This is a genomic window from Stenotrophomonas sp. FR012 (genome assembly GCF_047520565.2).
Lineage (GTDB): Bacteria > Pseudomonadota > Gammaproteobacteria > Xanthomonadales > Xanthomonadaceae > Stenotrophomonas > Stenotrophomonas sepilia.
In genome coordinates this window covers 1-55,066 of record NZ_JAXBQL020000013.1, presented here as the reverse complement: position 1 = coordinate 55,066, position 55,066 = coordinate 1, and the positions used below count along the sequence as shown (strand labels likewise).

The window sequence follows — 55,066 nt, the reverse complement described above, 5'->3', positions numbered from 1 at the left end:
GCTGGCACGGTTGGCCATCGCGCGGGTGAGCGCGGCTGCCTGATGGATGTGTGCTGGGCCTGCGGCAACGTAGGCCTTTTCTTTGATCTAGAAGTCTACCTACTAGTAGGTTCAATCAACCCTTGGAGATGTTCCATGTCGCACTCTCTGTCCACGCTGGGCGTGATCCATACGGCCGTCAGCCTTGTACCGGTGTTCGCCGGCCTGTATGCCTTCATTCGCCATCGCGCGATCGACCCCGCGACACGCTCCGGCAAGCTGTACCTGCTTGGGCTGGTGCTGTCGGTGGCAACGTCGTTCACCGTCTCCAGTACGGGCGGGATCAACCCGGGCCACGCATTCGGAGTGATCGTGCTGCTGGTGGCGTTCGGCGGCGTGCTGGCGGCCCGGCTGCGCTGGCTGGGTGGCGCAGCACCTTACCTGTCGACATTTGCGCTGTCCTTCAGCTTCCTGCTGTCGCTGGTGCCAGGCGTGAATGAAACGCTGACACGGTTGCCGGCAGCGCATCCGATTGCTGCGGCGCCGATGGCACCGGTGGTGCTGCACACGTTGCTGGGATTGGCGGTGGTGTTTGTGATCGGCTTTGCCGCGCAGTGCTGGCGCATGCGGTTTCAACCGGTTCGCAGGCGCCCTTGAGCAGAGGCGCCTTAGTCCCGCACCGCGAGCGCGGCCAGCAGCGACTGCGGTTCGATCAGCGCAGCCGAACGTGTGGCATCCACCCGAACGTGTCGGCTGCAGAAGTTGAACGGTCGACCCTGCGCCGGCGAGGCTGCGTCTGGAGATGCGTCCGGTGTTTCGATTTCCAGCACTTCATCTACTGCCAGCGCCAGGGTTGCGGTGCCGGCGGTGATCAACAGCATGGCTGGGCTGCCGCCATCGAATGCCGGTTGCCCGCTGAGCCTGCGCAGGTCGGCCACCGGCAACGGCTGCCCCCGTACCTCCAGGTTCCGCCTGCCATGCTGATCTGCAGGGCCGAAGGTCTCGGGGCCGCGTATTTCCACGGCCACCTGTACGTCGATCGCGAACAGGGCCGTGCCTGCACGCAGGACGACGACCTCGAACAACTCGGCGGGCGAGGCACGTGTTTCCGTTGAAGGTTGAGCAGGTACAGGCATGCTGTGGATCTGGCAGGAACGATGGGTAACGCGGCTTGAATGATGACGTGCGCAGGGAGCACGCGGCCGCGTGGGACTACGCGCGCAGGGCGGCGGTTCAGCTGGATCCGACGGACGCATGGTGCGCACTGAGCGGGCCGATGCGCGGAAAGTGCGGACGCAGCAGGCCGACGAGCTGATCCATGCCCGGAACGGCATGGCCAAATTCGTCCCATCGCGCATTGACCAGGCCGGACACCACGACCTGCCCGGTGTCGATGCGGGTCATGGCCCAATAGGGAACAGCACGCGCGCTGATGGCCATGTCCAGTACCGGCACGACGGCAGCATGCGAGCGACTGTCATGGATGCGGTGCTTGACCGCCTCCAGGCCGTCGGGCGGACCTTCGACGTACTGGAAAAACCGCTGCCCGTCGACGAGCAGCGCTCCGGTAACGTCCACGCGACGGTTGAACGTGGCAGAGCGGGACACGATCTGCCGGAGCATTTCATCGGAAAGCCCAGCCGACATGTGGCTGGAGTAGGCAAATGCGTGGAGCATGGAAGGGGCTTCTTGTGACGCCCGTCACTATACGTGGGTCGCCATAGCCTGCCGTGAGCCTTTCCTCACGCATCACCGGGGAGTGATGCGTTGGATCAGCAGCCCACCAACCGATCCGCGCCAATTCCGCCGCGATGCTGGCTGCGGTATTGGGTAGGACTGGCGTCCACCTGGCCGCGGAAGTGCCGGCGGAACGACTCCTGCGAACCAAAGCCGGCCTGCTCGGCAATCCACTGCAGCGGCCGGTCGGTGGTTTCCAGCAGCTCGCGGGCGAATGCCACGCGCTCGCGGATCAGCCAGTCGATGGGTGACAGGCCGGTGGCTTCCAGGAACTGCCGCTGCAGCGTGCGCTGGCTGAGCGCGGCCTGCTCGGCAAGACTGCCCAGCGAGTGCGGCTCGCGCAGGTTGCGGCGCATCCATTCCATCAGTTTTGCCAGACGCGAGGGCTCGCCATTCGGAATGGCGCGGCTGACACGCTGGCTGCGTTCGGCATCACGCCATGGCGCCAGTACCAGCCGCTCGGCCACCAGGTTGGCCACGCGCGCGCCGTAGTCCTTGCGCACCATGTGCAGCATCATGTCCATGCCGGTGGCCGAGCCGGCCGAGGTGATGACGTTGCCGGTGTCGACGTACAGCACGTCTTCGCGCACATCGATGCGCGGAAAGTCGCGTGCCAGCGCTTCGGTGAGACGCCAGTGGGTGGTGGCCGGGAGGCCATCGAGCAGCCCGGCCCAGGCCAGCACGAAGGCGCCAGAGCAGATCGAGGCGATGCGTGCGCCACGGGCGTGGGCGCGGACGAGTGCATCGAGCAGTGCCTGCGGCGGGCGTTCGCTGGGTTCGCGCCATCCGGGAATGACGATGATGTCGGCGTCATCAACAGTGCTGAGATCGTAGGGCAGCTGCACCTGTGCATTGCCGAGCATGCGCAGTGCACCGGGTTCACCCGCGCACAGCTGGGTGCGGTACCAGGCCACGCCGAGTTCCGGCCGCACAGGCGCGAACAGGCCTACCGCGCAGCCGAATTCGAACAGCCCCTGGCCGTGGCAGGCAACGATGGCGACGAGCGGTGCGGTGGGATCGGCGGGTGGGCTGGGCATGGCTTGATGCTACGGATGCAGACGCGTGGCGCTGCGTGGTGCGAGGGCATGAGGTGATGCCGGGCAGGCATATGGAGCGGTCGCTCCCTTCCTGTAGGCCCGCGCCCACACTCGGTTCAGTGCCGGCGGGGTGGATGCATCTGACGCCGTCGCGAAGAGCAGCCGAACGTGGGCTCGGCTCTACAGGCAGCAGCGCACCGTTGCGGCCACCTAACGTCATTACCAGCGGTCATGTGGGTGGCCGGATGTTACGGCTGGGTGACGCGATCGCGCCTGTCGCGGTGGGTGAACAGGCCCTTGAATGGAAGCGTGTTTCCGGCCCACCCCCACGAGCCCCCATGCCTGCTGCCCACGCCCCTGTGCTGAACACTCTCGCCGTCCTGATCGCCAGCGTTCTGGCCGCATCGCCTGGCCATGCGGCTGACGCCGATGCGGATCCTGCTGCCACCGCTGCAACGGCCAACGTGGCAGCGTCCACGCTGGATGCGGTGGTCGTTACCGGGTCGCGCACCAGCACGCGCACGGTGAAGAACAGTTCCACCCCGATCGATGTGATTTCCGCAGAGGACCTTGCTGCGACCGGCCAGGCCAACCTGCTGGAAGCGTTGCAGCGCAGCCTGCCGTCGCTGAGCCAGATCGGTGGCTACCAGAGCGACCAGGAGAGCCTGATCCGTGGCTACCAGCTGCGCAATCTCTCGCCGGGTTACACGCTGGTGCTGGTGAACGGCAAGCGCCGCAATGCCAGTGCCTATGTGAGCGGTGCCAACGGCGGCGGTTTCCCCGGCCATGCCTGGGCTGACCTGGCGTTGATTCCAGTCTCGGCGATCGACCATGTGGAAGTGCTGCGCGATGGCGCGTCGGCCATCTATGGTTCGGACGCGATCACCGGCGTGGTCAACGTGATCCTGAAATCGCAGGCACACGGTGGCGAGCTTTCCGTGGAAAGCGGGCAGAGCATTGATGGCGATGGCTCGCGCACCAGCGTGCGTGCCAACGTGGGCCTGCCGTGGGGCGCCGATGGCTTCGTCAACCTGTCCGGTGAGACCACGCGGCAGCACCACGCGATCCGTACCCGCCGTTACATCGATGGCTACCTGAGCTATCCGGCGGTAGATGCCAACGGCAATCTGGTCGCGCTGCGACCGAACAACCGGTTGCCGGCCGGCGCATCGCCGAACCCGGCCGAGGCCAACCGCGATGCCGAGGCCAACACCATCCTCAGTTCGCCATCGTATGTGCTGAAGGCGTTTGCGGTGAACGTGGGCCATGGCCTGGGCGAGAGCGCGCAGTTCTACGCCAATGCCACCGCCAGTGATCGCACCGCGCAGGCGATCCAGAATTTCCGCCTGCCGGCGACCATCTTCACCACCTACAAGGCGCCGGGTGTGCTGAGCGTGTTTCCCGATGGCTTCCTGCCAGTGCTGGAAACCAAGGAGAAGCAGTACACCGGCACCGCAGGTGTGAAAGGCCAGATCGCGGGTTGGGACTACGACGCCAGCCTGACCGGCAACCGCAGCACGGTACGCACCTATACCCGCAATTCGGTGAACTACTCGCTGCCGTACCCCGGTTCGCCCACTGACTTCTATGATGGCAAGCTGGACTACCAGCAGGGCATCGCCAACCTGGACCTGCGCCGTGGCTTCGAGGTGGCGGCATTCGCTTCGCCGCTGGAAGTGAGCGCCGGCGCCGAGTACCAGCACGAACAGTACGAACGCGGCGCCGGGCAGTGGGAGTCCTACATCGGCTTCGGTGCCGCCGCGTTCGTGGGCTACTCCACCGCCGATGCAGTGAAGGCCACCCGCAACAGCAAGGCGGTCTATGTGGGTGCGGCCGCCAACATCACCTCACGTTGGTATCTGGATGCGGCCGCGCGCTGGGAGGACCATTCCGACTTCGGCAGTGTCTCGACCGGCCGCCTGACCACCCGCTTCGATTTCACCGATGCGCTGGGTGTGCGCGCTACGGTCAGCAACGGCTTCCATGCGCCCAGCCTGGGCGCGCAGTTCTACCAGGCCACCGGCAGCTGCCCGTGCGGCACCACGCTGGTGGCACAGGTGTCTTCGCCGGCGGCGAATGCGTTGGGTGCCACACCGCTGAAGCCGGAAAAGGCCACCAACTACAGCCTGGGCGTGACCTGGGACCCGAGCCCGGCGTTCCACCTGGCCGTGGATGCCTACCAGATCGACATCCGTGGCCAGCTCGGTCAGTCCAGCCAGATCGGCTACAACGCACAGGATCCGGCGCGCATCACCGACAACAGCGGCACGGTGCTGAGCGCAGCGCAGAAGAACACCATCGATGCACTGCTGGGGTCGGCCGGCATCAGCATCCTGCCGGGTGATGCGTTCTATGCCAGCTACTTCACCAATGTGGGCAATACCCGCACACGCGGTGTCGAGCTGACCCTGGAAGCGAACCAGGAAACGGCGTGGGGCAAGCTGCGCTGGAGCTATGCGGCCAACGTCGGCCGCACCACGATCCGGAAGGTCAGTGATATTCCGGCGGCGCTGCAGGGGCTGCCCAATATCAACCTGCTGACCAAATCCAGCGAGTACGCACTGCGCTTCCGCACGCCCAGCTACACCCAGGTGGCGGGCTTGGGCTGGCAGAACGGGCGCTGGCGTTCGAATGTCGACTTCACCTACTACGGCCCGATCAAGCGCCTGAACAACGGCGTGGAATACAGGCAGCCGCCGGTGCTGGTGACCAACCTTTCAGGTGCGGTGGAGCTGGGTGCGGGCTGGAGCGCGGCGCTGGGCGTCAACAACGTGTTTGACAAGCGCACGCGCAGGGTGCCGGAGTACGCGCGCAGTGCTACCGATGTGGCCAGCATCGAGACGACGTGGGATTCGGGCGATGTGCTGAGCCGGATCGGGACGTTCTGGTACGGGCGGATCAATTACCGGTTCTGATCTGGAGCAGTCGAGCATGGCTCGACTCCACAAAGGCGAAAGCAGCCGAGCATGGCTCGGCTCTACACAAGGCGAAAGGCGGCCGGCGGTAGTTCGGCATCATCGAGGAGCAGTTCATGTCTTCTGCATTTAGGGTGGTTGCAGTGGTGGGGTCGCCGACCAGTTCGGCGACGTCGCGTACGTTGCTACTGGTGCGGCACCTGTTGGCGTCGCTGCAGCAGCGGGTGCACGCCAGCGTGGAGGTGGTGGAGCTGGCGCCGATCGCGCGCTCGCTGGGGCAGTCGTTGTCGCGCGATGAGGCGGAGCCTGCGGTGGAGCAGGCGCTGCAGACGATCGAGGCGGCCGAGCTGCTGGTGGTGGCCGCGCCGGTGTATCGGGGGTCGTATCCGGGGCTGTTCAAGCACCTGGTCGACTTCATCGGGCTGGAGGCGCTGGTGGATACACCGGTGCTGCTGGCGGCGACCGGTGGCAGCGAGCGCCATGCACTGGTGATCGACCACCAGTTGCGGCCGTTGTTCAGCTTCCTGCAGGCGCACACGCTGCCGATCGGGGTGTATGCCACGCCGGCCGACTTTGATGGCGAGCACCTCAACAGTGCAGCGTTGCAGGCCCGCATCGCGCTGGCGACCGAGCGTGCGGCCGGGCATCTGGCTACGCAGGCGCTGGCGGTAGCGGCGCCACTGCGACGCATCGCCTGATGCCATAACCGGCGGCGCTTTGCATATGGCCAAGGCGCATCTGCGTGGCCGGATCTGACCGCCGATTGTCGCCTGGCACCGCCACCGCAAGCACCGGCATCCCTAGCATCGAAATCGAAGCGGCATCGCATTGCCGGCCCTGATGAGGACACTCCCGTGGCGTTGGACGCAGCAAGCAAACCCATCCTGTTCCTGCTCGACCGCGAGTTCGAGGATGGCCAGATTCCTGGCCAGCGCTTCTTCTGCCGGCACAGCCTGCTGCTGGAAGGGGCGCTGTCGAGCATCGACGGCCTCGACGCGCAGCTGGACGTACGTCGCATTGGTTTCGCGCGGCCACGCCGCGAGGTGATCGCCGAGATCGGCGAGCAGGACCAGTCGTTGCCCAAGCTGGTGCTGCCGCAGGGCGTGCGCAGCGAGCTGGCCAGTGGCGCGCATCAGGACCGCCAGTACATCTCCGGTGCCGAGCCGATCCTGGCTGCGCTGAACGGATTGCTTGGCATTCCCGTGGCCCACCCCTGAGCGAGGACACGACCTTGAGCTATCTGATCAGCGTCTTGGACAAGAGCCCGGTGGCCGAAGGCGCCTCGCCAGAGCAGGCGCTGCGCAACAGCCTGCAGTTGGCGCAGCGTGCCGAGCAGCTGGGCTATCACCGGTACTGGTTTGCCGAGCATCATGCCGCGCCGGCGCTTGCCAGCCCGGCGCCGGAAGTGCTGGCCGCCTGGGTGCTGGCGCAGACCCGTCGCATCCGCATCGGCAGTGGCGGAGTGATGCTGCGCCACTATGCGCCGTACAAGGTGGCCGAGAGCTTCAACCTGCTGGCGGCGTTGGCACCGGGGCGCGTGGATCTGGGCGTGGGCAAGGCGCCCGGTGGCCTGCCAGCATCGACCGCCGCGCTGGCGGCGGGACGCCCGGCATTCGCCGATTTCGACCAGCAGCTGCGCGACCTGGAGGGCTATCTGTCCGGTGCCGCAACCGAGGCGCTGGCGCGCCCGATTCCACAGCAGGCGCCGGAGCGCTTCCTGCTCGGTGCCAGCCCGCAGAGTGCGCAGCAGGCGGCCGAGCTCGGCTGGCGCTTCGTGTATGCCGCGCACTTTGATGGCGACCCGAAACACATCGAGGCCGCGTTCGACGCCTACCGCGGTGTCTCCACGCAACCGCCGTTGCTGGCCACGGTGGCCTTCGCCGCGCCGACTGCCGAAGCAGCCGCACGCCATATCGGTGCGCTGCGCGTCTACAAGCTGCATCTTGGCCCGGGGCAGACAGTGAACCTGCCCAGCCCCGAGGCAGCTGCCGAGTATGCACGCCAGGTAGGTGTGGCGGACTTCCGCATCGAGGAAACACGGCCAAGCGTGCTGTCCGGCGATGCGCAACAGGTACGCGGCGAACTGGATGCGCTGCACCGACGCTTCGGCGTGGGTGAGTTCATCCTCGACGCGCCGGTGGCCGACCTCGACGCACGCCTGACATCCCTCGAACTGCTGTCGCCCGCGCCGCGCGCGGCGGTGGCCTGACCTGCAGGAGCGATCCCCAATGAGCACGACCGCGCGCCACATTCCGTTCGGCATCATGCTGCAGGGCCCCGGCAGCCACATGCATGCCTGGAAGCATCCGTCCAATCCGGCTGATGCCAGCGTCAACCTGCAGTTCTACATCGACATCGCGCGCACCGCCGAGGACAACGGCATCGCCTTCGGCTTCGTGGCCGACGGCCTGTACATCAACGAGAAGTCGATCCCGCACTTCCTCAACCGCTTCGAGCCGATCTCGCTGCTGTCGGCACTGGCCACGGCAACGAAGAAGATCGGCCTGGCCGGCACGCTGTCGACCTCCTACAGCGACCCGTTCACCGTGGCCCGCCAGTTCGCCTCGCTGGATCTGCTCAGCGGCGGCCGCGCCGGCTGGAACGTGGTGACCTCGCCGTTGGAGGGTTCGGGCCGCAACTATGGCCGGCCACACCCGGAACATGCGCTGCGCTACCAGATCGCCGATGAGTACCTGGACGTCGTGCAGGGGCTGTGGGATTCGTGGGACGACGACGCCTTCGTGCGCGAGCGCGACAGCGGTACATTCTTCGCGCCGGAAAAGTTCCGCCGCCTCGACCACAAGGGCCGCTTCTTCCAGGTGGAAGGGCCGCTCAACATCCAGCGTTCGCCACAGGGCCAGCCGGTGATCTTCCAGGCCGGTTCGTCCGACGACGGCATCGCGCTGGCCGGCAAGTATGCCGACGCGGTGTTCACTCATTCGCCGTCGCTGGAAGAAACCCGCGCGTTCACCCAGAAGGTGAAGAACTCGGCGATCGCGCATGGCCGCAGCGCCAACGATGTGAAAATCTTCCCGGGCATCGGCCCCATCGTCGGCCGCACGGCCGAAGAGGCCGAAGCCAAGTACCAGGCGATTGCCGCACTGGCCACGCTTGAGGATGCGCTGGCGTACCTGGGGCGCTTCTTCGATCACCATGATTTCAGCCAGTACGATCCGGACGCGCCCTTCCCGGAGTTGGGTGACATTGGCAGCAACTCGTTCCGTTCCACCACCGATCGCATCAAGCAGGATGCGCGAGAAAAGGGGCTGAGCCTGCGCCAGGTGGCACTGGAAGCAGTGAGCCCACGGCCGAACTTCATCGGCACACCGGAGCACGTGGCCGATGAGCTGATCCGCTGGTTCGATGCCGGTGCCAGCGATGGCTTCATTCTCGGCTTCGCCGCGCAGCGCGAGGGCCTGGACGATTTCGTGACCCAGGTGCTGCCGATCCTGCAGGCGCGCGGCTACCACCAGCGCGGGCTGGAAGGACAGACCCTGCGCGAGCATCTGGGTCTGCCGTACAAGGCCAGCCGCTATTCGACCGACGCCGAACCGGCGCGGAAGGTGGGGTAGGGCGATGAGCGGAGAAACTGCGGCAGCACCGGGCCACGCCCGGCGGAATCCCGCGTCCATCGGCGTGCTGCCGGAAATTGCAGCACGCGCCGAGGCCGCCATCGCGATCCGCCATGACCTGCACCAGCACCCGGAGCTGGCCTTCGACGAGCACCGCACCAGTGCCCGCGTGGCCGAGCTGCTGCAGCAATGGGGCTATGAGGTGACCACCGGCCTCGGTGGCACCGGCGTAGTCGGCACGCTGCAGCGCGGGCAGGGAAGCCGTCGCCTGGGCCTGCGTGCCGACATCGATGCGCTGCCGATCCGCGAGGACTCCGGCCTGGCCTACGCCAGCCAGACCGAGGGCCTGATGCATGCCTGCGGCCACGATGGGCATACCGCGATCCTGCTGTCCGCTGCGCACTATCTGGCCCATCACGGCAATATCGACGGCACCCTGCAGCTGGTGTTCCAGCCTGCGGAAGAAACCGGTTCGGGTGCATCGAAGATGCTTGCCGACGGCCTGTTCGAGCGCTTCCCGGTGGATGCGATCTATGGGCTGCACAATTGGCCCGGCGTACCAGTCGGCCACTTCGGCTTCGTCGATGGCCCGGCGATGGCGTCGGTGGACTGGGCGCGGCTGAAGGTGATCGGCAAGGGCGGCCACGGTGCCGAGCCGCAGGGCAGCGTGGATCCGATCCTGGCGGCAGCGCACATCGTCACCGCGCTGCAGAGCGTGGTGTCGCGCAATGTCGATCCGCGGCAGATGGGCGTGGTCACCGTCGGCTCAATCCACGGTGGGCAGGCTGCCAATGTGATTCCGGATGTGGTCGAGCTGAAGCTGACCGTGCGCGCCTACCTGCCCGAGGTGCGCGACACGCTGCGACGCCGGGTCACGGAACTTGCCGAGCAGACCGCCGCCGCGTTCGGCGCGCGCGCCGAGATCGAGTTCCCGCGCGGCTTCCCCAGCGTGATCAACCACCCGCAACAGACGGCCTATGTCCGCAAGGTGGCGGTGCAGTGCTTCGGCGCCGAACAGGTGGTGCCCGGCTTCGCACCGCGCACCGCCAGCGAGGACTTTGCCTTCCTGCTGCAGGCGCGGCCCGGCAGCTTCGTGTTCGTCGGCAACGGCGACAGTCCACCGTTGCACAGCCCGCGCTATGTGTTCAACGACGCCGCCATTGCACCCGCTGCCAGCCTGTGGGCGCGGCTGGCCGAAGACTACCTGGTGAAGGACGTGGCATGAGCAACAACGAACGCTTCCTCTATACCTCGGTCGATGACCCGCTGGCGCGGCCGCTGTTCGCTGGCCTGGAACAGGAGTACGACCGCCGTTACGCCGACGTGCGCCGACGCATCGGTGGCAGCGCCCGCGAGGAGCTGCAGCGCTATCCGGCGCAGGCCTTCGCGGCGCCGGTAGGGGCCTTCGTACTGTTGCTGCGCGACGGTGTGGCGATCTCTGGCGGCGCCTTCATGCCGCACCGCGATCCAGACACCGCCGAATTCAAGCGCATCTGGACGCTGCCGGGGTTGCGACGCCAGGGCATCGCGCGGCGCGTGCTGCAGGAACTGGAAGAACAGGCGGCACGCCAAGGCTATCGGCGTGTGTTCCTGACCACCGGCTTCCGCCAGCCCGAAGCTGTCGGCCTGTACCTCAGCCATGGCTACACCGCGCTGTTCGATCTGGATGCAGATCCGGAAACCGTCGCGCACCTGCCCTTCGAGAAGCACCTGCGGGCGACGACGCCTGTCGTTACCCCTGCACAGGCACTGCTGCACGGAGCCCACGCATGAGCACACCGTCGACCGCGCTGGAGGGCATCGCCGCTCGTCCGGCGCCCGGACAGGCACTGAAGATCGTGCCGGCCCGGCATCCGCTGCAGGTCTTCGGCACGGTGCTGGCACTGGCGCTGATCCTGATCGGGCTGCAGTCCGTGCTGGGCAATCCGCGCTGGGGTTGGGGCACCTTCGCCGAGTGGTTCTTCGCACGCCCGGTGCTGGAAGGCCTGGGTCGCACGCTGCTGCTGACCGCGCTTGGCACCGGCCTCGGTTTCGCGCTGGGTACGCTGCTCGCGCTGGCACGCGTCTCCGGTTCGCCGCTGCTGTCGGCGGTGTCGTGGGGCTATGTGTGGCTGTTCCGCTCGATCCCGCTGCTGGTGCTGTTGCTGCTGCTGAACAACCTGGGCTATCTATACAGCACCATCGAGCTGGGCGTGCCGTTCACCGGCATCAGCCTGTTCTCGTACCCGACCACGCAGCTGATCGGCGTGTTCACCGCCGCGGTGCTGGGCCTGACCCTGAACCAGGCAGCGTTCTCGGCCGAGGTGATCCGCGGTGGCATCCTCTCGGTCGACCACGGCCAGTACGAGGCCGCGGCCGCGCTCGGCCTGCCGCGTGGCCGCCAGGTGCGCCGCATCATCCTGCCGCAGGCGATGCGTTCGATCCTGCCGGCGGCGTTCAACGATGTGATCGGCCTGGCCAAGAGCACCTCGGTGGTCTACGTGCTGGCGCTGCCGGAGCTGTTCTACACCGTGCAGGTGATCTATCGGCGCAACCTGGAAGTGGTGCCGCTGCTGATGGTGGCCACGGTCTGGTACCTGGTGATCCTGACCGTGTTGTCGCTGCTGCAGCGGCGCGTGGAACAACGCTTCGCGCGCGGCCAGCTGCAGCGCGAGCGCTCGGTGTCGCAGGTGTCGTCACCGGTGCGGACACCCAGTGATGCTGCGCCGCGCGTGGCCAACCGCCCGCGCATCGCCGCGCAGGTGGATGCCGGCGAGGGCGCGGCGGTGTCGCTGCACGGCGTAGGCAAGGTGTTTGGCGACCAGCCGGTGCTGGAGGATGTGAACCTGGACCTGCGCGCCGGCAGCGTGACGGTGCTGATCGGCCCATCGGGCGCCGGCAAGTCCACGCTGCTGCGGCTGATCAACCACCTGGAGCGTGCCGACAGCGGCTACGTGACCGTCGGCGGCCAGTTGATCGGCTACCGCCGTGACGGTGACACCCTGTACGAACTGCCCGAGCGTGAGATCCGCCGTCGGCGTGCCGAGGTGGCCATGGTGTTCCAGGGCTTCAATCTGTTCCCGCACCTGACCGCGCTGGAGAACATCATCGAGGCACCGATCGCGGTACGTGGCGTGCCACGTGCGAAGGCCGAACAACAGGCGCGCACGCTGCTGGAGCGGGTCGGCCTGGCCGACAGGGCCGATGCCTTCCCGCGCCAGCTGTCCGGTGGCCAGCAGCAGCGCATCGCGATTGCCCGCGCGCTGGCGCTGCAGCCGAAGGTGCTGCTGTTCGACGAACCCACGTCGGCGCTGGATCCGGAACTGGTGGCCGAGGTGCTGAGCGTGATCGAAGAACTGGCCCGTTCCGGTACCACGCTGGTGATCGTCACCCATGAGCTGAGCTTCGCCCGCCGCGTGGCCGACCACGTGGTGATGATGGACCAGGGCCGGGTGATCGAGCAGGGCACGCCCGACGCAGTGTTCGAGCAGCCGCGCCAGCAACGCACGGCCGATTTCCTGGCCAAGACCCTGTAACCCCGGAAGGAGCACCATGAGTCGTGCAGCATCGCGTCGTCCCTCGCGCAGCACCCTGTTGATCGTGGCGGTGCTGGTCATCGGCATTGCCGGTATCGTCTACTCGCGCGTGCGCCAGGCACCGGATGCAGGCACCGTGGTAGCGACCAGCCTGGCCGGCGCGAACACGGCCGTCCTGAAGGGCACCTTCGACTCGAAGGCGAAGGCGTTGATCCCCGCCGGTTATCAGTTCGTCACCCCTGGGGCGTTTACCGTGGCCACCCATCCGGGGCAGCTGCCGCTGGCCGACTACGGCGCCGACAGCAAGGACGTGGTCGGCATCGAGCCGGACATCGCGCGGCTGATCGCCGATGCGTTGGGCCTGAAGCTGGTGATCGTGCCGGTCGCGTGGGCGGACTGGCCGCTGGGGCTGGAATCGGGCAAGTACGATGCGGTGCTGTCGAACGTGACGGTGACCGAAGAGCGCAAGAAGAAGTTCGACTTCTCCAGCTACCGCTACGATCTTCTGGGCATCTATACGCGCAGCGACGGGCCCATCCAGAAGATCGAAAAGCCCGCTGATGTGGCCGGGCTGAAAGTGGTGGTGGGTGCCAGCACCAACCAGGACCAGATCCTGCGGCAGTGGGACCGGCAGAACATTGCGGCCGGGCTGAAGCCGGTGGAGTACCAGTACTTCGACGACGCCGTGGTCGGCCGCTTGGCGGTGATCACTGGCCGCGCCGATGTCTCGTTCGAGCCCAATGCCACCGGCGCCTACTCGGCACGCGATGGCAAGGTGCGGCGCGTGGGCCTGTTCCCCGGTGGCTGGCCGAACGCTGCGGCGATCTCGGTGACCACGCGCAAGGGCAGCGGCCTGGCCGATGCGGTGACGCAGGCGTTGAACACCCAGATCGGCAGCGGCACCTATGCGCAGGCATTGGCGCGCTGGAACCTGGCCGAGGAGGCGGTGCCGCAATCGCAGACCAATCCGCCGGGGTTGCCGACGCTGCAATGACACCGGGCGTGGCCCGGCGCTACCGCTGCTTCTGTAAAGCCGAGCCATGCTCGGCTGCAGTTCGCGCGGTGCGCGATGAGTCGAGCATGGCTCGACTCTGCAGGAGCATCCACCCATCGCGTGGATCTACTGGTGGAGTCTGCTTTCCGTAGAGCCGAGCCATGCTCGGCTGCTCTACCAACGCGCCTCCAGCGTTCTGAATGGTCTTGCCAGGCGCACGCCCTCCGCATCGAACGCGGTAACGTCGCGCCCATCCACACGCACGGTCTTCGGCATCGTCCGCGCCGGCCACCAGACCTTCACCGCCGTCCCACTGCGCAGGCCCTTGCCCAGCGTGATCGATAGCGTGCCGTCGCGTTGCCGTGCCTGCATCTGCAACGTGCCATACGCGGTGGGCAGGCGTTCCACCGCCAATCCATCGCCCGCCACCCACGAGGGGGGCGTGCCCGGCAGCAGTGAGAGCGCATCATCGTCTTCGCGCATCAGCATGCCGAACAGCGTGCGGCCGTATTCGGCACCGATCCAGGTGTGCGGCATGTCGCCCAGGTAGCGAGGAAAGCGCAGGCGTGAGTGCACGACCTCGGCCAGCACCTGCCACTGAAGCGGGCGCCGGTCATGCAGCAGCCCCTGCAGCAGCTCATCGGCGACCTGCGGCTGGCCCAGGTGTACGTAACTCAGCACGTTGCGGATCTCGTACGGTGTGTACGCGTACAGCGCACCGGGCTGGCTGCGCTTGCGCACGTCCTCCAGATAGCGCGCAAAGGTTGTCCGCAGCGCGTCGGCGGGCAACACGCTCTGTGCGCCGGTCGGGTCCAGTGCGATCGAAACGCCGGTGGGATCGCCATCGCCCAGGTCGGCCGAGGAGGGAATGAAGTCGATGCCCTTCCACGCCATCGTCGCCCGGATCGAGGCATGCAGTGCGTCGTAGAGCAGCTTGTATTGTTCGCGCGCCCAGGCTGCGGTCTCGTGGTCGCCCAGCGATTCGGCCAGCCAGGCACCGTCGTGCCAGCCCTTCAGGCCCCAATAGTCGTCCCAATAGCTGTGGGTGGGCGACGGGTAGCCCTCATGGCTGATCGACGGCGCAAGAATGCCTGCGAACCGTTCCGGCGAAGGCTGGTCAGCCTTGTAACCGGGCACCAGCGTGCGCTCGCGCAGCTCCTGCAGGAAGCGCAGCGCCGCTTTCACCTTCGGCAGATAGCCACGCACAGACTCGGGGCCGCCGTCCAAGCGCGCGACATCTGCCACCAGCGCGACGTACTGGCCCTGACTGTCGTACTCGATGTCTGATCCAAAGCCGGTGTTGACGCTACCATCGTCGTTGAGGATCGGTGAGACCAGGCCGTTGGGATGCACGCCGTGCTCGCTGTACCAGGCCAGGTAGTCGCGCGCCACGCGGGCTTCCCCCATGCGCAGCAGCACCGCCGAGGTGGCCATGCCGTCGCGGATGAAGGAACGGTTGTAGTTGCGCGGGCCGGGCTGCATGGCTGGACCGGTCTGGTTGATCAGCATGTAGGTGGCCTGCGCGCGCAGCATGTCCACCAGCGACGGATCGGGCAGGCGCAGGCCGACCTGGCCCAGCCGTGCCTGCCAGTCCGCAGACGCCTGCGTGGCCAGTGAATCAAACGCCGCACTGGCATCGTGGGGCAGCGTGGCCAGATCCAGCGCAGGCGCTTCGGGCAGCACGCCATTGGCATCGGCGGCGGTGCCCAACGGGAACGCGACCACGACGGCATCACTGGTTCCCGGCGCCAACGAGACGCGGTAGTTCAATGCAGCCGAGGCAAGCCCCTGATCATCACGCACCTGTTGCGTGGAAGGCAGCTGGCCGGCAGCGATGGTCGCGGTGATCTCCGTTGCGCCATCCTTGCCGAATGGCGCCGCACCCGACGCAGCCACCGGCGTGAGCGACTGCAGCAGCGTGCGGCCATTGACGCGCACGGATTGCCTATCGATGGCCACCTCGCGGATCGGGGACAGCCCGCCGTTCTGCCACGGCGGATTCATCTGCATCGGGCGCACCACCAGGCTGAGCGTGCCATCGATCCGGGTGCTGCCGGTGTTGTGCAGGCGATGCCGCAGGAAGGTCACCGGCTGGCCATCGCGCTCGATGGCGAATACTTCACTGCGCAGCTGCAGGCCGGGTTGCGGTGACCAGGTGGCGGAGGGCATCGGCTTCCAGCCGTCGCGCAAGGCATGCTGCATGGCCTGCCCGGCGGCGCCGGCGGTTTGGCCATCGGCATTGCGCCAGATGGGCTGCACCAGCGGTGCGCCCTTGAAGGCTTCCAGGTTGCCGTACTCGTCGAAGATCGACTTCTGTCGTCCTGCATGCACACCCACGGCCGTCCAGTAGGTCTGCTGCATCTGCAGCGAGGCCGGGAACAATGCGCGCTGGGCGCCGCTGGCGACGATCTGATACTGCTTCATCGGCGTCATCACGGCTTTCGGACCGAGCAGGCGCAGGCGTGCGATCCGTGGCGCAGCGCCGTCCACGCTCAGGCGGAAAGCACGCAATGGTTGTGCTGCAGTGGCGGCCAGCCAGCTTTGCCGGTGACTGGCCGCCTGTGCATCGTGTGCGAGGTCCTGCCAACGGCCCTGTGCATCCTGCGCCTGTAGTCGGGCGGCGCCTCGTGCGCCATCGGCCCAGTCGACCACCAGGCCAGCCGTTGATTGGGCCTGCGGCAGCGTGATCTCGAACGTATGGGGTCCATTTGCCCCGGCCGGCATCGCGACGGTGCCGCCGCCTTGCCAGAGCGCCGCTGCCTGCGTTGCATCGATACCGCTGATGCGTGCGCTGAGCGTGCTGTCCAGCGGCTCCATCTCGAAGATCGACACGCCCCAATCGGAAGTGCGCTGCGGGCTGGCCAGTCGCAGGTAGCGCGCCTGGCGCGGCGCGAAGTACAGCGTTTCCACATCGCCCAGCGAATCGGCCATCGTGTACGCGGTCTGCCACTGCCTGCCGTCCAGTGAGGTCTGCAGCGAATAGCCTTCCGGATTGGAGACATCCCAGGTGAGGCGTGCGCCGGCCAGCAGGGTGGGCGCGCCCAGGTCGATCTGGAACCAGTGGCCCGGACTGAACGCGCCGCCGGTAACGGTCTTCGGGTTGCCGTCGATCAGGTGGCTGATCGCCATCGCCGGCACCTGCTGCGAGGAACTGCTGGCCTGCCATTGGCTGCGCGGGGGGAGGGTCTGTGCCTGTGCGCTGGAGGCCAGGGCGGCCAACAGTAAGGCCGCAGCAGGGCGCAATTGAAAAAGCGGTGTGGAGACCTTGGAGCGTTCGGCGCGCAACGTCATTACGGACAGCCTCGCAGGTTCGGCCGGAATCGGGCGAGCGCTACGCTAGCAAGGGATGTAATCGGTTACATGACGCACTGCAGCGCCGCTGGACGCTGGCGCTGCCATCACGGGAGGGCTGACGGATGTGGCTCTGGACGTGTAGCGCGGATTGGCTAGGGCACGTCGAAAGTCCGTCCACGTGGTTGTCATTTGACAACCAATGTGAGCCGTGTGCAGACTATGGAGAACAAGGAATGTCTCGAGCGCGTCATCCAGACAAGGACATCGAAGCGGCGTTGCAGTTCGCGGAGGATCGTGGGTGGAGGCTCCGTATGGCGGGCGGCCATGCGTGGGGCCGGATGTATTGCCCTTACAACGACACCGATTGCCGATGCGGGGAGTTCTGCATCGTCAGCATCTGGAGCACACCGCGTAGCGGCAGCCATCATGCAAGGGCCTTGCGGCGTGTGGTCGAGAACTGCAGTCGTGAGCAATGAGATCTCGCTTCGTCAGAAGCGAAGGGGTCAATCATGGAATTCAACTTCACCCTGAAGTACCGCTTGCCGGACACAGGTATTGAAATCGGTGTCCTCGAGCAGCGCCTGGCCGAAGGCGGCTGTGACGACGCGCTTGTGGGCCTTGGGCTGCCGGGACGGCTGGCCTTGGCGTTCTGCCGCGAAGCAGATAGCGCAGGGGCTGCCCTGCGTTCGGCGCTGGACGATGTGCAGCGGGCCGTGCCCGGTGCCGAACTGGTTGAAGTGAGCCCCGATCTGGTTGGGCTCACTGACGTCGCAGACCTGCTCGGAATGTCGCGCCAGAACATGCGGAAGCTCATGCTGGCCAACCCGCAGTCGTTTCCATCCCCCGTGCATGACGGCTCGACCTCGATCTGGCATCTCGTCGACATTCTCGGTTGGCTGCGAGCGCGCGGCAGCGGGAAAGTCACGACGGAAATGACCGAGCTCGCCGCCGCTGCGCTACAGATCAATCTGGCCCGGGAAGGGCGCAGGCTTCACCCGAAGACGTAGCGGCGGCCAGAATTGTAGCCCACCGCATTACAGCTCCACCGTCTCCCACCAGCGCGTACCTGCCTGCGGCGCCTGCATGTCCAGTGCTTCGCCCATCATCGGCGTAGCCACTGCAACATTGTTTGCAGCGGCCAGCGCGGTGATGCGTTCGAATGGCTGCTGCCATGCGTGCAGGGCCAGGTCGAAGGTGCCGTTGTGGATCGGCAGCAGCCACTTGCCGCGCAGGTCCAGGTGCGCCTGCAGGGTCTGTTCCGGCTGCATGTGCACGAATGCCCAGCGTCGATCATAGGCGCCGGTCTCGATCATGGTCAGGTCGAACGGACCGTATTTCTCGCCGATGGCCTTGAAGCCGTCGAAGTAGCCGGTGTCGCCGCTGAAGAAAATGCGGAAGTCACCGTCCTGGATCACCCATGAAGCCCACAGGCTGCGGTCGCTGTCACCCAGCCCGCGGCCGGAGAAGTGCTGGCCCGGGGTCGCGGTCAGGCGCAGGCCGTTGGCTTCGGTGGATTGCCACCAGTCCAGCTGCTCGACTTTGCGCGCATCCACCCCCCACGCGATCAGCTGGTCGCCGACGCCGAGCGGTGCAATGAAGCGCGCGGTCTTGCCGGCCAGCTGCATGACCGCGGCATGGTCCAGGTGGTCATAGTGGTTGTGCGAGAGGATCACACCGGCGATCGGCGGCAGCGCGTCGATGCTGATCGGCGGTGCATGGAAGCGTGCGGGCCCCATCCACTGCACCGGCGAGGCGCGCTCGGAGAACACCGGATCGGTCAGCCAGTACTGGCCACGCAGCTTCAGCAGGATCGTGGAGTGCCCCAGCCGGAACAGGCTGCGATCCGGTGCGGCGTCCAGCGTGGCGCGGTCCAGCGGCTTCACCGGAATCGGGTGCGCGGGCACGGTGCCCTTGGGCTTGTTGAACAGGAACGTCCACCAGATCTCCGCGCCGTCGCGCAGGCCCATCGCCGGACGGGGCAGGGCATTGCGGAACTTGCCATCACGGTACCGCGGCGAATCGGGGAAGTCGGGAAGGGACCAGGATTTGCAGAAGGTGTAGGCGGTCACGGCGAGGATTCCGAGCAGGAGGACAAGGAGCAGGCGCTTCATGGGTGACGTCCGCTGGGTACACTGAACAGTGTAGTTTCGTATTGTTCAAAAGTACACTGTCGAGTGTAAAATGGAGGCATCCGTTCAGTTATCCGGTTCCCGCCATGTCCCGTCCCCCGCAACGCCTGACCGACCGCAAACGTGACGCCATCGTGCGCGCGGCGGTGGAGGAGTTCCGTGCATCGGGCTACGAGGCGACCAGCATGGACCGCATCGCCGAGGCGGCGGGGGTCTCCAAGCGCACCGTCTACAACCATTTCCCGAGCAAGGAAGCGCTGTTCTCGATGATCCTGGAGGAGCTGTGGGAGCGCAGCGTGGCCAGCGACGCACTGCCATACCGCGCCGACCAGCCGCTGCAGACGCAGTTGCTGCAGTTGCTGGGCCAGAAGCTGGACCTGCTCAGCGATGGGAATTTCATCGATCTGGCGCGGGTCGCGATGGCCGAGATCATCCATTCACCGGAGCGCGCGCAGGCCATCGTCTGCCGCATGGGCGAGAAGGAAAGTGGCGAGAGTGCCTGGATCCGCGCAGCAATTGCCGATGGCCGTCTGCGCGAGGTGGATCCGGACTTTGCCGGCCACCAGTTGCATGGGCTGGTGAAGAGCTTCGCGTTCTGGCCGCAGGTCACGATGGGGCAGCCACCGTTGACCGCGCAGGAACGTGCGCGCGTGGCCGAATCGGCGGTGGCGATGTTCCTGGGGTTCTACGCGGTCTAGCTGGCTGCGAAGCGACGGAACTCGTCGGCCGGCAGTGCCGCCGAGTACAGGTAGCCCTGGCCGACATCCACCCCGAGTGCGCGCAGCTTCTGTTCCTGGGCGAGGGTCTCGGTACCCTCGGCCACCACGATCGCGCCGCAGCGGTGCGCGACCTCGACGATGAAGCGAACGATCGACTGTGACTTGGCGTCGGACAGCGTGGCGATCAGTGCCTGCTCGATCTTGACCTCGGCGATGGCCAGCTGCGAAAGCAGGATCAGGGTTGAATAGCCGGCGCCGAAATCATCCAGCGACAGGGTGACCCCGGCTGCCAGAAGCTGTGCGATGTTGGCATCGACCACGTCGCGCTCGACGATTTCGGTCCATTCGACGATCTCCAGGCGCAGCATCGCACCGGGGATGTCATGCAGCTGCAGCAGCTCCTGCAGGCGCAGGCCGAAGTCGTGCAGGCGCAGCGATTCGGCTGAAACATTGACTGCAATTGTCAGCGCCGCGCCGTCCCGCCGGCAGTGCTGCAGGAAGTGCACCGCCGACCGCAGCGTGGCCCATTCCAGGTCTGCCAGCCGCCCCTGCCGGCGCAGCAGCGAGATCACCCGCATCGGGGCAATCGGCCGGCCTTCGCCGTCGCGCATGCGCAGCAGTGCTTCGGCGCCGACCAGTTGGCGGTCCTGCAGACGATGCTTGGGCTGGTAGCACAGCGGCGCATTGCCCTGCTGCAGCCAGTGCTCGAGCGCAGCCTCGATCAGGGCGTCGATCTCGCTGTCGCGCTGGATCGGGTCATCGAAGAACACCACGCCCGACTCGATCGCGCTCAGTGCCAGGGTTATGGCGCGGAATGGAAGATGTCCTTCGTCGGCATCAGCGGGGGGCTTCAATTCAACCACTGCACAGCGGAACAGTGGCCGGAAGCCCGGCCAATCGCGGCCGACCCGATCGGCCAGGTTGCTGGCCAGCTCGGTGATCTGCGGTTGCGTGCGCAGTGTGGACAAGGTCAGGCCGCGCACCAGGATCGCCAGCGCGGCATCACCGAACTGATAGATCTCCAGCTGCGCAGCCGACAGCGAGGGCAGCAACCGATGCACTTCTTCGGTGCTGTCGCGCTGCCACAGGCCGTTGTCCTGCAACGGCCCGTAGCGCAGGCGCAGATCGCGCAGGTTGCCCATCTCGGCCACGATCAGGCAGGCCTTGCCGGTGCCGTCGTTATCCCGCCAGTACTGTTGCAGGCGTTCACCGAGCGCACGCATGTTGGGCAGCCCGCTGATCGGATCGATGCGGAGCCAGGCCTGTTCGCGCTGGCGTTGCGCATCGATCTGGGCATCGTTGTAGACCAGCGCGAACACAGCGCCGAGCACGAGCAGCGAGACCGGCAGTGCCAGCACGCGCTGGATCGCCAGCTCGGCCACCGGCAGTTGATCGGCGCCAATGATCGCCACACCCAGCGCCAAACCCAGAGCGGTTACCCCGATACGCACGCCCCAGGCCTGCAGGATCATGCGCGGCGAGAGCTCGTTGAGCATGCGCGGGTACAGGTGCCTGCGCAGCCAGACGCCGGCCACCATCTGCAACACGGCCTCAAGGCTGGCAGGCAGGAAGAACGGGATACCGGCGAACTGGTAGCGGGCCAGCAGGGCGGCGGTCAGGCAGGCCAGGCCCCCGCGCCATCCGCCCAGCAGGCCACTGACCAGCAGGATGTCGAAGCCGAGGTGCAGCTTGACCACACCCTGGGAATAACGGGCCACGAACCAGGAATTGAACAGGTAGATCAGGCCCAGCGCTACGCCGACATACAGGCGACGGCCTTCAATGGCGTGCCCGGCGCGACGGGTGGCGATCAGCAGCACGCCGATCATGCCGATCACTGCCGTGGCCTGCAGCAGATACAGCGGCAGGCTGGGCAGGGCGCTGTCCAGGACCTGGGTCGAGACCCGTGAAAGCGCATCCATAGCAGGTTCCCGCCTGTGACCGACGGCCAGTGACGAGCAGGGTAAACCACGACCGCGCGCGCGGCCACTGAGCGTGCTCTGCGGCGGCCGGCAAGGTCAGTAGCGCGGGTCGGCGATGGCGGGCAGCACCAGTTCGCGCACGAAGCCGGAGGATGACAGCTGCAACAGGGCGCTTACCATGGCCACGACATCGTGGACCGGCACCTGCTCACCGTCGCCGCGCGCTGCGGCCTCGGCCACCGGCACCGACAAGGCGTCGTCGGTGTTGAGGTAGCCCAACTGCAGGCTGGTCACCGCCAGCCGGCGATCGCGGAAGCCTTCGCGCAGCGCATCGGCGATGCCGTTGAGGGCGAACTTCGAGGCGCCGAACGCCACTTCCGGGCGGCCACTGCGAGGCAGGGCCGAGGTCGAACCGGTCAGCACCAGCTGCGGGCGCGCTGCGCCCAGTACGCGGGGCAGCAGGCGTTGCAGCAGTAAAAGGGTCGCGGTGATGTTGACGTCGACCAGCTTCGTGAGTGCAGCATCGCTTTCATCGAGGAAGGCGTACTCGTCGCTGAAGGCCTTGTCTTCCCAGATGCCCAGGTTGTGGATCAGCACATCGATATCGGTCGGTGCCTGCGCTGCGATGTGGTCGGCAGCCACGGTCGGCCGGGACAGGTCTGCTTCGATCCATTGCAGGGTGACGCCGTCAGCGCAGGCGATGCCGCACGGGCGGTTGCGCGAGACACCAATCACAGTGTCACCCATGGCACAGAGGCCTTCCACGAACGCGCGCCCCAGGCCCTTGCTGGCGCCGATGACCATCAATCTCATGTTGCTTCCTCGTTGTACTGCGGCAGCCACGATCGGCTGCCAGAACGGTGCTCCACTTGGCGAACGCGCGCAGGCCGCCGCGTTCGGCGGTAAGGGTCGAGGCCGTGTCGTCGAACTGGCACCGGTACCGTGGCAGCAGCCGTCGCTGCTGCAGGCGCTGGGACGCAGTGGCCGCCGACCGCCCGGTCAGCTCGCACATCGCCTCCCGCACCGGGGGCGATGTGCGCCAGGATGAGCGAGAATGCGTAGGGTCACCGGCAACAGGAATCTCCTGGCATGGACGAGCACAACGCCACCACTGATGGCATGCCGCTGCCGTTGGCGTGGCAGAAAGCGTTGGCCGACGCGCGCATCGAGCGGCAGTCGATGGGTGTTTCGCGGGCCGACGTTGCCCGCGTGCTGCGGCCAGGTAGACCCGACGCCTTCCTCAAGTCGGAACTGATCGATGCCTTCAGTGAGCTGGGCGATGAGATCGCGCGCCTGCGCTGGCTCCAGGCACAGGGACAACCGGCGCCAACGGTGATTGCCACGGCCGAAGAAGCGGGCCGGCACTGGTTGCTGATGAGCGCGCTGCCTGGCCGCGATCTGGCTTCGTCGCCGGAACTCGCGCCGCAGCAACGGGTGGAGATACTGGCCGACGCGCTGCGCGGGCTGCATGCGTTGCCGGTAGCAGCCTGTCCGTTCGATCAGCGGCTGGCCTCGCGCCTGCCGGCCGCGCAGGCACGGGTCGAGGCGGGGCGCGTGGACGCCGATGACTTCGATGACGAACGCCTGGGACAGAGTCCACAGCAGGTCTTCGCCCAACTGTGCAGCAATCGTCCCGATCATGAAGATCTGGTGGTCAGTCATGGCGATGCCTGCCTTCCGAATCTGATGGTGGCCGAGGGGCGTTTCAGCGGTTTCATCGACTGTGGGCGGCTGGGCGTGGCCGACCGTTACCAGGACCTGGCGCTGGCCGCGCGCAGCCTGGTCCACAACTTCGGTGATACGCGTTGGGTCACGCCGTTGTTCCAACGCTACGGCGCTGTAGCGGACGAGCGCCGGTTGGCGTTCTACCGGCTGCTCGACGAGTTCTTCTGAGCCCGCGCGCGGCTGGCGATGGCCGCGCAGATCAGCCCACCGATCACGCTCAGGTGTTCCAGTGCGAAGAACAGGGCCAGCTGCTGTTCCGCGCCGTGCTTGGTCCAGAAGGCATGCACGATGGCGATGGTCAGCAGCATGAACACCGCCAGCGCGCCGCTGCCCAGCCAGAGCAGGCGATCAAGTAGCAGGCACAGTGAGCCACCCAGCAGCACCAAGGCGCTGGCGAGGTTGAACAGCACAGGCGGTTGCAGCCCGGCCGCCTGCATTTCGGCCACGCTGTTGTCCCACGCCAGCAGCTTGGCCAGACCCGATGACAGGAACACCACGGCCAGCAGCAGTCGGGCCAGGAACCACAGCACGCGGCTGTCGAGCAGGGCGGTGATCATCCGCGGCATGAAGTCTCTCCGGGTTGGGCTTGGAACGGGCCGCGCAGCATCGGGCCTCAACCGCAGTTGAGGTCAAGGGCCGGCTGAACGGAACTCGCTGGTTGGCCGGGTTGCCATCTTCCATGTGGACGAACGTTCGTTCATTATTGGCGCCATGAACCGAGCCGACCGCAACGCGCAACGCAACGCGCAGATCCTGCAGGCCGCCCTGCAGTGCTTCCTCGCCAAGGGATTCCACCAGACCAGCATGCGTGACATCGCGCAGGCGGCCGACGTCAGCCTGGGCAATCTCTACAACCACTTCCCTGGCAAGGAAGCGATCATCCTTGCAGTGGCCGTGGCCGAGAGCGAGGAATTGGCGCCGTTGCTGCAGCGGCTGGCCGTGGCCGACGGTGATCGCACGCAGGTGCTGGCGTTCCTGCAGGACTTCCACACGCTGTGCAGCCATCCGGAATGGGCGACGCTCGCCGTCGAAGTGCTGGCCGAGAGCGCACGCAATCGGGCCGTGGCCGAGGCATTTGCGGCCAATCGCAGGCAGTTGCAGGCTGTGCTGGCCGAAGCGCTGCAGCAGGTGGCACAGCGTGAACGTCGGCGTCCCGTGCTGGCCCCGGCACTGCAGGCGCAGGTGCTGCTGGATGCCATCGAAAGCGATGCGCTGCGTCGCGGGCTGGGCGAAGCCGGTGGCACCGATGAGGCTCCGCTGGACCCTGGCCTGCTCGCGCTGCTGCTCGGTGCACGCGCATGAGCGCGGTTGAGCGGCGATTGCACGGCCTCGATCTGGCACGGTATCTGGCGCTGGCAGGCATGGTGCTGGTCAATTTCCGCCTGGCGATGGCCGTGCCGGCAGAGGGTCAGGGTTGGCTGGCCGGCTTCTTCCATCTGCTGGAAGGCAAGGCCTCTGCGACCTTCGTCACCCTGGCCGGACTTGGCCTGGTACTGGCCACACAGCGCCTTGGCTGGATGCCGGCCAGCGCGCAGACCTGGCGGCGCGCGCTGTTCCTGCTGGTACTGGGCCTGCTCAACCTGACCCTGTTCCCGGCCGACATCCTGCACTACTACGCGGTGTATTTCGCGCTGGCGGTGCTGTGGCTGCGTGCGTCGTCACGGGTGCTGCTGGCCAGCATCGCCGGCCTGGCGGCCGGGTCGTTCTGGGCACTGCTGCACTGGAATTACAGCCAGGGCTGGAACTGGCAGACGCTGGAGTATGCCGGTCTCTGGCAGTGGCCGGGTGCCGCGCGCAACCTGCTGTTCAACGGCTTCCATCCCTTGCTGCCCTGGATGTGCTTCTTCCTGCTGGGCATGCTGCTGGCGCGCCTGCCGTTGTCACAACCGCGGGTGCAGCGTGCGTTGCTGCTGGTGGGCCTGCTGCTGATCGGCGCAGGCCAGGCCGTGCAGCACCTTGCGCAGGGAACGCCCTGGCAGCCGTGGCTGGGAACGCAGCCGATGCCGCCGGGACCGGCCTACGTGTTGACCGGTGCGGGCGCAGCCTGCAGCGCGATTGCCGCGTGCCTCTGGATCAGCCGCCGGTATCCGGGGGATTGGCTGGAACCGCTGACTGCAGCAGGGCGAATGACCCTGACCCTCTACGTCGGCCACATCCTGCTGGGCATGGGTACGCTGGAATGGTTGGGGCTGCTCGATGGCAGCGCGTCGCTACCGACCGTGCTGCTGTGGGCGCTGTTGTTCCTGATGCTGGCCACGGGCGCAGCGTGGCTGTGGTCGTGGCGGTTCACGCGGGGGCCATTGGAAGCGGTGATGCGTCGCGTCGCCGGCTAGCACGTTGGTCGCGCAGGCACGATGTTGTGACGGACATGTCTGTGTCATGGCGGGCACATCTGCGATAGTTGTCGCAGATAACACTTTCCGCTTGCATCCATGTCATCCGCTTCGGCGCAGCATCTCGGCGAAGTCCTCCAGCAATCCTATGGCATCACCGCGACCGCCGTGGTGCCACGCCCGGTTGGCGCCGATGCCAACGCCAGCGTGTATCGCATCGATGCACGGCGCGGGCAGTGGTGGTTGAAATGCCGCAGTTATCAGGTGGCCCCTGCCGTCTGGGACACCCTGCATTGGCTGCGCGGCACGCTGGGTATCGAGGAGATCGTTGCGCCCTGGCCGGCGTTGACCGGCGGGGCATCGGTGCAGCGCTGGGGCCTGCAGTTCACCCTGTTCCCGTATGTGGAAGGCCAGTCCGGTTTCGAGGCGGCATTGAGCCGCACGCAATGGCAACGGTTGGGCGAGGTGCTGCGGCGCCTGCACGAGGCGTGCCCGCCACCGGCGCTGCAGGAAGCGCTGCCAAGCATCCGGATGGAAACCGCGGCGCTTGATACCGTCGGGCAGTGGCTGGCCGGCGAAGGCCTGGCGGCTGCCAAGGATGGGCTGGGCCGTGCCTTCGTTTCCGTCTGGGACCAGCAGCACGCGCGCATCGCGGCGCTGCACGCGCAGGCACTGCAGCTGCACGCGGCGTTGCAGGATGTGCCGGTGCGGCTGCACCTGTGCCACACCGACCTTCATGCCGGCAATCTGCTGATGGGCAATGACGGCGGCCTGCACCTGATCGACTGGGATGGCCTGTCGCTGGCACCGCGCGAGCGCGACCTGATGTTCATCGGTGGCGCTGTCGGCGGGCGCTGGGGCCGCGAGAACCCGTTGGGATTCGAGGAAGGCTATGGCAGTGACCGCGGCGACCCTCGCTGGATCGCCTGGTACCGTCACTGGCGCATCCTGCAGGACCTGATCGAGTTCCAGCAGGTCCTGCTGGGCAGCGATGGAGAGGACCGGTCGCCGCAGCTGCGCCGGCAGTCGCTGCATTTCCTCAGCGAACAGTTCGCACCGGGCAATGTGTTCGACGCGGCCGAGCGGGTGTATCGCGCGCTGTAGATCCACGCCATGCGTGGATGAACCCTGCGCGCTCAGTCAACGGTGGAGGCGCGAAGAGCAGCCGAGCGTAGGCTCGGCTCTACAGAGGAGTGCAGCGTCATCCACGCGTGGCGCGGATTTACTCGGCGGGCTTCGCCGCTGATGAGGCGGCTGCGCTGGCGGCGCGGCGCGACAGCACGGCCTCGCGGTGGGCAATGTAGGCGTTGGCGGCGAGGATGATGCCGGCGCCGATGATCGTCCAGCGGTCCACGCTTTCGTTGAACAGCAGCCAGCCGAACAGCGTCACCAGCGGCAGCTGCAGGAAGCTGATCGGGGTCAGCGCCGAGACTTCACCCAGGCGCAGCGCCCGCGTCCACAACAGCTGGCCGATGGTGCCGAGCACGCCGGTGGCCAGCAGCCACAGCCAGGCCATGCCGCTCGGCCAGACCCAGACGAACAGCGCCGGAACCAGCGACAGCGGCACCCAGAACACGTAGGTGTAGAGCACCACGGTATCGGCGCTGTCGACGCGGGTGAGCTGCTTGATCTGGATCGCCACCAGCGAACTGAGCACTGCGGCGGCCACGGCGACCAGGCTGCCCGCGGTGAAGCCGGCGGTACCGGGTCGCACGATCACCAGCACACCGATGAAGCCGACCACGACCGCGGCCCAGCGGCGCACGCGCACGGTTTCACCCAGCCACAGCACGGCGGCGATGGTGACGAACAGCGGCGTGGAGTATGAGAGCGACACCGCCTGCGCCAACGGCAGGTGGCCCAGTGCCCAGAACGCGCACAGCATCGAGCCCAGGCCAATCGCACTGCGCACGAAATAGCGCGGCAGCTGTTGCGTCTTCAGCGGAGCACGGCCCGGCCGCAGCAGCATCGGCAGCAACGCCAGCAAGCCGAAGGCATTGCGGAAGAACGCGACTTCCTGGGTTGGCACGTACCGGGTGGCGTAGCGGATCGCGACCGCCATCAGGCCGAACGCCATCGTACTGCCGAGCATCAACAGCGCCGCCCGCATCGGGGCGGCGCTGGGGGAGAGGGCGGGAGTGTTCACCACTGTGCGCCGAGCAGGCGGGGCTCCGGTTCGATCGGCACGCCGAACTTCTCCAGCACCGAGGCCGAAATGCGGCGCGCCAGCGCCAGCAGCTCAGCACCGCTGGCATTGCCGTGGTTGACCAGTACCAGCGCGTGGCTGGGGGCCACGCCGGCATCGCCTTCGCGGAAGCCCTTCCAGCCGCAGGACTCGATCATCCATGCCGCCGAGACCTTGCGCTTGCCGTCCTGCTCGGCCGGGAACACCGGCAGGTCGGGGAAGTGCTGCAGCAGCACGTCGACCTGTTCCAGCGGCAGCACCGGGTTCTTGAAGAAGCTGCCGGCGTTGCCCAGTACATCCGGGTCGGGCAGCTTGCGGCGGCGGATCGCGATCACGGCATTGGCAACGTCCACTGCGCTCGGCAGCTCCACGCCCTGTGCCTGCAGTTCCTCGCGGATGCCGGCGTAGTCCATGCGCAGATCGTGCAGCAGTGGCAGCTTCAGTTCGATGGCGGTGATCAGGTAGCGATCCGGTTGCTGCTTGAACACGCTGTCGCGGTAGGCGAAGCCACACTGTTCGTTGTCCAGCCGTACCCAGGCCTGTTGCTGGCAGTCCCAGGCCTCGACGGCCTGGATGAACTCGCCGACCTGCGCGCCATAGGCGCCGATGTTCTGGATCGGCGCGGCACCGGCGGTGCCGGGAATCAGCGCCAGGTTCTCCAGCCCGGACAGGCCTTCCTGCAGCGACCACATCACCAGGCCATGCCACGGCACGCCGGCGCCGGCACGGATCACGGCATGGTCGGCGCGGTGTTCAAGGAAACTGATGTCACGGTTGCCGAACACCAGTACGGTGCCCGGCAGGTCCTCGGCGATCAGAACGTTGCTGCCGCTGCCCAGCACCAGCAGTGGGTCGCTGGCCACCTCGGGCAATGCCAGCACCTCCGGCAGCAGCGCGGCATCGTGCAGTTCCAGCAGCTGCGCGGCGCTGGCCTGCACGTGGAAGGTATTCAGCGCCTGCAGCGGCGCATTGCGGGTGAGCGTCCAGCGCAGCGGGGCGTTGCCGTCGATGGTATCCATAGGCGCGCTCACAGCGGGGCCACCGCGCCGCGGCTCGGCGCTTCGCGGCGGCGACGGATCGCCTCGACGCATTCGGAAACCAGCGCCGGTCCACGGAAGATCAGGCCGCTGTAACACTGCACCAGTGCGGCACCGGCCGCCATCTTGGCTACCGCATCGGCGCCGGACAGGATGCCGCCGACGCCGACCAGCGGCACCGATTCGGGCAGGCGCGCGCGCAGGCGGCGCAGCACCAGCGTGGACTGCTCCAGCACCGGTGCACCGGACAGGCCGCCAGCCTCATTGGCCAGCGGATCGCCGGCCACCTTGCTGTGGTCGATGGTGGTGTTGGTGGCGATCACGCCGTCCACCTGCAGTTCGCCCAGCACGCGGGCGGCGGCGTCGATATCGCGTTCGCTGAGGTCCGGCGCCACCTTCACCAGCATCGGCACGCGTCGGCCGTGGCGGGCAGCAAGGTCTTCCTGGCGGTCGCGCAGCTGGCTGACCAGCTGGCGCAGCGCGGTCTCTTCCTGCAGCTCACGCAGGCCTGCGGTGTTGGGCGAGGAGATGTTGACGGTGATGTAATCGGCCAGCGGGTACACCTTGTCCAGGCAGGCAATGTAATCGTCCACGGCCTGTTCGTTGGGGGTGTCCTTGTTCTTGCCGATGTTGATGCCGAGCAGGCCGCGGCGGTTGCGCGCGCGCTCGACGTTGCGCACCAGCGCGTCCACGCCCGCATTGTTGAAGCCCATGCGGTTGATGATCGCGTTGTGTTCCGGCAGGCGGAACAGGCGCGGTTGCGGATTGCCGGCCTGCGGGCGCGGGGTGATGGTGCCGATTTCGACGAAGCCGAAGCCGAGCGCGAACAGTGCATCGATGTGCTCGCCGTTCTTGTCCAGGCCGGCGGCCAGGCCGACCGGATTGGGGAAGGTCAGCCCGAACACCGTGCTGGGCATCGGCGCGATGCGTGCGGCCAGCAGCGGCGTGGTGCCGGTGCGATAGGCCAGGTCCAGTGCGGACAGGCCGAGGCCGTGGGCGCGCTCGGCGTCGAGCGAGAACAGGAAGGGGCGGGCAAGCGAATACATGCGTCGGTTCAGTCCAGCGTGCCGAGGAAGGCTCGGGTTCGATATTCAAAAGCGACCTGGCCGTCCACCGCATGGGCGGCGAACAGGTCCTGCAGAGCGTCGATCATCGCCGCGTGGCAGGGATGACCGGATTGGGGTGCGTAGGAGGAGGACAGCAGGCGCCCGCGCAGGGCGTCGAAGTCCAGATGCTGCACGTTTGGCAGCTCTACCCTGCCGCGCAGGCCGGGGCCGAACCAGGCCTGCATGGTGGCATCGTCCTGGTAGCGCTCGGCCACAGCGGTGTAGTCGGTGCCATAGTCCAGCAGCAACTGTTCGTAGCCGATCAGGAACGGGCTGGCATCGAGCAGGCGCGAATTCCAGTAGATCAGTGCCTGGCCACCGGGGCGCAGGATGCGCTGCCACTCGGCGCGCACCGCCACGGTGTCGAACCAGTGAAAGGCCTGCGCGACGCTGACCAGATCGATGCTGGCGTCCTCCAAGCCGGTGGCCTCGGCACGGCCATCGACAGCGGAGAAGTCCGGATACTGCGGCGCCAGCCACTGTTCGGCGGCGGCGCGCATGGCAGCGTTGGGCTCGACCGCCACCAGCGGATGACCGCTGGCCAGAAACAGGCGACTGGAAATACCGGTGCCGGCGCCGATGTCGGCGACCACGGCCTCGCGGCTGACGCCCATCGGGCCATGCAGCCACTCCAACAGGGCGGGCGGATAATCGGGCCGGTAGCGGACGTAGTCGGCGACGCGGCTGCTGAAGCGTTCAGTGCTGTCGGAGGCGGTCATGGCGTCAGTTCGACACTGCCGCCAGCCATGCCAGGCCGCCGAAGAACAGGATGAAGACCAGGATGGCGGCAAGCACGGCGCCGACCATGACCCAGCCCAGCACCAGGCCGGTAACGGCCAGGCCGTCGCCTTCCAGTTCATGCGGGCGGCGGCGGATCTCGGCGCGGGCCATGTGGCCGGTGATGATGGCGACGATGCTGGCCACGAAGGGCAGGACGGTCCAGCTGGCGATGCCCATGACCAGGCTGACCACGGCCAGGGCGCTTGTCTGTCGGGGTGCCACGCTCATCGGGTCCTCCTTGGCAGTGTGCACATGATAGTGCCTCTGCCCGGGCAATCCCATGGGCAGTGCCCTGTAGAGCCGAGCCCATGCTCGGCTGCCCCCTTGGGCTGATGCGGGATCGACCGCGTCTTGCGTGCAAGCCGAGCATGGGCTCGGCTTTACAAATTCAGCCCATCAACACCTGGCCGCCATCCACGTTGAGCACGCTGCCGGTAACCCAGCGCGCCAGTGGCGAGCACAGGAACAGGGCGGCGTCGGCGATCTCACGCGGGTGGCCAAAGCGACCGAACGGGATCTTCGCCAGGGTGCCGTGGTACAGCGCTGGATCCTCGACGCGGCGACGGTCCCAGAGCCCGGCATCGAACTCGATCGAGCCCGGTGCGATGGCGTTGACCCGGATCCGGTCCTTGGCCAGCGCCAGCGCCTGCGAGGTGGTGTAGTGCGAAAGCGCGGCCTTGGCAGCGGCGTAGGGCGCGCCACCGGGGCGCGGCTGCTGCGCGGCAATCGACGACAGATTGAGGATGCAGGCATCGCTGGATGCGCGCAGCCAGGGCAGGGCCAGGCGTGAGGCACGCACCGCCGCCATCAGGTCGATCTGCAGGCTCGCGGCCCAGCCCTCCTCATTGTCGGCCATGCCGTAGCCGGTGGCATTGTTGACCAGCACATCGATGCCGCCGAAGGCATCGGCGGCGGCCTGCAGCCAGGCCTGGATCTGGCCGGGATCGGCCAGATCGGTGGAAAACGCATGCAATGGCGTGCCCTGCGCCTGTGCATCGGTGCGCAGGGCCTCCAGGCCGGCCTGGCCGCGCGCGCAGACCGAGACCTGCGCACCGGCACCAGCAAAGGCCAGTGCCATTTCACGACCAATGCCCTTGCTGCCGCCGGCAATGAGCACGCGGCGGCCGCTGAAATCGAGGATCGGAGCCCCTGCGGGGATCCGACCCTGGGCATGGCTCAGATCCCCGGAGGGGCTCTGACCCACAGACGTGTCTGCGTCGCTTGCCATCACAGGTCGAACTTGATGCCCTGCGCCAGCGGCAGCGAATCCGAATAGTTGATGGTGTTGGTCTGGCGGCGCATGTAGACCTTCCAGGCATCCGAACCGGACTCGCGGCCACCGCCGGTGTCCTTCTCGCCACCGAAGGCGCCGCCGATCTCCGCACCGGACGTGCCGATGTTGATGTTGGCGATGCCGCAGTCGCTGCCGGCGGCCGACAGAAACTTCTCGGCGGTCTTCAGGTTCTGGGTGAAGATCGAGGACGACAGGCCCTGGGGCACGCCGTTCTGCATGTCGATGGCTTCGTCGAGGGTGTCGTACGGCATCACGTACAGGATCGGTGCGAAGGTCTCGTGCTGGACCACGGCGTCGCTGTTCTTCAGGCCCGTGACGATTGCAGGCAGCACGAAGTTGCCGGCGCGGTCGATGCGGGTGCCGCCGGTCTCGATGGTGCCGCCGGCCGCCTTGGCCTGGGCAATGGCATCGAGGAACTGCTGCACGGCGCCTTCGCTGTTCAGCGGGCCCATCAGGTTGGCGGCATCGGTCGGATCGCCGATCTTGCCTTCCACCTGCTTGTAGGCCTTGACCAGGGTGGCCAGCACGTCGGCGTAGATCGAGCGGTGCACGATCAGGCGGCGGGTGGTGGTGCAACGCTGGCCGGCAGTGCCGACCGCACCGAACACGATGCCCGGCACGGCCAGCTTCAGGTCGGCGGTTTCGTCCAGGATGATCGCGTTGTTGCCGCCCAGTTCCAGCAGGCAGCGGCCGAGGCGGCGTGCGACCTTCTCGTTGACGGTGCGGCCGACCTGGGTCGAGCCGGTGAAGCTGATCAGCGGCACGCGGCGGTCATCGACCATCTTTTCCGACAGCGCGGTGCCGGCATCGTTGATCAGGAAGAAGATGTCCGGGAAGCCCGCTTCGCGCAGGGCATCGTTGCAGATCTTCAGCGAGGCGATGGCGGTCAGCGGCGTCTTGTTGGACGGCTTCCAGATGCACACGTCGCCACAGATCGCCGCCAGGAACGAGTTCCAGCTCCACACCGCGACCGGGAAGTTGAAGGCCGAGATGATGCCGACCAGGCCCAGCGGGTGGTACTGCTCGTACATGCGGTGGCCGGGGCGCTCGGAATGCATGGTGTAGCCGTACAGCATGCGGCTCTGGCCCACGGCGAAATCGGCGATGTCGATCATCTCCTGCACCTCGCCATCGCCTTCCGGCTTGCTCTTGCCCATTTCCAGGGCAACCAGCGAACCCAGGGCGTCCTTGTGCCTGCGCAGCGCTTCGCCGCACAGGCGCACGGCTTCACCGCGGCGCGGCGCCGGCGTGGTACGCCAGACCTTGAAGGCTTCCTGGGCGCGGGCGACGACGGTCTCGTACTCGGCCTCAGTGGTGGCGCGGACCTGCGCGATCGGCTCGCCGGTGGTCGGGTTGACCGGGGTGATCAGCTCACCGCTGGTCGCGCTCGACCACTCCCCGTTGCCCAGGTACGTGCCAGCGTTGATCGCGTCCAGGCCAAGGGACTTGAGCAGCTCGGAAGACATGCAGACTCCTGTGTTTCGTTACGTTGTTTGGCGCCATCGCGGGCAGTGGGGGACGCGATGAACTGAATCGCCGATGGTAGCAGAGCGCCCCGTCCGGCCATGGTGCAACGCGCCAGGGGAACCGGGTGGAACATGAATGCTTGGAGGGCAGGGCACGTTGCCTGTAAACTTCCCGGCTGCATGGCCCCGTAGCTCAGCTGGATAGAGCGTCCCCCTCCTAAGGGGAAGGTCGCCCGTTCGAATCGGGCCGGGGTCACCATGTTCGCGGCGCCACGTCCGCGCGCTGCCCGCGAGGCCACTCGGATATGCTGGCGCCTCACCCTGCGATCCGGCCGCCATGGACCACCGCCTGCAGCCCGTGCAACCCCACGACTACGCGCTCATCGCCGGGTGGCTGGATTCGGTCGCAGCCACGTTGCGCTGGGCCGGGCCGGGCGTGCCCTATCCACTGCCGCCCGATCAGTTCGAGCAGGTATTGCAGCTGCGCGAACGCCCGGGATGGCTGCTGCTGGCAGAAAGCGGCCAGCGCGTGGGTTTCGGCCAGGCCTGGTGCACCGAGCCGGGTACGATGCATCTGGGCCGTCTGGTGGTTGCCCCGCAGGCACGGGGCTGCGGTCTCGGGCGGAGGTTGGTACACGCGCTGATCGAGCAGGCGTTCCAGTCTGATGCTGTCCAACGGCTGACCCTGCGCGTCTACCGGAACAACGCCGCCGCGCTTGCGTTGTACCGGACCCTCGGCTTCGAGCCGGTGGACACTGCATCCACGCCGGCGCTGCTGTTCATGCAGCAGGCCCGGCGCTGAGCATGGCCACGCAGGCCGGTACGCCTTCAGTCCTGCTTGAGCAGTTCAACCAGCTGGCGCAAGCGATAGGGCTTGGGCAGGAACTCCACCTGCTCAGGAAGCGGCGGCAGCTGCGAACGCGCATAGCCGGAGGACAGGATCATGCGTGCATGCGGCTGCTCACGCGCGACGTGCTCGCTGAGCTCGATGCCGGACATGCCATTGGGCATGCTGACATCGCTGAACACCACGTCGAAGCGTGCGTCGCCCTTCAGCAACGCAGCGGCTTCATGCCCGTCGGCGGTGGTGGACACCTCGATGCCGAAATCGCGCAGGGCCATGCCGATCATCTCGCGCAGATCGTTCTGGTCCTCCACCATCAGTACGCGGATCGGGTCATCGGTCATGGGTTGCATCCTCGGTTGCGGGGAGCAGCAGGCTGACCGTGGTGCCGACACCGGGCGTGGTGGACACATCGACGAAGCCGCCGCTCTGGGTAGTGAATCCGAACACCTGGCTCAGGCCCAGGCCGCTGCCCTTGCCGATGTCCTTGGTGGTGAAGAAGGGCTCGCTGGCCCGCTCGGCGATGTCGGCGGCCATGCCGTGGCCTTCGTCGCAGACGCTGAGGGTGACATAGCCGCGTTGCAGCGTGGTGTCTGCATCCGGGTCGAGGCGATGTTCCAACGCGGTGCCGATCAGGATGCGGCCGCCATCGGCGGTGGCCTCCACGGCATTGGCCACCAGGTTCGCCAGGGCGGTCTGGAGCTGCATCGCATCGGTGCTCACCAGCGGCAGGCCCGGGGTGAGATGGGCTTCCAGTACCACCGTGGGCGGGCAGGCGCGTTGCAGGTCCGGCAGCCACTGTCGTACCAGCGCATTGATGTCCACCGATTCCCGGATCAGGGTCTGGCCGGTGCTGAAGGCCAGCAGCTGGCGGGTCAGCAGCGCGCCGCGGTCGGTGGCTGCCTGCGCGGCATCCAGCAGCTCGGCTGCGCGTGCATCGTCACTGCTGACACGCAGCGACAGCAGGTCAAGGGCGTTGCCGATGGTGGTCAGCAGGTTGTTGAACTCATGTGAGAGGCCGCGAGTGAGCCGGCCGACCGTCTCGAACTGCTGCGTATTGCGCAGCGCACGCTGGGCATCGCGCAGCAGCCGCTGCGCCTGCCACTGCTCGGTGATGTCACGGGTGATCTTGACGAAGCCGAGCAGTTCGCCGGCTTCCACGACCGGTTCGATGACCACGCTGGCGCGGAACGACGAGCCATCGCGGCGAACGCGCCAGCCCTCACTGGCGGCATGACCCTGCTGCGCTGCCACGCGAAGCAGGCGCCTCGGTTCACCGGCCTCGCGGTCGGCGGCCAGGTAGAAGCGGCTGAAGTGCGTTCCCACCACTTCATCGGCTGAATAGCCTTTGATACGTTCGGCGCCCGGGTTCCAGCTGCACACGATGCCTTCAGGATCAAGCAGGTACAGCGCATGGTCGCGCACGCTGTCGATCAGCAGTCGCAGTTGTCGGGAAGGGTCCGTCAGCACGGACGTCGTAGAGGCGGCTGCGTCCACGTGTAAATAAGTGTTACCCCTGTGAGGGACGTGAAGCTAGGCACTCAAGTGTGAAGGATGCGTGCACACCTGACACGTGCCATTTGTCCTGTGCGGCTGAATGCGACACGGAGTACCATCTTCCACCCTTTGCCTTCTGGAACCGACCTGCATGCGTCCTGGTGCGACTACGCGTGACCGCTGGATCTGGATGACGTCCGCCGTGCTGCTGGCCGCGACCATCGCGTTGGAACTGGTCGTCCCGCTCGGCTACGCGGTATGGCTGGCCTACTTCCTCGCGGTCGGCGTGACGGTGTTCCAGCGCAGTGCACGCGCGCCGTTCGTGGTCGCGGTGATCGCCTGTGTCCTGCTGGTGATCGGCTTCAACGTTGCGCCAGCCAGCAACAATTCGTCCTTCTCGCTTGTCAACCGTACCGTCGGTGGCTGCGCCTTCCTGATGATCGCACTGATCGTCTCGCGCGCGATCCAGGCCCGGCGCCAGGCGATGCGCGCGCTCTGGCTGCAGGAGGCCGAGAACGCGGTGGCGATGAGCCTGCGCGGTGACCTCGGGCCGGAGCAGATCGCCGAGGCGGCAGCAGTAAGCCTGGCCGGGCAGCTGGATGCAGAGGTCGGTGCGGTCTATCGCCTGGACGGCGGCCGGCTGCAGCTGACCGGTGGCGTGGCGCTGCCCTCTGGGACGCCGGCCTCGCTGGCCCTGCACGAAGGACTGGCCGGGCAGGTTGCCCGGGACGAACGCATCCGCCACCTGCACGGCGAAGATGCTGCCGTGCTCGAACTGCAGACCAGCCTGGGCCGGCTGCCGGTGCGCGAGCGCATCCTGGCGCCGATCAGCAGCGATGGTGCGGTGGTCGGTGTCATCGAGCTGGGCCGCGCGCGGGCGGGTGAACAGCGTGACCTGGATCGCGAGCTGCTGGAGCGCTGCGCCGACACCATCGGCATGGCACTGCGCGCATCGCTGCTGCGTGCGCAGCTGGTGGTTCTGCTGGAAGAGTCGCAGCGCCAGGGCGAGGAGCTGCAGGCCCAGCAGGAAGAGCTGCGCGTGGCCAACGAGGAACTGGAAGAGCAGAGCCGCAGCCTGTTGCAGTCGCAGAGCCACCTGGAAGAACAGCAGGCTGAGCTGGAACAGAGCAACGTGCAGCTGGAAGAGCGCACCCACGAGCTGGAGGCGCAGAAGCAGGCACTGCTGGTTGCGCAGAGCCAGCTGGTGCGCAACAGCAACGAGCTGGCGGCGACCTCGCGCTACAAGTCCGAGTTCCTGGCCAACATGTCGCATGAGCTGCGCACGCCGCTGAACAGCTCGCTGATCCTGGCCAAGCTGCTGGCCGACAACAAGGACGGCACGCTGACCGAGGAACAGGTGAAGTACGCGCGAGCGATCCTGTCGTCCAACAACGACCTGCTCGCGCTGATCAACGACATCCTCGACCTGTCGCGCATCGAGGCCGGCCATGTCGAACTGTCCGATGAAGTGGTGGTGGTCGAGAGCGCGCTGCAGCGCCTGCGCGAGACCTTCGAGCCGATGGCGCGGCAGAAGGGCCTGGCCCTGCAGATCGAAGCCGACGCCCTGGCACCGACCCAGATGGTGGTTGACAGCCAGCGGCTGCAGCAGATCCTGAAGAACCTGCTGGCCAACGCGGTGAAGTTCACCGAGCATGGCAAGGTCAGCCTGCACGTGCGTGCCGGCGGCAACGGCCGCATCCGGTTCGAGGTCTGTGACACCGGCATCGGCATTGCCCGCGAGCAGCTGGATGTCATCTTCGAAGCGTTCCGCCAGGCCGATGGCAGCACCCGCCGTCGCTACGGCGGTACCGGCCTGGGCCTGTCGATCTCGCGCGATCTGGCCGAGCGCATGGGCGGCGGCATCCAGGTCGACAGTGAGCCCGGGCGCGGCAGCTGCTTCATCCTGGAGCTGCCGCTGCAGGGAGCGCCCGCGGCGAGCGCAGCCGTCGCTGCCGATGTCCCCGTGGCAGCGCCGCCGACGGCGCCGGCCGTGCTGCCGGCCGCGCCCGTATGCGCTGCGACCGCAGCAGCGCCGGTTACTGCGATGGCCGGCGTAGCCGACGACCGCGGTCGCCGCCAGCGCGCCGGGCGCCTGATCCTGGCGGTCGAGGACGATGCCACGTTCGCCGAAGCACTGGTGGCGCTGGCCCATGAACTGGACTTCGACTGCGTGGTAGCGGGCACGGCGGAAGAGGCGCTGGCCCTGGCCAGTGAACTGCGCCCGAACGGCATCCTGCTCGATATCGGCCTGCCGGACGTGTCGGGCCTGAGCGTGCTGGAACGCCTGAAGCGCAACCCGGACACCCGCCACATCCCGGTGCATGTGGTCTCGGCCACGGACCGCAGCCAGGTGGCGCGCGAGCTGGGCGCGATCGGTTTCGCGATCAAGCCGACCACGCGCGAGCGGCTGGTGACGGCGATCGAACAGCTGGAACAGACCAGCCAGCGCGACATGCGGCGGCTGCTGATCGTGGAGGACGACAACGAGCTGCGCCACAACCTGGAACTGTTGCTGGGCCGCGACCAGCTGCAGATCGTCGCTGTAGGCACCCTGGCCAGCGCACTGGAACAGCTCAGTACGGTCACGTTCGACTGCATGGTGATGGACCTGTCGCTGCCCGACGGGAGCGGCTACGACCTGCTCGAGCACATGGCCGGCAACGACGATGTCGGTTTCCCGCCGGTGATCGTCTATACCGGCCGCGCACTCAGTCGCGAGGAAGAGCAGCGACTGCGCCGCTATTCCAAGAGCATCATCATCAAGGGCGCGCGTTCGCCCGAGCGCCTGCTGGACGAGGTGACCCTGTTCCTGCACAGCGTGGAGGCCAGCCTGCCCAGCGACCAGCAGCGCCTGCTGCGCGAGGCCCGCCGTCGCGACACCGTGCTCGACGGTCGGACGGTGCTGCTGGCCGAGGACGACGTTCGCAACATCTTCGCACTGTCCAGCGTGCTCGAACCCCTCGGCGTCACGCTGGAGATCGCGCGCAATGGCCAGGAAGCGGTGGATCGCCTGGCCGAGCGCGAGGTCGACCTGGTGCTGATGGACATCATGATGCCGGAGAAGGATGGCCTTGCTGCGATGCGCGAAATCCGCGCGCAGCGCCACCTGCAGGACCTGCCGATCATCGCGCTGACCGCCAAGGCCATGCCGGACGACCGTGAGCGCTGCCTGCAGGCCGGCGCCAACGACTACATCGCCAAACCCATCGACGTCGACAAGCTCGTCTCGCTGTGCCGGGTCTGGTGCTCGCGGCAATGAACGAGCAGGCCCTGTTCGACCTGGAGCTGAAGGTGCTGCTGGAAGCGCTTTACCAGCGCTACCACTACGATTTCCGCAGTTATGCGGTGTCGTCGCTGCGCCGGCGGATCCGCCAGGCCATGCAGCGCTATGAGTGCGAGCGGCTGGCCGACCTGCAGCACCGCCTGCTGCACGAGCCGGACCTGTTCGCGCAGGCGATGCAGTTCTTCACCGTGCAGGTCTCGGAGATGTTCCGTGACCCGGCCTATTTCCGCGAGCTGCGCGAGCAGGTGGTGCCGGTGCTGCGCACCTACCCGTCGGTGAAGCTGTGGGTGGCCGGTTGCAGTACCGGCGAGGAAGTGTGGTCGCTGGCGATCCTGTTGCACGAGGAAGGCCTGCTGGAGCGCAGCATCGTCTACGCCACCGACATCAATCCGGCAGCCCTGGCCACCGCCGAGGCCGGCGCCTATGGCATCGACCGAATGGCCCAGTTCAGCCGGAACTACCTGGCGGCCGGTGGCACCGCCTCGCTGTCCGACTACTACGCCACGGCCTACGATGGCGCGGTGTTCGATCGCCAGCTGCGCCGCAACGTGGTGTTCGCCGACCACAGCCTGGCCACCGACACCGTGTTCTCCGAGGTGCATCTGGTGTCGTGCCGCAATGTGCTGATCTATTTCAACCGCGATCTGCAGGACCGCGCGGTGGGCCTGTTCCGTGAAGCGCTGGTGCATCGCGGCTTCCTTGGCCTGGGCAGCAAGGAGTCGCTGCAGTTCGGGCGCCACCACGGCGCATTCGAGACCTGCTCGCGGGAGCATCGCCTGTACCGGAAGGTTGCCTGATGGCACTGCCGACACGACCGGCCGTGCTGGTGATCGGGGCCTCTGCGGGTGGGGTTGCGGCGCTGCAGGCGGTGCTCGGCGCGCTGCCCGCGGCTCTACCGGCGCCGGTGCTGGCCGTGCTGCACCTTCCGCGCGACCGCAGCAGCCGCATCGCCGAAGTGCTGGCGCCGTACTGCGCGCTGCCGGTGCGCGAGGCCGAAGACAAGCAGCCGCTGCAGCCAGGCACGGTGACCTTTGCGCCACCGGACTATCACCTGCTGGTGGAAGACGCCGGTTCGCTGGCGTTGTCGGTGGACGCGCCGGTGCTGTTTTCGCGCCCGGCCATCGATCCATTGTTCGAGTCGGCTGCGGCCGTGTTCGGCGCGCAGGTGCTGGCCCTGCTGCTGACCGGTGCCAGCAGCGATGGTAGTGAAGGGGTGGCCGCGGTGCGCGCCGCCGGTGGCCGCGCCTGGCTGCAATGTCCCGAGGAGGCCGAGGCATCGATGATGCCGGCCTCCGCCCTGCAGCACGCCGGCGCCGATGCCGTGCTGCCCCTCGAACTGATGTGCCGTCGCCTGAAGGAGTTGTTTGCATGAACCTGCTGCCACCGGACCCTGCGCAGTCGCAGACCCCGGTCAACCTGCTGATCGTCGATGACGTGCCGCAGAACCTGGTGGCCATGCAGGCGCTGCTGCAGCGCGAAGGCGTGAACCTGCTGCTGGCGGGCTCGGGCGCGCAGGCGCTGGAACTGCTGCTCGAGCATGAGGTGGCGCTGGCGCTGCTGGACGTGCACATGCCGGAGATCGATGGCTTCACCCTGGCCGAGCTGATGCGCGGATCACACCGCAGCCGGGATGTGCCGATCATCTTCCTGACCGCCTCGCCGGACGACCCGCTGCGCGCGTTCAAGGGCTACGAAACCGGCGCGGTCGACTTCCTGCACAAGCCGGTGGCGCCGCAGGTGATCCTGAGCAAGGTCAATGTCTTCATCGAGCTGTACCAGCAGCGGCAGCTGCTGAAGGCGCGCAACGAGGCGCTGGAGCGCTCGCTCAAGCTCAACGAGACGATGGCGGCGGTGCTCACCCATGATCTGCGCACGCCGCTGTCGGCGATCCTGCTGTGTGCCGACAAGCTGGCGCTGGAGCTTCCTGCGGGCAATGACGGCGCGCAGCAGACCCTGAAGCACCTGGAGGCCAGCACGCTGCGCATGGCGCGCATGGTCGAGCAGCTGCTGGACTTTTCGCGGATCCGCAGCGGCGGGCTGCGCCTGCAGGCCAGCGCCTGTGATCTTGCCGAGGTCACGCGTGCGGTGGTGGCCGAAGCGGGCAGCGCCCACGGCCACGCACGGGTGCATCTGGATATGCTGGGCGATACCCGCCTGCAGGGTGATCTGGATCGGCTGGGACAGGTTGCCGCCAACCTGATCGGCAATGCGCTCACCCATGGCGGTGAGGCGAGGGTGGAGGTGGACGGCCGTGATCCGCGCAGCGTGCTGCTGCGGGTGAGCAACGCGGGACGGATCGACGACGCGCTGCTGCCGCGCCTGTTCGAGCCGTTCAAGGCCAGCTTCCATCCCAGCAATGGCCTGGGGTTGGGCCTGTATATCGTCGATCAGTTCGTGCGCGCGCACGGCGGGCACATCGCAGCGCGCAATGAAGCCGGTCAGGTGGTGTTCGAAGCCCGGTTGCCGAGGCGCACAGAGGGGCTGCCGGCGGCCGCTACCTGAATTCTTCAGGGAACACCTGCGGGCACCGAGACGGACTCGTCCGCAGCTGCTACCGTGGGTGTACATCTTGTCAAGGAAGCGCCATGCCACTGCGTGCCATCGCCTACGTCAGCCAGGCGCTGCCGGATCTTTCCGCTGAACGGCTGCGGGCGCTGGTCGATGATGCAGCCCGTTTCAACAAGATGGCGGGCGTGACCGGTGTGCTGCTGCATGACGGCGGGCGATTCCTGCAGTACATCGAAGGGCCGCCGGATGGTATCGATTCGGTGTACGAACGGATCCTGCAGGCCGGTAGCCATATCGACATCATCGAACTGGCGCGTGGCCGCCTTGGCCAGCGCCAGTTTCCGTACTGGTCGATGCGCGCGTTGCCGGTGGAGGAGGCGCTGCTGCGGCAACTGTCTTCCAGCGACTGGTCAGGTTTCACCCGCGCGTTGCATGGTGACCTGTCGGCGCCGACCCCGGTGGATCTGCTCGATCAGGTCGTGCAACCGGTGCTGCACGCAGGTTGAACCTGCGTGGAAGGTTCAGCGCGCTGCACTTCCGCAGTACGCCGCGTGCAACGCCTGCAATACGCCCAGCGCCGGCCCTTCCACTACCCGGTAGTGGATCGACTGCGCTTCGCGCCGGGTCGAGACGATGCCAAGTCCGCGCAGCACCGCCAGATGCTGGGACAGCGCTGATGCGCTGAGCCCGGTCAGTGCCTGAAGTTCCGGTACTGGCGCCTCGCCTTCGACCAGCCGGCACAGCACGCGCAGCCGTGCAGGATGGGCCAGGCTTTTGAGCAGCGCCGCGGCCTGGGCGGCATGCTCGGCCATCGCGGCACTGTCGAGCTCGATTCGGGCCATGGTTGACCTTTTGCTTTAGAAGACGCTAATTTAGAAAAAGCTAATTCAAAAGGCAAGCGAATGAACGCGACAACTGGAGGCAGGTCATGACCGTGCCGTGGGCCGCCGTCGCGGGGGGCGCGTTGATCGGTGCGGCGGCGGTGGTCTTGCTGGCAACCACGGGCCGGGTAGCCGGCATCAGCGGCATCGCCGCTGGCAGCGTGCGCGCAACGCCCGGCGATCGAGGTTGGCGCTGGGCATTCCTGCTCGGCCTGCTTGCCGCTGCAGGGGGTGTGCTGTGCTGGCAGGCCGTGCCAGATCAAGCGCCCCGCGACCTGTTGCGTGACGCCTTGCCGGCGTGGCAGCTGGTTGGCGCCGGCCTGCTGGTCGGATTCGGTACGCGGTTGGGCAACGGCTGCACCAGTGGTCATGGAGTGTGCGGCGTGGCCCGCGGCTCAATGCGGTCGCTGCTGGCGGTGCTGGTATTCATGGCCTGCGCAATGCTGACTACATTCCTGATCCGTCATGGCGGGGGCTTCGCATGAGCCGCATGATGGTGGCCGCCGGCGCGGCAGGGGCGCTGTTCGGCGCGGGCCTGGCGCTGGCCGGCATGACCGATCCGCGCCGCATCCTCGGTTTCCTCGACATCGCCGGCGATTTCGATCCCACCTTGGCCTGGGTGCTGGCCTCGGCACTGCTGGTCAGCGCGGTCGGCCAGCGCTGGGTGCTGCGGCGCCCGCGGCCGTCATGCGCAACGCGCTTCCAACTGCCCGCTGTGCGCGGTGTCGATGTACGCCTGGTGCTGGGCGCGGCATTGTTCGGAATGGGTTGGGGTTGGGCAGGCTATTGCCCGGGCCCTGCCATCGCCGGGCTGGCGGTGGGATCGCGCGAAGCGCTTTGGTTCGTGCCGGCCATGCTTGCAGGTTTCTGGCTGCACGATCGCCTGGTTCGCCGGGGCTTCACCGCTGTGTCACCCTGAATCGGGTCATATCCACGGATCACGGGGAAAGGAGTGCAACGACATGGCACGGATGAAGTGGAAGGAAAGGGCACTGCTGGCGGTCGCGCTGGCCGCCGCAGTGGCACCCGCGCTGGCCTGCACGCGCGCGGTCTACCTGGGCGACAACGGTGATGTGATCACCGCGCGCTCGATGGACTGGAAGGTCGATGTGGCGACCAACCTCTACGTGCTGCCGCGCGGCATCGCGCGCACTGGCCAGGCCGGGCCGAAGTCGCTGGCCTGGACGGCGCGCTACGGCTCGGTGGTGGCCACCGGTTATGACGTATCGACCACCGATGGCATGAACGAGAAGGGCCTGGTGGCCAACCTGCTGTGGCTGGTCGAATCGGAGTATCCGAAGCAGCGCGGCAACAAGCCGGGCCTGGCCATCTCGCTATGGGCGCAGTATGTGCTGGACAACTTCGCCACCGTCGACGAGGCGGTCGCGGCGCTGCAGCGCGAGCCGTACTCGATCGTCACCGACAAGGTGCCGGGCGAAGACCGCCAGGCCACGCTGCACCTGTCGCTGTCAGATGCCAGTGGCGACAGTGCCATCGTCGAATACATCGGCGGTCGCCAGGTGATCCACCATGACCGGCGCTACCAGGTGATGACCAATTCACCGATCTTCGAGCAGCAGCTGGCACTCAACAGCTACTGGCAACAGATCGGCGGCACGGTGATGCTGCCGGGTACCAACCGCTCAGCCGACCGTTTCGCGCGCGCCTCGTTCTACATCAACGCCATTCCCAAGTCCGAAGACCCGGTGGTGGCGCTGGCCAGCGTGTTCAGCGTGATCCGCAATACGTCGGTGCCCTACGGCATTACCACGCCGGGCGAGCCGAACATCTCCTCCACGCGCTGGCGTACCGTGGCCGACCACAAGCGGCGCTTGTACTTCTTCGAATCGGCATTGACCCCGAACACGTTCTGGGTCGACCTCAACAAGGTGGATTTCGGCGGCAAGGTGCTCAAGCTCGATCTCGGTCCGGACCAGCGCAATACCTTTTCCGGCGACGCGCTGGGCCACTTCGTGCCCAGCGCACCGTTCGCGTTCCTCGGCGTCGACGGTTAGTTCGACGCCTGGCTGGAAGCCGGATAGACCGCCTGGATCGTGCAGCCGCCGCGGGTGTACTGCGGCAGCGGCGCCAGCGCGTCGTTGCGCAGGTCACCATTCTCGAATCCGGCGGTGAGGATGCGATCGCCCGGATTGCCACAGATCAGGCCGTTCTGCATGCCGGAGTGGAAGCTCAGCTGTGGCGCACGGTCGAGCTGGCGGCAGTGGCTGCCAAGCTCCACGCGATAGTAGCGGTGACCCCCATTGCGATGCGGATTGGTCTCCACCAGCATGCCCTGCGGGTCGGACGACCACGCGCGCACGTTGCGCGTGGCAAAGCAGTACGACGGCGAACCACCGAAACTGCGGCGGATGTCCCTGCGCTCGCGGATGGTCAGTGCGGGCAGGGTGGCCATGCGCAGGCGGTCGCTGTCGCGGGCCACGCTGGCGTAGTCGCGATCCTGCACGGGGGTCACCGCGCTGATCGCGCAGCTGCGGCCATCGACCACCACACGCTCGCTGGGGCGACCGCAGGCCCAGCCGGCGGGTGCTTCAAGTTTCAGCGTGGTGGCACCGCGGACGCCGGGGCACTCTTCGCTGAAGTCGATCCGATAGGCCTGGCCCGAGGCGGCTCGCAGAGCGATTGAACGCGATGAAGCCTGCTCCACTTCCTGGACGCCGACCGCGTCCATGCAGTGCGGGGCCGGTGGCGTACGTTCCTGCGCGGAGGCCGAGGCGGTGAGCGCCAGGCCGAGGCTGGTGGCAAGCACCAGGGACAGCTGCTGATGGGTCATGACCTGCACTCCCTGCGTTGGATGACGGATCGACTATAGCAGCGGTTTGCACGGCCGTTGTTACACGCGCACACTGCCCGGATGGGCGCCATCTTCCATCTGCGGCACTACGGGCAGGCCACCGGCCTGGACCGCCATGACTACGCGCAGTGGGTGCTGCCGCTGCAGGGGGAACTGCAGTTCGAGATGGAAGGGCGCGGCGGCCGGCTGGACCTGCTGCAGGGGGCATTTGTCGCCGCCGGCGAAGCACATGACCAGATGGCGGACGGCCCCAATGGTTTCGTGATCGTTGATTGTCCTCCAGGCGTGCTGGATGACGGCACGCAGGAGCATCTGTGCCGCCAGCGCTGGCTGCATCTGCCGCTGGCGTTGCGGCAGCGCCTGGCCGCCGTGCAGGCAGGGCAGCCGATGCCGGCGTTGCTGCCGCAGTTGCTGCAGGTATTTGCACCGGCGGGCAGTGGCGCGCGCATGCAGGGCCTGTGCGCGGCGGTGCAGGCCGATCCCGGCCGGGCCTGGCCGGTTGCCCGGATGGCCGGAGTTGTCGGTGTCAGCGAGAGCCGGTTGCACACATTGTTCCAGCGCGAGTTCGGGCTGAGCCCGCAGGCCTGGCTCAGCGCGTGCCGCTTGCGTTGGGCCAAGCATCAGCTGCGCACCACTGCCGCGCCGATCAGCGATATCGCACTGGCCGCAGGCTATTCCGAACAGAGTGCACTGACCCGTGCGCTGCGCCGCGAATGTGGCCAGACCCCCGCTGCGTGGCGCAGGGGGCCGGCTGATCTGTAGAGCCGAGCCCACGCTCGGTTGCCCTTATCTGCACAACGGTGAATCGCAGCCGAGCATTGGCTCGGCTCTACAGAGGTGACAAGGCAGCAGCCTGGGTCAAGAGCGCCCAGCGGCCAGCGCTTACACTGCGCGGCCCGTTCCATCCGCCCGGACAATCCGAATGCGCAACAACCCGATGGCCGTGGGCATCGCCAATGGCGTGGCCGCTGGCGCACTGTGGGGCGTGGTCTTTCTCGCGCCTGCCGTGCTTCAGTCGTTCAATGCGTTGCAACTGTCCGCCGGCCGCTACCTGGTCTATGGCCTGATGGCAGTCGCCCTGCTGCTGCCGCGATGGAAGCGGCTGGCACCGCGGCTGGGCCGTGCCGAATGGATCGGCCTGCTGTGGCTGAGCCTGGCAGGCAACCTGGTGTATTTCCTGCTGCTGGCGACCGCCGTGCAGTGGGCCGGTGGCGCTGCAGCATCGCTGATCGTCGGCCTGATTCCGGTGGTGGTCACCCTCGTTGGCGTGCGCGAGCAGGGCGCTGTACCACTGAAACAGCTGCTGCCGGCACTGGGGCTGTGCGTGCTGGGGGTCGCCCTGGTGGGGTGGGAAGCGCTGATGTCCGAGCACCTGGCCACCCCGTGGCGGCAGCGCCTGATCGGGCTGCTGTGCGCGTTCGGTGCGCTGTTCTCGTGGGCGCTGTATTCGATCGGCAACAGCCGCTGGCTGGCGCGCAGGCCGGACCTGTCCAGCCATGACTGGTCGCTGCTGACCGGCGTCACCACCGGCGGCCTGGCCCTGCTGCTGGTGCCGATGGCCTTCATCGGGCACACCGGCAGCCATACGGCGGCGCAATGGAGCGGGTTCTGGGCGATCAGCGCCGGCGTGGCAGTGGTGGCCTCGATCCTCGGCAACGCATTCTGGAACCGTGCCAGCCGCCTGCTGCCACTGACCCTGACTGGCCAGATGATCGTGTTCGAGACCCTGTTCGCGCTGCTGTACGCCTTTGCATGGCAGCAGCGCTGGCCCTCGCTGCTGGAAGCGCTGGCAATCGTGTTCCTGGTGGCTGGCGTGATGCTGTGCGCGCATGCGCATCGCACACCACGGGCGATCGCCGAACATGCCGGCTGAATGCAGTCGTCAAGCGTGCTGATGCCGGCTTTGTCTCAGTTGCAACCAAATGTCGGCACGTTGGCCGATGATCGCTGCATCGGTTTTTTGCATCGCAGCACTTGACAGCGGCAGGGCGCACAGTGTTTTCTGTGCGCCATGGTCCTTGATGCCGCCCACGCCAGCCTGATCGCCCCCGCCATTGCGGGCCGTTCGACTGCGCCGGTCGCGACCATCACCACCATTACCACCACCACCGTCACCACTGCCCTGGTGCGGCCCGTCGTCTTCGTGTAACTCCCGAAAACCACGGCCCCGCACCCTACAGGTGGCGGGGAAACTCGACACCTGCATGCGACGGGGCCTCCTACCGAGGTCTGCATGTCTTCCCACGCTCCCGCTCATTCCGTTGCCCCGGCCGACCTGGCTGCACCGTCCACCGTCGTGCACAAGTTCGGCGGCACCTCGGTGGCCGATGCCGAACGCTATCGCCATGTGGGCGGCCTGCTGCTGGCCCGTCCCGAATCGCTGCAGGTCACTGTCGTCTCGGCGATGAAGGGCGTCACCGACGCGCTGATCGAACTGGCCCAGCTGGCGGCCAAGGGCGATCAAGGCTGGCGTGAGGCCTGGCATGCCCTGCGCGCACGCCATCGCGGCGCTGCCGTGGCGCTGCTGGGCGAGCAGGTGGGCGAGACGGTCGAATGGATCGACGCCCGCTTCGATCAGTTGGCCGAAGTGCTGGCCGCGCTGGCGGTGATCGGCGAGCTGCCGCGCGAGGTGCTGGACCGTGTGCAGGGCTTGGGCGAAGTGTTTTCCGCACAGCTGCTCGGCACGCATCTGCGCGCGCTGGGCGAAGACTGCGCGGTACTCGACGCGCGCGATGTGCTGGTGGTCGGGCATGGCGAACTCGGCGTGGATGTCGACTGGGAAGCCAGTGCCGACCGCCTGGCCAAGTGGCGCCTGCAGCATCCGCAGTCGCGCCTGGTTGCCACCGGATTCGTCGCACGCGATCGCGATGACCGCATCACCACCCTCGGCCGCAACGGCAGCGACTATTCCGGTGCGATCTTTGCCGCGCTGTTCAACGCTGACGAGCTGCACATCTGGACCGATGTCGATGGCGTGCTGTCGGCGGACCCACGGCTGGTGCCCGAGGCGGTGCAGCTGGAAGCGCTGAGCTACGACGAGGCCTGCGAACTGGCGTACTTCGGCGCCAAGGTGGTGCACCCGCAGACGATGTCGCCGGCGATCCGCCTCGGCCTGCCGATCTTCATCCGCAATACGTTCCAGCCGGCGCATCCGGGGACGCGGATCAGCGCCGAGCGCTCGCCGCGCGGGCCGGTGAAGGGCCTGACCCTGAGTCCCGGGCTGGCCCTGCTGAACCTGGAAGGCACCGGCCTGATCGGCGTGCCGGGTACCGCCGAGCGCGTGTTTGCCGCGCTGCGCCAGGCGCAGGTGTCGGTGGTGATGATCTCGCAGGGTTCCTCGGAACATTCAATCTGCTGCGTGGTGCGTGCTGCCGAAGCCGGCCGTGGCCGTGATGCACTGCTGCACGCATTTGCGCACGAGTTGTCAGCGGGACAGGTGCAGCGCGTACAGGTCAGTGAGGGCGTCAGCGTACTGGCCGCGGTCGGTGACGGCATGGCCGGGCAGCCAGGTGTGGCGGCGCGCCTGTTCGAGGCACTGGGGCGTGCGCAGGTGAACATCCTGGCGATTGCGCAGGGCTCGTCCGAGCGCAACATCTCGGTCGCCGTGGATAGCGCCGATGCCACCCGTGCGCTGCGCGCGGCGCATGCAGGCTTCTGGCTGTCGCCGCAGACCTTCGCGGTCGGTGTGATCGGGCCCGGCAACGTTGGCGCCGCACTGCTGGACCAGTTGCTGGCCGCGCGCCCGCAGCTGCTGGCCAAGGCCAATGTGGATCTTCGCCTGCGTGCGCTGGCCTCGCGTTCGCGCATGCGCCTGGAAGTGGACGGCCTGCACGCGGACTGGCGCGAGGCCCTGCGGGACGCGGGTGAATCCAGCGATCTTGATCGTTTCACCGAGCACCTGCTGGCTGCGCACCTGCCGCATGCGGTGGTGATCGACTGCAGTGGCAGTGCCGAGGTGGCCGAACGCTACGAGGGCTGGCTGGCGGCAGGCATCCATGTGGTCACCCCGAACAAACAGGCGGGCGCCGGGCCGCTGCCGCGCTACCAGCGCATCCGCGCCGCCGCAGCGGCCAGTGGTGCGCGCTTCCGCTACGAGGCCACGGTGGGCGCGGGCCTGCCGGTGATCACCACGCTGCGCGATCTGGTCGATACCGGTGACGAGGTGCTGACCATCGAGGGCATCTTCTCCGGCACGCTGGCCTGGCTGTTCAACCGCTTCGATGGCAGCCAGCCGTTCTCGCAGCTGGTCGCGCAGGCGCGGTCAATGGGCTATACCGAGCCGGACCCGCGCGATGATCTGTCCGGTGTGGACGTGGCACGCAAGCTGGTGATCCTTGCACGCGAGGCCGGTCACGCGCTCAGCCTGGAACAGGTACAGGTGGAAAGCCTGGTGCCGGCACTGCTGCGCGACGGCAGCGTGGATGACTTCATGGGGCGGCTGGGCGAGTCCGACGCCAGCTTGCTGCTGCGCCTGCAGGATGCGCGGGCGCGTGGCGCGGTGCTGCGCTACGTGGCACGGCTGGGCACCGACGGCGCCTCGGTGGGCCTGCAGGAACTGCCGGCCGACCATGCCTTCGCCAACCTGCGGCTGACCGACAACGTGGTGCAGTTCCGTACCCGCCGCTACTGCGACAACCCGCTGGTGGTGCAGGGACCGGGCGCTGGACCGGAAGTGACGGCGGCGGGCGTGTTCGCCGACCTGCTGCGGGTAGCCGCTGGCGAGGGAGCACGCCTGTGATCGCACGTGCATTTGCGCCCGCCTCGGTGGCCAATGTGGCGGTGGGCTTCGACATTCTGGGGCATGCCATTGCAGGCGTTGGCGATACGGTGAGCGTGCGGCGTATCGATGAGCCGGTGGTGCGCATCGAGGCGATCCGTGGCAGTGCGGTCGAACTTCCGCTGGAGGCGGCCGGAAACACGGCAGGTGCGGCGTTGATGTCGCTGCGCGCAGGGCTGGACCTGGACTTCGGCTTCGCGGTGGAGATCGACAAGGGCATTCCATTCGGCTCCGGCATGGGCGGCTCGGCAGCGTCGTGCGTCGCTGCGCTGGTTGCTGCCAACGCATTGCTGGATGCGCCACTCGCGCGCGAGGCGCTGTACCCGTTTGCGCTGGACGGCGAGGCCGTGGCCAGTGGGGGCCGCCATGGTGACAACGTGGGGCCGCTGCTGCTCGGCGGGCTGGCGTTGTGCACGGCCGACCGCCTGCTGCCGATCCCTGTGCCAGCCAGTTGGCACAGCCTGCTGGTGCACCCGCACGCGGTGCTGGAAACCCGTCTGGCACGCCAGGCGCTGCAAGGCAGCTATGCGCTGGGTGAATTCGTGGCGCAGAGTGCGAATCTTGCGCTGGTGCTCAGCGGCTGCCATCGCAGCGACGCGGCGCTGGTCCGCGCTGGCCTGCGCGATGTGCTGGTGGAGCCGCGACGGGCGGGACTGATCGGCGGCTTCGAGGCGGCTCGTGATGCGGCGTTGTCAGCCCGTGCAATGGGCGCAGGCATCTCCGGTGCCGGCCCCAGCGTGTTCGCCTGGTTCGAAGATGCCGACCAGGCCCACGCTGCCGCGGCGCCGGTGCAGGCGGCATTCGCTGCTGCCGGCTTCGACAGCGATGCCTGGGTGTCGCCGCTGGATGCGCCCGGAGCCCGGCTGTGCTGAATCCTTCTCCCTCTTTGGATACTGAACCCATGCAATTCGTTTCGACCCGCGGCCGGTCCCCGGCCGTTGGCCTCAGTGCGGCCATCGCTGCAGGCTTGGCGCCCGATGGTGGCCTGTACGTGCCCCAGGTACTGCCGGCGCCACGTGAGCTGGAAGCCGGTGCGACCCTGGCCGATACCGCTGCAGACCTGCTGGCACCGTTCTTCGCCGGAGATGCGCTGGAGGCCGGATTACCGTCGATCTGCCGCGAGGCGTTCGACTTCCCGGTGCCGCTGCGTGCGCTCGGCGACGGTGACCACGTGCTGGAACTGTTCCATGGGCCGACGGCGGCGTTCAAGGACATTGGTGCGCGTTTCCTGGCCGGTACGCTGTCGCGGCTGCAGGCCGGCAAGGACCGTGACCTGACCATCGTCGTCGCCACCTCCGGCGATACCGGCGCCGCCGTTGCCGCGGCCTTCCATCGCCAGCCAGGCGTACGCGTGGTGGTGCTGTATCCGGATGGTCGCGTATCACCGCGCCAGGCGCACCAGCTCGGCTGCTTTGGTGACAACATCCTGGCGCTGCGCGTGGCCGGTGCCTTCGATGACTGCCAGGCCATGGTCAAGCAGGCGCTGGCCGACCGCGAACTGCAGGCACAGGTGCCGCTGAGCTCGGCCAACAGCATCAGCCTCGGTCGCCTGCTGCCGCAGATGAGTTACTACGCACATGCGGCACTGAGCCACTACGCGTTGCATCGTCGCCGGCTCAACCTGGTGGTGCCGACCGGCAACCTGGGCAACGCAATGGCCGCAGTGCTGGCGCGCGCGCTGGGCGTGCCGATCGGGCAGATCGTGCTGGCCACCAATGCCAATGCCGTGCTGCCCGCGTACTTCAGTGGCGGCGACTACCAGCCGCAGGCCAGTGTGGCCACCGTGGCCAATGCAATGGACGTGGGTGCGCCAAGCAACTTCGAACGCCTGCGCTGGCTCTACCAGGGCGACGATGCCGAACTGCGTGCTGCCTTCCGGGCGTTTGCGGTGGATGACGTGACCATCCGGGCCACCATTGCCGCCGCGCATGCCAGCACGGGCGAGCTGTTCTGCCCGCATACGGCTACGGCGGTGAAGGTGCTGCAGGACCTGCGCGCCCGTGGTGCCAAGGGCGACTGGGCGGTGGTGGCCACCGCGCATCCGGCCAAGTTCGAGGCCGTGGTCGAGCCGTTGATCGGCGAACCTGTGGCCGTGCCGCCGGCATTGGATGCGTTGTTGCAACGGCCGGCGCACGCCGAACCATTGGCGGCAGATTACGTGGCGTTGCGCGAGGTGTTGTTGCGTTGATCGGAGATGGATGTGGTTGCCGGCCGCTGGCCGGCAATCCCATCAACCGCAGTGCGGTCAGATCAACCCTTCACCAGCCAGTGTGCGCAGCCCGTCCTCGTCGAGGATCTCCACTACGTTCAGGTGGGGCAGGGCAATCAGCCCTTGCTGGCGCAGCTTGGTGAAGGTGCGGCTGACCGTTTCCATGGTCAGACCCAGATGGTCGGCGATGTCGCCTCGGCCCATCGGCAGCGACACGCGCAGGCCGTCGCCGCCCAGCCTGGCTTCACGCGCGGCCAGGCGCAGCAGGAAATCAGCCAGCTTCTCGGCCGGCTGCAGGCGTGCCAGCGCCAGTGCAGCGTCCTGCGCGGCATCCAGTTCCTGGCAGGCACGCTGCAGCAGCTTGCGCTCCAGGTGCGGGAAGCGGCTGCGGAGCGCCTTCATCTGTGGCAGCGCGACCCGGCAGACACGGCTGTCTGCGATGGCTTCGATGTCGTAGCGGTGATGGTCGCTGCCGCTCAGGCCCAGGTAGTCGCCGGGCAGCACGAAGCCGTTGATCTGGCGGCGGCCGTCGGCCAGGGTGCGTACCAGGCGCAGTGCGCCGGCAGTCAATGTATAGACATGGTCGCGTTCTTCACCCGTGCGGGCGAGCGTGCTGCCCATGCTGACCTGCTGCGAAACGGTGACCTGTTCCAGCGCCTGCACTTCATCGGGCGACAGCGCCGAGCACACCGCAAGGTGGCGAACCGAGCAGTGCAGGCAGTCCAGCGTGGTGCAGGACGGCGAGGCGGGATCGTTGGTGGCGGGCGGAGCGCCGGAAGGCCGTGACATGTTGCGGGGGCGTATCGCGGGCGGGGAGGGCCTTATGATACTTCAAGCGGCCGTTCGACCCTGCCCGAGGCGGGGGCGCTAGAATGTCGCCCCCTCCCACGTCCCGTTCCAGCAGGAGTTCCGCCCGTGATCAAGCCCCGTACCCCGCCCGGCACCCTTGAACTGCTGCCGCGCGAGCAGATTGCGTTCCAGCGCATGCTGGACGTGATCCGCCGCAACTACGAGCGCTTCGGGTTCCTGCCGGTGGAGACGCCGGTGTTCGAGCTGTCCGATGTGCTGCTGACCAAGTCCGGCGGCGAGACCGAGCGCCAGGTGTACTTCGTGCAGTCCACCGGTGCGCTGGCCAATGCGGCCGAATCGGGCGACCGTTCGCTGCCGGAGATGGCGCTGCGCTTCGACCTGACCGTGCCGCTGGCACGCTACGTGGCCGAGCACGAACACGAACTCACCTTCCCGTTCCGTCGCTACCAGATGCAGCGCGTTTACCGCGGCGAGCGTGCCCAGCGCGGCCGTTTCCGCGAGTTCTACCAGTGCGACATCGACGTGATCGGCAAGGACAGCCTGAGCGTTCGCTATGATGCCGAAGTGCTGGCGGTCATCCACGCCGTGTTCTCGGAGCTGCGCATCGGCGACTTCAGCATCCAGCTGAACAACCGCAAGCTCATGCGCGGCTTCTTCGAAAGCCTGGGCGTGGCCGAAGGCGAGCGCCAGCTGGCGGTGCTGCGTGAAGTGGACAAGCTGGACAAGCGCGGCGCCGATTACGTGCGCGAGACGCTGGTGGGCGAGGGCTTCAACATCCCGGGCGAGCAGGTCGAGAAGATCCTGGCCTTTGTGGCCGTGCGTTCGCAGGGCCATGCCGATGCGCTGGCGCAGCTGGCAACGCTTGAAGCCGACGCCGGTTCTTCGGAGATCCTGCGTACCGGCGTGGCCGAACTGCGCGAAGTGCTGCAGCTGGTGCAGGCGCTGGGCGTGCCGGAAACCGCGTACTGCCTGAACTTCTCCATTGCGCGCGGCCTGGACTACTACACCGGCACCGTCTACGAGACAACGTTGACCGACCACCCGCAGATCGGCTCGATCTGCTCGGGCGGCCGCTACGAAGACCTGGCCAGCCACTACAGCAAGTCCAAGTTGCCGGGCGTGGGCATTTCCATCGGCCTGTCGCGCCTGTTCTGGCAGCTGCGCGAGGCCGGCCTGATCGATGGCATCGAGGCCAGCAGCGTGCAGGCGCTGGTGGCGCTGATGGACGAGCAGGGCATGCCGCAGTCGCTGGACATCGCCCGCCGCCTGCGCGCCGGTGGCATCAATACCGAAGTGCAGATGGAGCCGAAGAAGATCGGCAAGCAGTTCCAGTACGCGGCCAAGGCGGGCATCCGCTTCGTGGTGCTGGCCGGTGAAGACGAGCTGGCGCGCGGCGTGGTGGCGGTGAAGGACCTGCTGCGCGAGCAGCAGTTCGAAGTGTCGCGCGATGAGCTGGCGAGCACCCTGCAGGTGGAGCTGGAGCAGTCGAAGGTGATGTAACGGCCGGTTGGCCGCATGCCAACACGCCACGAAAACGCCCACCACCCGGTGGGCGTTTTCGTTTCCGGGCCGCGTTCCGGGGTCAGAGCCGTTTTCCTTCAGAAAACGGATCCGACCCCTTGCTGTTCCAACAGCTCGCAGGAAACTGTCGACGGCGGGGTGGGTCCGGAGGCAGGGGTGTCCGCGGCATGCATGCCGCGGACAAG

At 67.2% G+C, this 55,066-nt stretch carries 52 protein-coding genes, 1 tRNA gene and 1 pseudogene (1 of these 54 cut by a window edge); 33 read left to right on the top strand and 21 right to left on the bottom strand.

Annotation, left to right across the window (positions count from 1 at the left end; all coding sequences use genetic code 11):
- Together ACM0O9_RS17445 and ACM0O9_RS17440 are read left to right on the top strand one after the other, a co-directional pair.
- Positions 1-43: the final stretch of a TetR/AcrR family transcriptional regulator gene (locus ACM0O9_RS17445; RefSeq protein WP_414603872.1), read on the top strand. It extends 545 nt beyond the left edge of the window; only the last 43 of its 588 coding nucleotides appear in the window; its start codon lies off the left edge, out of view; its stop codon occupies positions 41-43.
- A gap of 92 nt (positions 44-135) precedes the next feature.
- Positions 136-636 (top strand): hypothetical protein, encoded by a 501-nt coding sequence (locus tag ACM0O9_RS17440; RefSeq protein WP_065177485.1) that lies wholly within the window; start codon positions 136-138, stop codon positions 634-636.
- An 11-nt stretch (positions 637-647) separates the two neighbouring features.
- On the opposite strand, the gene ACM0O9_RS17435 is transcribed toward ACM0O9_RS17440, so the two are convergent.
- From ACM0O9_RS17435 to ACM0O9_RS17425, 3 genes are all read right to left on the bottom strand, one after another.
- A complete protein-coding gene (locus ACM0O9_RS17435) occupies positions 648-1,064 on the bottom strand; it encodes a chemotaxis protein CheW (RefSeq protein ID WP_414603873.1) in 417 nt (138 codons plus the stop codon).
- A 148-nt stretch (positions 1,065-1,212) separates the two neighbouring features.
- On the bottom strand, positions 1,213-1,656 hold the full coding sequence (locus tag ACM0O9_RS17430; protein ID WP_088497288.1) for a BLUF domain-containing protein: 444 nt from the start codon (positions 1,654-1,656) through the stop codon (positions 1,213-1,215).
- A 95-nt stretch (positions 1,657-1,751) separates the two neighbouring features.
- Positions 1,752-2,753, bottom strand: a complete 1,002-nt coding sequence (locus tag ACM0O9_RS17425) for a helix-turn-helix domain-containing protein (RefSeq protein ID WP_262089685.1) — start codon at positions 2,751-2,753, stop codon at positions 1,752-1,754.
- A gap of 338 nt (positions 2,754-3,091) precedes the next feature.
- Here ACM0O9_RS17425 and ACM0O9_RS17420 point away from each other — a divergent pair, with 338 nt between their 5' ends.
- From ACM0O9_RS17420 to ACM0O9_RS17380, 9 genes are all read left to right on the top strand, one after another.
- A complete protein-coding gene (locus ACM0O9_RS17420; protein WP_262089684.1) occupies positions 3,092-5,668 on the top strand; it encodes a TonB-dependent receptor plug domain-containing protein in 2,577 nt (858 codons plus the stop codon).
- Positions 5,669-5,784: 116 nt separating this feature from the next.
- On the top strand, positions 5,785-6,366 hold the full coding sequence (msuE, locus tag ACM0O9_RS17415) for an FMN reductase (protein ID WP_065177488.1): 582 nt from the start codon (positions 5,785-5,787) through the stop codon (positions 6,364-6,366).
- 156 nt (positions 6,367-6,522) lie between these two features.
- Entirely contained in the window at positions 6,523-6,885 is a 363-nt protein-coding gene (locus ACM0O9_RS17410; protein ID WP_065197036.1) for a DUF3088 family protein, read from the top strand.
- Between the two features lie 14 nt (positions 6,886-6,899).
- Positions 6,900-7,877 (top strand): MsnO8 family LLM class oxidoreductase, encoded by a 978-nt coding sequence (locus tag ACM0O9_RS17405; RefSeq protein ID WP_005416278.1) that lies wholly within the window; start codon positions 6,900-6,902, stop codon positions 7,875-7,877.
- Positions 7,878-7,896: 19 nt separating this feature from the next.
- Positions 7,897-9,240 (top strand): LLM class flavin-dependent oxidoreductase, encoded by a 1,344-nt coding sequence (locus ACM0O9_RS17400; RefSeq protein ID WP_262219617.1) that lies wholly within the window; start codon positions 7,897-7,899, stop codon positions 9,238-9,240.
- Positions 9,241-9,244: 4 nt separating this feature from the next.
- A complete protein-coding gene (locus tag ACM0O9_RS17395; protein ID WP_414603874.1) occupies positions 9,245-10,465 on the top strand; it encodes a M20 aminoacylase family protein in 1,221 nt (406 codons plus the stop codon).
- On the top strand, positions 10,462-11,013 hold the full coding sequence (locus tag ACM0O9_RS17390; RefSeq protein ID WP_065177493.1) for a GNAT family N-acetyltransferase: 552 nt from the start codon (positions 10,462-10,464) through the stop codon (positions 11,011-11,013). Before ACM0O9_RS17395 ends, ACM0O9_RS17390 begins: the two co-directional genes overlap by 4 nt.
- A complete protein-coding gene (locus ACM0O9_RS17385) occupies positions 11,010-12,755 on the top strand; it encodes an amino acid ABC transporter permease/ATP-binding protein (RefSeq protein ID WP_315973889.1) in 1,746 nt (581 codons plus the stop codon). Before ACM0O9_RS17390 ends, ACM0O9_RS17385 begins: the two co-directional genes overlap by 4 nt.
- A 16-nt stretch (positions 12,756-12,771) precedes the next feature.
- On the top strand, positions 12,772-13,749 hold the full coding sequence (locus ACM0O9_RS17380) for an ABC transporter substrate-binding protein (RefSeq protein ID WP_065177494.1): 978 nt from the start codon (positions 12,772-12,774) through the stop codon (positions 13,747-13,749).
- Positions 13,750-13,923: 174 nt separating this feature from the next.
- Here ACM0O9_RS17380 and ACM0O9_RS17375 read toward each other — a convergent pair whose 3' ends face one another.
- The gene (locus ACM0O9_RS17375; RefSeq protein ID WP_414603875.1) at positions 13,924-17,040 is read right to left on the bottom strand and encodes a galactose-binding domain-containing protein; all 3,117 of its coding nucleotides are present in this window, start codon (positions 17,038-17,040) and stop codon (positions 13,924-13,926) included.
- Between the two features lie 512 nt (positions 17,041-17,552).
- Here ACM0O9_RS17375 and ACM0O9_RS17370 point away from each other — a divergent pair.
- Positions 17,553-18,050, top strand: coding sequence for a helix-turn-helix transcriptional regulator (locus ACM0O9_RS17370; protein ID WP_005416285.1), 498 nt, complete (start codon positions 17,553-17,555; stop codon positions 18,048-18,050).
- A gap of 27 nt (positions 18,051-18,077) precedes the next feature.
- On the opposite strand, the gene ACM0O9_RS17365 is transcribed toward ACM0O9_RS17370, so the two are convergent.
- Positions 18,078-19,154: an MBL fold metallo-hydrolase gene (locus ACM0O9_RS17365; RefSeq protein WP_414603876.1), complete on the bottom strand. Its 1,077-nt coding sequence runs from the start codon at positions 19,152-19,154 to the stop codon at positions 18,078-18,080.
- Positions 19,155-19,258: 104 nt separating this feature from the next.
- On the opposite strand from ACM0O9_RS17365, the gene ACM0O9_RS17360 reads away from it, so the two are divergent.
- Positions 19,259-19,870, top strand: coding sequence for a TetR/AcrR family transcriptional regulator (locus tag ACM0O9_RS17360; RefSeq protein ID WP_005416287.1), 612 nt, complete (start codon positions 19,259-19,261; stop codon positions 19,868-19,870).
- On the opposite strand, the gene ACM0O9_RS17355 is transcribed toward ACM0O9_RS17360, so the two are convergent.
- Both ACM0O9_RS17355 and ACM0O9_RS17350 read right to left on the bottom strand, forming a co-directional pair.
- The gene (locus tag ACM0O9_RS17355) at positions 19,867-21,813 is read right to left on the bottom strand and encodes an EAL domain-containing protein (protein ID WP_164229542.1); all 1,947 of its coding nucleotides are present in this window, start codon (positions 21,811-21,813) and stop codon (positions 19,867-19,869) included. The two genes, ACM0O9_RS17360 and ACM0O9_RS17355, sit on opposite strands and share 4 nt — an antisense overlap.
- Before the next feature lie 96 nt (positions 21,814-21,909).
- Positions 21,910-22,626 (bottom strand): SDR family NAD(P)-dependent oxidoreductase, encoded by a 717-nt coding sequence (locus tag ACM0O9_RS17350; protein ID WP_065185125.1) that lies wholly within the window; start codon positions 22,624-22,626, stop codon positions 21,910-21,912.
- Between the two features lie 276 nt (positions 22,627-22,902).
- Here ACM0O9_RS17350 and ACM0O9_RS17345 point away from each other — a divergent pair, with 276 nt between their 5' ends.
- A complete protein-coding gene (locus ACM0O9_RS17345; RefSeq protein ID WP_329844085.1) occupies positions 22,903-23,706 on the top strand; it encodes an APH(3')-II family aminoglycoside O-phosphotransferase in 804 nt (267 codons plus the stop codon).
- Here ACM0O9_RS17345 and ACM0O9_RS17340 read toward each other — a convergent pair.
- Positions 23,679-24,104: a DoxX family protein gene (locus ACM0O9_RS17340; RefSeq protein WP_414603877.1), complete on the bottom strand. Its 426-nt coding sequence runs from the start codon at positions 24,102-24,104 to the stop codon at positions 23,679-23,681. The two genes, ACM0O9_RS17345 and ACM0O9_RS17340, sit on opposite strands and share 28 nt — an antisense overlap.
- Positions 24,105-24,249: 145 nt before the next feature.
- Here ACM0O9_RS17340 and ACM0O9_RS17335 point away from each other — a divergent pair, with 145 nt between their 5' ends.
- The 3 genes from ACM0O9_RS17335 to ACM0O9_RS17325 all read left to right on the top strand — a co-directional run bounded on the left by ACM0O9_RS17335 (position 24,250) and on the right by ACM0O9_RS17325 (position 26,975).
- Positions 24,250-24,840, top strand: a complete 591-nt coding sequence (locus ACM0O9_RS17335; RefSeq protein ID WP_111129081.1) for a TetR/AcrR family transcriptional regulator — start codon at positions 24,250-24,252, stop codon at positions 24,838-24,840.
- Complete coding sequence (locus ACM0O9_RS17330) at positions 24,837-25,871, top strand: heparan-alpha-glucosaminide N-acetyltransferase domain-containing protein (protein WP_414603878.1); 1,035 nt, start codon at positions 24,837-24,839, stop codon at positions 25,869-25,871. The genes ACM0O9_RS17335 and ACM0O9_RS17330 overlap by 4 nt, the downstream gene beginning before the upstream one ends.
- A 99-nt stretch (positions 25,872-25,970) precedes the next feature.
- The gene (locus tag ACM0O9_RS17325; RefSeq protein ID WP_005416294.1) at positions 25,971-26,975 is read left to right on the top strand and encodes an aminoglycoside phosphotransferase family protein; all 1,005 of its coding nucleotides are present in this window, start codon (positions 25,971-25,973) and stop codon (positions 26,973-26,975) included.
- A gap of 118 nt (positions 26,976-27,093) precedes the next feature.
- Here ACM0O9_RS17325 and ACM0O9_RS17320 read toward each other — a convergent pair whose 3' ends face one another.
- From ACM0O9_RS17320 to amaB, 7 genes are all read right to left on the bottom strand, one after another.
- Complete coding sequence (locus tag ACM0O9_RS17320; RefSeq protein ID WP_005416295.1) at positions 27,094-27,981, bottom strand: DMT family transporter; 888 nt, start codon at positions 27,979-27,981, stop codon at positions 27,094-27,096.
- A gap of 32 nt (positions 27,982-28,013) precedes the next feature.
- Entirely contained in the window at positions 28,014-29,075 is a 1,062-nt protein-coding gene (murB, locus tag ACM0O9_RS17315; protein WP_065177504.1) for a UDP-N-acetylmuramate dehydrogenase, read from the bottom strand.
- A gap of 8 nt (positions 29,076-29,083) precedes the next feature.
- Positions 29,084-30,139, bottom strand: coding sequence for a quinone-dependent dihydroorotate dehydrogenase (locus ACM0O9_RS17310; protein WP_061477858.1), 1,056 nt, complete (start codon positions 30,137-30,139; stop codon positions 29,084-29,086).
- 8 nt (positions 30,140-30,147) lie between these two features.
- Positions 30,148-30,918 carry a class I SAM-dependent methyltransferase gene (locus ACM0O9_RS17305; RefSeq protein ID WP_414603880.1) on the bottom strand — a complete coding sequence of 257 codons (771 nt, stop codon included), beginning with the start codon at positions 30,916-30,918 and terminating at the stop codon, positions 30,148-30,150.
- A 4-nt stretch (positions 30,919-30,922) separates the two neighbouring features.
- Entirely contained in the window at positions 30,923-31,207 is a 285-nt protein-coding gene (locus ACM0O9_RS17300; RefSeq protein WP_005413144.1) for a DUF4190 domain-containing protein, read from the bottom strand.
- Between the two features lie 160 nt (positions 31,208-31,367).
- The gene (locus ACM0O9_RS17295) at positions 31,368-32,207 is read right to left on the bottom strand and encodes an SDR family NAD(P)-dependent oxidoreductase (protein WP_414603881.1); all 840 of its coding nucleotides are present in this window, start codon (positions 32,205-32,207) and stop codon (positions 31,368-31,370) included.
- On the bottom strand, positions 32,207-33,739 hold the full coding sequence (gene amaB / locus ACM0O9_RS17290) for an L-piperidine-6-carboxylate dehydrogenase (RefSeq protein ID WP_005416301.1): 1,533 nt from the start codon (positions 33,737-33,739) through the stop codon (positions 32,207-32,209). Before amaB ends, ACM0O9_RS17295 begins: the two co-directional genes overlap by 1 nt.
- 182 nt (positions 33,740-33,921) lie before the next feature.
- Here amaB and ACM0O9_RS17285 point away from each other — a divergent pair.
- Positions 33,922-33,998, top strand: a tRNA-Arg gene (locus ACM0O9_RS17285).
- Between the two features lie 78 nt (positions 33,999-34,076).
- Positions 34,077-34,541, top strand: coding sequence for a GNAT family N-acetyltransferase (locus tag ACM0O9_RS17280; protein ID WP_414603882.1), 465 nt, complete (start codon positions 34,077-34,079; stop codon positions 34,539-34,541).
- A gap of 26 nt (positions 34,542-34,567) precedes the next feature.
- Here the strand turns inward: ACM0O9_RS17280 and ACM0O9_RS17275 are convergent, their stop codons facing one another.
- Together ACM0O9_RS17275 and ACM0O9_RS17270 are read right to left on the bottom strand one after the other, a co-directional pair.
- Complete coding sequence (locus ACM0O9_RS17275) at positions 34,568-34,927, bottom strand: response regulator (RefSeq protein ID WP_049413819.1); 360 nt, start codon at positions 34,925-34,927, stop codon at positions 34,568-34,570.
- Positions 34,917-36,080, bottom strand: a complete 1,164-nt coding sequence (locus ACM0O9_RS17270) for a two-component system sensor histidine kinase NtrB (RefSeq protein ID WP_414603883.1) — start codon at positions 36,078-36,080, stop codon at positions 34,917-34,919. Before ACM0O9_RS17270 ends, ACM0O9_RS17275 begins: the two co-directional genes overlap by 11 nt.
- 151 nt (positions 36,081-36,231) lie before the next feature.
- Between ACM0O9_RS17270 and ACM0O9_RS17265 the strand changes: the two genes are divergently transcribed.
- The 5 genes from ACM0O9_RS17265 to ACM0O9_RS17245 all read left to right on the top strand — a co-directional run bounded on the left by ACM0O9_RS17265 (position 36,232) and on the right by ACM0O9_RS17245 (position 42,377).
- Positions 36,232-39,339: a response regulator gene (locus tag ACM0O9_RS17265; protein WP_235649544.1), complete on the top strand. Its 3,108-nt coding sequence runs from the start codon at positions 36,232-36,234 to the stop codon at positions 39,337-39,339.
- Positions 39,336-40,160 (top strand): CheR family methyltransferase, encoded by an 825-nt coding sequence (locus ACM0O9_RS17260; protein ID WP_005416310.1) that lies wholly within the window; start codon positions 39,336-39,338, stop codon positions 40,158-40,160. The genes ACM0O9_RS17265 and ACM0O9_RS17260 overlap by 4 nt, the downstream gene beginning before the upstream one ends.
- A complete protein-coding gene (locus ACM0O9_RS17255; RefSeq protein ID WP_049413816.1) occupies positions 40,160-40,735 on the top strand; it encodes a chemotaxis protein CheB in 576 nt (191 codons plus the stop codon). Before ACM0O9_RS17260 ends, ACM0O9_RS17255 begins: the two co-directional genes overlap by 1 nt.
- The gene (locus ACM0O9_RS17250; protein WP_005416312.1) at positions 40,732-41,865 is read left to right on the top strand and encodes a hybrid sensor histidine kinase/response regulator; all 1,134 of its coding nucleotides are present in this window, start codon (positions 40,732-40,734) and stop codon (positions 41,863-41,865) included. Before ACM0O9_RS17255 ends, ACM0O9_RS17250 begins: the two co-directional genes overlap by 4 nt.
- Before the next feature lie 83 nt (positions 41,866-41,948).
- Positions 41,949-42,377 carry a BLUF domain-containing protein gene (locus tag ACM0O9_RS17245; protein ID WP_005416313.1) on the top strand — a complete coding sequence of 143 codons (429 nt, stop codon included), beginning with the start codon at positions 41,949-41,951 and terminating at the stop codon, positions 42,375-42,377.
- 15 nt (positions 42,378-42,392) lie between these two features.
- On the opposite strand, the gene ACM0O9_RS17240 is transcribed toward ACM0O9_RS17245, so the two are convergent.
- Positions 42,393-42,713 (bottom strand): ArsR/SmtB family transcription factor, encoded by a 321-nt coding sequence (locus tag ACM0O9_RS17240; RefSeq protein ID WP_005416314.1) that lies wholly within the window; start codon positions 42,711-42,713, stop codon positions 42,393-42,395.
- 83 nt (positions 42,714-42,796) lie between these two features.
- Here ACM0O9_RS17240 and ACM0O9_RS17235 point away from each other — a divergent pair.
- The 3 genes and pseudogenes from ACM0O9_RS17235 to ACM0O9_RS17225 form a co-directional block, all read left to right on the top strand.
- A pseudogene (locus tag ACM0O9_RS17235) lies at positions 42,797-43,237 on the top strand (YeeE/YedE family protein); the annotation flags it as partial.
- Positions 43,234-43,671: a DUF6691 family protein gene (locus ACM0O9_RS17230; RefSeq protein ID WP_065185005.1), complete on the top strand. Its 438-nt coding sequence runs from the start codon at positions 43,234-43,236 to the stop codon at positions 43,669-43,671. The pseudogene ACM0O9_RS17235 and the gene ACM0O9_RS17230, both read left to right, overlap by 4 nt.
- Positions 43,672-43,714: 43 nt before the next feature.
- Positions 43,715-44,767, top strand: coding sequence for a linear amide C-N hydrolase (locus tag ACM0O9_RS17225; RefSeq protein ID WP_053499905.1), 1,053 nt, complete (start codon positions 43,715-43,717; stop codon positions 44,765-44,767).
- On the opposite strand, the gene ACM0O9_RS17220 is transcribed toward ACM0O9_RS17225, so the two are convergent.
- Positions 44,764-45,543, bottom strand: a complete 780-nt coding sequence (locus ACM0O9_RS17220) for a DUF6491 family protein (RefSeq protein ID WP_005416318.1) — start codon at positions 45,541-45,543, stop codon at positions 44,764-44,766. The genes ACM0O9_RS17225 and ACM0O9_RS17220 overlap by 4 nt on opposite strands.
- A gap of 81 nt (positions 45,544-45,624) precedes the next feature.
- Here ACM0O9_RS17220 and ACM0O9_RS17215 point away from each other — a divergent pair, with 81 nt between their 5' ends.
- Together ACM0O9_RS17215 and ACM0O9_RS17210 are read left to right on the top strand one after the other, a co-directional pair.
- On the top strand, positions 45,625-46,326 hold the full coding sequence (locus ACM0O9_RS17215) for a helix-turn-helix transcriptional regulator (protein WP_065185003.1): 702 nt from the start codon (positions 45,625-45,627) through the stop codon (positions 46,324-46,326).
- Positions 46,327-46,486: 160 nt separating this feature from the next.
- Complete coding sequence (locus ACM0O9_RS17210; RefSeq protein WP_005416320.1) at positions 46,487-47,437, top strand: DMT family transporter; 951 nt, start codon at positions 46,487-46,489, stop codon at positions 47,435-47,437.
- 9 nt (positions 47,438-47,446) lie between these two features.
- On the opposite strand, the gene ACM0O9_RS17205 is transcribed toward ACM0O9_RS17210, so the two are convergent.
- On the bottom strand, positions 47,447-47,770 hold the full coding sequence (locus ACM0O9_RS17205) for a hypothetical protein (protein ID WP_222523757.1): 324 nt from the start codon (positions 47,768-47,770) through the stop codon (positions 47,447-47,449).
- Between the two features lie 27 nt (positions 47,771-47,797).
- Between ACM0O9_RS17205 and thrA the strand changes: the two genes are divergently transcribed.
- The 3 genes from thrA to thrC are packed head-to-tail and all read left to right on the top strand — an operon-like array spanning position 47,798 to position 52,529.
- The gene (thrA, locus tag ACM0O9_RS17200; protein ID WP_235649545.1) at positions 47,798-50,302 is read left to right on the top strand and encodes a bifunctional aspartate kinase/homoserine dehydrogenase I; all 2,505 of its coding nucleotides are present in this window, start codon (positions 47,798-47,800) and stop codon (positions 50,300-50,302) included.
- Positions 50,299-51,213, top strand: coding sequence for a homoserine kinase (locus tag ACM0O9_RS17195; RefSeq protein WP_065184999.1), 915 nt, complete (start codon positions 50,299-50,301; stop codon positions 51,211-51,213). Before thrA ends, ACM0O9_RS17195 begins: the two co-directional genes overlap by 4 nt.
- 29 nt (positions 51,214-51,242) lie before the next feature.
- Positions 51,243-52,529 carry a threonine synthase gene (gene thrC / locus ACM0O9_RS17190; protein WP_065177573.1) on the top strand — a complete coding sequence of 429 codons (1,287 nt, stop codon included), beginning with the start codon at positions 51,243-51,245 and terminating at the stop codon, positions 52,527-52,529.
- A gap of 57 nt (positions 52,530-52,586) precedes the next feature.
- Here thrC and ACM0O9_RS17185 read toward each other — a convergent pair whose 3' ends face one another.
- Entirely contained in the window at positions 52,587-53,339 is a 753-nt protein-coding gene (locus ACM0O9_RS17185; protein ID WP_005416324.1) for a Crp/Fnr family transcriptional regulator, read from the bottom strand.
- Positions 53,340-53,465: 126 nt separating this feature from the next.
- Here ACM0O9_RS17185 and hisS point away from each other — a divergent pair, with 126 nt between their 5' ends.
- The gene (hisS, locus tag ACM0O9_RS17180; protein WP_065177574.1) at positions 53,466-54,860 is read left to right on the top strand and encodes a histidine--tRNA ligase; all 1,395 of its coding nucleotides are present in this window, start codon (positions 53,466-53,468) and stop codon (positions 54,858-54,860) included.
- The last annotated feature ends 206 nt before the right edge of the window (positions 54,861-55,066 follow it).

Coding starts and splice junctions, on each gene's coding strand:
- ACM0O9_RS17440 (WP_065177485.1), top strand. CDS start 136: ATGTCGCACTCTCTGTCCACGCTGGGCGTGATCCATACGGCCGTCAGC.
- ACM0O9_RS17430 (WP_088497288.1), bottom strand. CDS start 1,656: ATGCTCCACGCATTTGCCTACTCCAGCCACATGTCGGCTGGGCTTTCC.
- ACM0O9_RS17425 (WP_262089685.1), bottom strand. CDS start 2,753: ATGCCCAGCCCACCCGCCGATCCCACCGCACCGCTCGTCGCCATCGTT.
- ACM0O9_RS17420 (WP_262089684.1), top strand. CDS start 3,092: ATGCCTGCTGCCCACGCCCCTGTGCTGAACACTCTCGCCGTCCTGATC.
- msuE (WP_065177488.1), top strand. CDS start 5,785: ATGTCTTCTGCATTTAGGGTGGTTGCAGTGGTGGGGTCGCCGACCAGT.
- ACM0O9_RS17400 (WP_262219617.1), top strand. CDS start 7,897: ATGAGCACGACCGCGCGCCACATTCCGTTCGGCATCATGCTGCAGGGC.
- ACM0O9_RS17395 (WP_414603874.1), top strand. CDS start 9,245: ATGAGCGGAGAAACTGCGGCAGCACCGGGCCACGCCCGGCGGAATCCC.
- ACM0O9_RS17390 (WP_065177493.1), top strand. CDS start 10,462: ATGAGCAACAACGAACGCTTCCTCTATACCTCGGTCGATGACCCGCTG.
- ACM0O9_RS17385 (WP_315973889.1), top strand. CDS start 11,010: ATGAGCACACCGTCGACCGCGCTGGAGGGCATCGCCGCTCGTCCGGCG.
- ACM0O9_RS17380 (WP_065177494.1), top strand. CDS start 12,772: ATGAGTCGTGCAGCATCGCGTCGTCCCTCGCGCAGCACCCTGTTGATC.
- ACM0O9_RS17375 (WP_414603875.1), bottom strand. CDS start 17,040: ATGACGTTGCGCGCCGAACGCTCCAAGGTCTCCACACCGCTTTTTCAA.
- ACM0O9_RS17370 (WP_005416285.1), top strand. CDS start 17,553: ATGGAATTCAACTTCACCCTGAAGTACCGCTTGCCGGACACAGGTATT.
- ACM0O9_RS17365 (WP_414603876.1), bottom strand. CDS start 19,154: ATGAAGCGCCTGCTCCTTGTCCTCCTGCTCGGAATCCTCGCCGTGACC.
- ACM0O9_RS17360 (WP_005416287.1), top strand. CDS start 19,259: ATGTCCCGTCCCCCGCAACGCCTGACCGACCGCAAACGTGACGCCATC.
- ACM0O9_RS17355 (WP_164229542.1), bottom strand. CDS start 21,813: ATGGATGCGCTTTCACGGGTCTCGACCCAGGTCCTGGACAGCGCCCTG.
- ACM0O9_RS17350 (WP_065185125.1), bottom strand. CDS start 22,626: ATGAGATTGATGGTCATCGGCGCCAGCAAGGGCCTGGGGCGCGCGTTC.
- ACM0O9_RS17345 (WP_329844085.1), top strand. CDS start 22,903: ATGGACGAGCACAACGCCACCACTGATGGCATGCCGCTGCCGTTGGCG.
- ACM0O9_RS17340 (WP_414603877.1), bottom strand. CDS start 24,104: ATGCCGCGGATGATCACCGCCCTGCTCGACAGCCGCGTGCTGTGGTTC.
- ACM0O9_RS17335 (WP_111129081.1), top strand. CDS start 24,250: ATGAACCGAGCCGACCGCAACGCGCAACGCAACGCGCAGATCCTGCAG.
- ACM0O9_RS17330 (WP_414603878.1), top strand. CDS start 24,837: ATGAGCGCGGTTGAGCGGCGATTGCACGGCCTCGATCTGGCACGGTAT.
- ACM0O9_RS17325 (WP_005416294.1), top strand. CDS start 25,971: ATGTCATCCGCTTCGGCGCAGCATCTCGGCGAAGTCCTCCAGCAATCC.
- ACM0O9_RS17320 (WP_005416295.1), bottom strand. CDS start 27,981: ATGCGGGCGGCGCTGTTGATGCTCGGCAGTACGATGGCGTTCGGCCTG.
- murB (WP_065177504.1), bottom strand. CDS start 29,075: ATGGATACCATCGACGGCAACGCCCCGCTGCGCTGGACGCTCACCCGC.
- ACM0O9_RS17310 (WP_061477858.1), bottom strand. CDS start 30,139: ATGTATTCGCTTGCCCGCCCCTTCCTGTTCTCGCTCGACGCCGAGCGC.
- ACM0O9_RS17305 (WP_414603880.1), bottom strand. CDS start 30,918: ATGACCGCCTCCGACAGCACTGAACGCTTCAGCAGCCGCGTCGCCGAC.
- ACM0O9_RS17300 (WP_005413144.1), bottom strand. CDS start 31,207: ATGAGCGTGGCACCCCGACAGACAAGCGCCCTGGCCGTGGTCAGCCTG.
- ACM0O9_RS17295 (WP_414603881.1), bottom strand. CDS start 32,207: ATGGCAAGCGACGCAGACACGTCTGTGGGTCAGAGCCCCTCCGGGGAT.
- amaB (WP_005416301.1), bottom strand. CDS start 33,739: ATGTCTTCCGAGCTGCTCAAGTCCCTTGGCCTGGACGCGATCAACGCT.
- ACM0O9_RS17280 (WP_414603882.1), top strand. CDS start 34,077: ATGGACCACCGCCTGCAGCCCGTGCAACCCCACGACTACGCGCTCATC.
- ACM0O9_RS17275 (WP_049413819.1), bottom strand. CDS start 34,927: ATGACCGATGACCCGATCCGCGTACTGATGGTGGAGGACCAGAACGAT.
- ACM0O9_RS17265 (WP_235649544.1), top strand. CDS start 36,232: ATGCGTCCTGGTGCGACTACGCGTGACCGCTGGATCTGGATGACGTCC.
- ACM0O9_RS17260 (WP_005416310.1), top strand. CDS start 39,336: ATGAACGAGCAGGCCCTGTTCGACCTGGAGCTGAAGGTGCTGCTGGAA.
- ACM0O9_RS17255 (WP_049413816.1), top strand. CDS start 40,160: ATGGCACTGCCGACACGACCGGCCGTGCTGGTGATCGGGGCCTCTGCG.
- ACM0O9_RS17250 (WP_005416312.1), top strand. CDS start 40,732: ATGAACCTGCTGCCACCGGACCCTGCGCAGTCGCAGACCCCGGTCAAC.
- ACM0O9_RS17245 (WP_005416313.1), top strand. CDS start 41,949: ATGCCACTGCGTGCCATCGCCTACGTCAGCCAGGCGCTGCCGGATCTT.
- ACM0O9_RS17240 (WP_005416314.1), bottom strand. CDS start 42,713: ATGGCCCGAATCGAGCTCGACAGTGCCGCGATGGCCGAGCATGCCGCC.
- ACM0O9_RS17230 (WP_065185005.1), top strand. CDS start 43,234: ATGAGCCGCATGATGGTGGCCGCCGGCGCGGCAGGGGCGCTGTTCGGC.
- ACM0O9_RS17225 (WP_053499905.1), top strand. CDS start 43,715: ATGGCACGGATGAAGTGGAAGGAAAGGGCACTGCTGGCGGTCGCGCTG.
- ACM0O9_RS17220 (WP_005416318.1), bottom strand. CDS start 45,543: ATGACCCATCAGCAGCTGTCCCTGGTGCTTGCCACCAGCCTCGGCCTG.
- ACM0O9_RS17215 (WP_065185003.1), top strand. CDS start 45,625: ATGGGCGCCATCTTCCATCTGCGGCACTACGGGCAGGCCACCGGCCTG.
- ACM0O9_RS17210 (WP_005416320.1), top strand. CDS start 46,487: ATGCGCAACAACCCGATGGCCGTGGGCATCGCCAATGGCGTGGCCGCT.
- ACM0O9_RS17205 (WP_222523757.1), bottom strand. CDS start 47,770: ATGCAGGTGTCGAGTTTCCCCGCCACCTGTAGGGTGCGGGGCCGTGGT.
- thrA (WP_235649545.1), top strand. CDS start 47,798: ATGTCTTCCCACGCTCCCGCTCATTCCGTTGCCCCGGCCGACCTGGCT.
- thrC (WP_065177573.1), top strand. CDS start 51,243: ATGCAATTCGTTTCGACCCGCGGCCGGTCCCCGGCCGTTGGCCTCAGT.
- ACM0O9_RS17185 (WP_005416324.1), bottom strand. CDS start 53,339: ATGTCACGGCCTTCCGGCGCTCCGCCCGCCACCAACGATCCCGCCTCG.